The sequence below is a fragment of the Rhizobium sp. S96 genome (genome assembly GCF_030382195.1).
Taxonomy (GTDB): domain Bacteria; phylum Pseudomonadota; class Alphaproteobacteria; order Rhizobiales; family Rhizobiaceae; genus Rhizobium.
Genome location: NZ_JAUDRY010000003.1, coordinates 599,720 through 656,377, shown reverse-complemented (window position 1 = coordinate 656,377; position 56,658 = coordinate 599,720). Strand labels below are relative to the sequence as shown.

Sequence of the window (56,658 nt, the reverse complement as noted above, 5' to 3'; positions counted from 1 at the left end):
AACGTCGCATCGAGACCCGCCAGCAGCGGATCACTCTTGCCATCCTCAGTCTGCTCGATCGGTTGCCAGCCGAATTCCAGCTGGAAGTTCAGGCGGTTCTCCGCACCATGGCCGCGCGCCAGCAACTGAGCGCCAAGGCAGATGCCGAGCACTGCCTTGCCTGATTCGGAGAAGCGTTGCATCAGCCGCGCCAGAGCCGGCAGATAGGGGTGCTTTGCGTCGTCGAGTGCGTTCTGCTCGCCGCCAAGCACGACCAGCGCATCATGGTCGAAAATGCCTGCAGGGAGCTTCTGGTCGATGTAAGGCCTGAAATAGGTGATTTCGGCGCCTGCTTCGGCCAGTGCCAGACCGAGCGGTCCAAGCGGCGTATTCTTCATGTTCTCGACGATAGCTACCCGCATCAGCGACTCCTGTCTTCTCAGCCGGGAAACAGGAACACCATGCGCTTCGCCGTTGCAATATGCATTACGTCCTGTGTAGGCAGTTACCGAAGCCGGATCATCATAGGAGCATCTGATGAGCGACAAGAAAGCCCGTGTCACAATCCTCTATTGTACCCAGTGCAACTGGCTGCTGCGGGCGGGCTGGATGGCGCAGGAGTTGCTGCAGACCTTTACGGACAGTCTTGGCGAAGTCGCTCTCATTCCCGGCACCGGCGGCAACTTCGAGATCCGCGTGGATGATGAACTGATATGGGAGCGCAAGCGGGACGGCGGCTTTCCCGGCCCGAAGGAGCTGAAGCAGCGCGTGCGCGACATTATCGAGCCGGGCAGGGACCTCGGTCATACCGATCGGGCGTCGCTCGAAAGCTGAGCCTAGTCGTAAGGCGAGCTGCAGGTCTTGTAGATGCCTTCGTAGGTAAGGAAGCGATCGGTCTTCGGGTTATAGGTCCTGTACTGATTGCGGCACCATTGGACATGGAAATTCTTGTCGGGCGTCTGCGGCCGAACCGTCGGCACCGGCTTCGTATTGTAATAGAGGGGTGCGGCCCCCTGCGCGCGCGGACGGTAATAGGTCGGCCCTGTCGCCGTTGGCGGACGATAGTTAGGCTGCATGTAGGCCGGACGGAAGGATTGCGTACGCCCGTAGGTGAAGCAGCCGCGTGCGTCGCACATGGTTTGCACCTTGATGATATCGGGATCGGACCCGCCCTGCGGCAACGACACGAGCGGCATCGCCGAAAGCGATACGCCGGGTGCCAATGACAAAACAGCAATCAGCAACAGATTCTTGAAATCGGGCATCGCCACAATCCTTTCGTGTCCCGGATCATATAGTGCACCGCGCGCCAATCGGCATCAAGCGTGGTCACGCTCCTGTGAAAAGCGCACTTCCGCTCATCAACCACAGACTTTTTTGCCCGCCGTCAGAAAAACTTCAAAAACCCTGTTGACAGCAAGAGGCCACCCCCGTACATGGCTCTCCGTCGCCCAGATGGCGGAATTGGTAGACGCGCCAGCTTCAGGTGCTGGTACCCGAAAGGGTGTGGAGGTTCGAGTCCTCTTCTGGGCACCATTCCATAAGGAATACAATGTGAAAGCCGATGCCAACGGCTTTTCACTTTCCCTCTCCTGAGCATTACCAACGTAGGTATCGACGGCCGATCACGGCTCCGATTGCGCTGATTGCCGCAATGGCGATCGTGTACCACGTTGCCACGAAAAGCGGGCTGTCGTCGGCGCAATGCCAGGCATAGAGGGCGGCTGCAATGCTCGCGGAGGCGAGGCCGGCTGCGGCTCCGGCAAGGGCCGGTCGCTGGGGGGCGCCGCCTCTCAATGCCAGCAGGAAGCCAGCCAACGGTGCTACCGAAAGCAGCGGAATAAAGATCAGGCAGAAGCCGGCATTGTTGCCAACCAGGCGGGTCGTCCAATCTTGCGAAGGCACGACGATCAGCTCAAGCACGATGGCAACAGCGAGGAGGGCGACAGGGACGAGGAGTACCAGGGCTCTGGCTCTGGGCGACGCTCCGGGCTTCCCGATTCGGAAAACCAGGCCGCAAGCGGCGAGCGCGAGGATCAAGGTCAGGCTGGTCTTGAACAGGACGCGAGTGGTCTCGATAGCGATCGATATATCATGGCGAATGCCGACGGTGGCGAGCAGGATGGCTGCGGAGATGATCACGCCCGCAACCAGCGCGATCGCCAACGCGCGGTCGAGCCGCAAACGGACCGGCGCGTCTGCCGCCAGAAGGGTAATCAGCTCATCCGTCTTCACGTATTCCACTCCGGTACAGGGCTGCCAACGTCTTTAGGGCACGATGCAGCGCCACGCGCACGGCTCCCTCGCTCATCCTCAGTCGCTCCGCGGTCTCGCGAATGCCGGCGCCATTGATCGATATCGAACGCACGATGTCGCGCTGCGGGTCACGCAGCCGTTCCAGCAAATGCTCGGCGTCGAGCCGATCCGTTGCGTCGGTCTGCTCCACGGCTTCGAGCGTCGCCATCACATCCTCGATCGGCACAGTCGTATGTCTGCCGCGGCGCCGGAGGCTGTCGATCAGCTTGTTGCGCACGATCGTCGACAACCAGGGTCCGATCGGACGTGTCGGGTCCCAGGTTCCGCGTTTCAGGTGAACGGCAAGCAGCACTTCCTGAACCACGTCCTCCGCTTCGCTCGCCGGCGCTCCGAACTGGCCGCAGCGTTTGCGCGCCATGGCCCGCAGGTGCGGCGTCACGGCGGAAAGAAAGCGGTGATAGGCCTGCGCATCGCCACCCAGCGCATCGCGCATCCAGCCCGCCCATTCTGCTTCACGCGCCGAATTCCTCACCCGACATATCCTCTACGAACGCGCACAGGCTTGTGTTACCGCGATTCGGAATTTTTTCCGCAATGGCCACAATGCGATGGTTGGAGATGTTCTCTCCCGCTTTGGCGAGCGCCGCAAGACGCGCCTGCCTAAAAAGGAGCAGCGATTGCAAACCTGTCGGTCGGATTACGCCTTGGGCGGGGTCGTCGCTCTGGCGGACTAGCGGACCGGCTGGTAGCGGCCGCGGCGTGGAACCAGCGTTCCCGTCGAGCCAAAGCCGTCACGGTCGCAGACATAGACCAGCGTCGGCATGCCGGATCGGAATATCTCGTCATATCGACGCCGGATCTGCTGTGTCTCCGTTCGGCAGGTGAATTGCTCTTCTTCCGTCTTGTCCGGTTGTGCCTTTACGCCAGGCAGGTCGGTGTAGGGGTAGAGCGGTTGGACGCGCGTTTCGCCGGCGCGCTTCCAGTCGGTGGCGAACGCGGTTGCGGGCGCCAGTGCGGAAGCGATCACCAGAACCGCGGGAATCACCATCGCAAACCGCATATTGGTCTCCTGTCGAAAGCCGGCCTTTCAACTGTTACGACGGATGTAGTCGCCGCCACGCCACGCATCAAGCCTGCGCGGCACTGCCGAACGGACAGTCTCGCAAACGTGACCTATGCTGGTTTGCGGAAGTAGCCGCGAATGACAGGATGCGTGATGAGGCTGGCCAAGATCGCGAAGCCGACACCCGCTGCAAAGCCGGCGAGAAGCCCCCCGATCGCACCGGCGACCAGGAACATCTTCTTGCTCGGCCCATTGGGCTTGATCGGTGGTTCCGCTTCGGAAATGACCCGGATGTTGCTGCGCGACAGGTTCTGCTCTTCGCTCGTCTGGCTCGAGCGTTTCAGAACAGTCTCGTAGATGTCGCGGGCCGCCGCAGCCTTGCGCTGCAGTTCATTGAGCTCGACCTGCTTGTCCGATGTGTTGACCTGCAATGCCTTCTGGACCGCCAGTTCCTTGGAGATGGCATCCTCGGCCTTCTTCGCCTGATCATATTCGGCTCGGGCCGTTGTCGCGAGACGCTGGAGCTCGCCCTGGATTTCGTCGGCGATGCTTTTCAGCGATGACCGGGCGGCTTGCAGGCGCGGATGGCGCGCCCCCATCTGGCTTTGCAGGCTTCCGACAATGGCCGCCTGCGTCGAATATTGCTGCCGCAGGGTGGACAGTGCGGTGGAAACGCCGGCGTCTTGCTGGCTGCCGCCGACAATATCCTCGAAACGGAGGTTCGCGGCGGCATCGGCGCGTGTCTTGGCCTGAATTGTCTTGTCCTGCGCCGTCACCAGCAGCGTGTTCAGCGAGGTTAGCCGTTGGTCGGAGATCAACCCGTTCTGGGTCGAAGTCATATCGTTGTCGGCCCGGTAGGTCTCCACCGCTTGCTCAGCCTCCTGGACCTTGGCGCGAAGATCGTTCAGCCGGCTGTCGAGCGTGTTTGCCGTGCCTTCGTAAAGCCCGGTCGAGGCGGTGTCCTCCTCCTTCAGGAAGGAAGCAACCACCTGGTTGGCGAGTGCCGCGGACTTCTGCGGATCCGTCGTCGTCGCTGTCAACGAAACCACGTAGGTCGCGCCTTGTCGGCTGATAACAAGTGCCTTCTGCAGCGCGCTGATGACGGCGGCGCTGTCGGGCCGACCTCCCGTAAATTCGCGGTCCTGGTCGAGCTTCATCGCATCGGCAACCCTGCGAAGGACATTGCCCGACGTCAGGATCTGGACCTGGCTGTCGATCATTGCGGAGATCATCTCGGGCGAGGGGGTCGTCGATTGCGCGCTCGGATCGGCGAGGCCAACTTGGCGAGGGTCGAAGAAGAGGGTCGTTCCTGCCGTGAATTTCTGCGGCAGCATCGGCAGCACGACGGCACCCGCGAGCGCTCCGACGACGGAGAGGCTGAGCACCATCAGGCGCCGGCTCAAGACCGCGCTGATGGCTGAGCGTACGTCTAGCAATGGTCCGCTGGGGTCGATCGCCTCAGCGCTGGGTCTTGCAGGGACAGTGTCTGGAACCGGCTGGGAGACGGGCAGTGGAGCAGGCACCCGCGGTGGAGGCGGGGCATCCTCGGCCACCGGCGCATCTGGAATGAGCGAGACGGCCTTTGGCTTGGCAGGCAGGAAGTCGGCGGGGCGCAGAACCGGAGTACGCACGTCAGCCGGCTGAGGCGCGGCATGGCCGGTCTCACCCGTGCGCCATTGCGGCAGCCGGCCTAGCCTCGTCCTGTCAAACTGGTTCATACGCACACTCGCTGCCCGCCGGCAAAACTCTTGGCGGAAGTGGCTGAGACTTTAGAAATTCTTAGCTAACGGACCGTTAAGATCCGTGGCGATGCAGCAATGATCGTCCAACCGGATAGGTGCGAGTACCATGAAGGCCAGTCTGTCCCTACCGCGCCGCCTGGCGGCGGTTGCCCTGGCTTTGCTCGTGACCGAGGTGGGGCAGGCGAATGCCGCGGGAGCGTGTTTTCGCGGGGTCAATCTATCAGGAGCCGAATTCGGGGAACCGGGTGGCGAGCCATTCAAGGCCTATGCCTATCCATCCCGGGAAACGATCGCGTACTTCGCAAGCAAAGGTATGAACACCGTACGCCTGCCGTTTCTTTGGGAACGGCTGCAGCCTGAGCTTGGCAAGCCGTTGGATGAGGCGGAGCTGAAGCGCCTCAAGGACACGGTCGCTCTGCTCCGCGAGAAGGGACTGACCATCGTTCTCGATCCGCACAACTACGCTGCCTACAAGAAGACGCGGATCGGACAGGCGCCGGTCACCGCGTCTGCCTTCGCCGAATTCTGGGCACGCCTGGCTGTCGAGTTTTCCGGGCAGGATGACGTGATTTTCGGCCTGATGAACGAGCCGAATGATATTGCCGCCGATGTCTGGCTCAAGGCGGCAAATGCGGCAATCCGTACCATCCGCGCAACCGGTGCAAACAATCTCATTCTCGTTCCCGGTACCCGGTGGACAGGCGCCCATTCCTGGCAGGCGGACGGGCCCGGCGGTGCCAACGGCACCGTGATGCTGGGCGTTCGCGATCCGCGCAAGAATTTTGCCTACGAGGTCCATCAGTATTTCGATGACGATTCGTCGGGCACACATCCGCAGTGCACCGGAAACGAAAAGGCGCTGGCCGCGATCGATGCAATGACCGACTGGGCGCGCGAGCATAACGCCAGGGTTTTCCTGGGCGAGTTCGGTGTCTCGCAGGACAAGGAGTGCACGGCCGGGCTTGCCCGGGTGCTCGATCATATTCAGGACAACGGCGATGTCTGGCTCGGCTGGACCTACTGGGTCGCGGGCGACTGGTGGCCCGAAACGGAAACGCTGAACGTTCAGCCGCACGATGGCCACGACCGCAAGCAGATGAGCGTCTTGCAGAAGGCGGCCAAGGCACCGTCGCCGGCAAAGGCTGCGTGCGAAACGGTGGTGGACTGACGGCGATGGCGCGGAAGGCAGCTCCCGAAAAGGAACCGATCGACTACAGCATTCTCGCCGTGGGCGTCCTCGGCGTGATCTACAATGCGATCCTCGCCTTCATCAATCACAACATCATACCTCTGGCGCCAAGCCATGTGGTGCTCAGCGAAATCCTGCTCCTGGTCTTCAGCTTCGCCTATCTGTTGCGCAAGGGCATCTTCGAACCGGATCTTGTGCCGCTCGCCTATCTCCTGGCAACGATCGCGCTGACGATCTACGTGATGGTCATCAATCGTGCCGGCTATGTCGATCATCTGCGCAACGTCCTGATCATCTTCGCCTTCGTCGTCATGGGGCGATGGGTCAACGAGCGTACGCTCAAGCTCACCTTCCGGCTGTGCTGCCTTTGCGTCTTGATCGTGCTCGTTTGCGAAATACTGTCGACGCCGGCCTATGTCGGACTTTTCCATCCCGCCGAGTATTTCCAGAATACCCGCGGCGTGCCGCCGGCGACCTACAGTGATAGCGGCCTGTTTCGTGGCGCGCTGGGTTTCGAAGGACGCTTCTCCTTCGGCCTGATCGACCATCGCTCCTCGTCGCTGTTCCTCGAGCAGGTGTCGCTTGCCAATTTCTGCGGCGTGATGGTGATCTATCTGGTCGCTTTCGCCAATCGCCTGACGTGGCTGGATCGCCTGATCTTCGTATCGACGGTCGTTCTGATCCTCGTCACCAACGACACCCGCACGATGCTGATTTTCACCATCGTCAGCGTCGCCGGCTATGTCATCTATCCCTGGCTGCCGAAGATCTGCGATTTTCTGATGATGCCGGGGATCGTCGTGGTCGGTTTCATCATCCATGCATTCCGGCCGGATGCACACGAAGATGATTTCGTTGGACGCATCAGCGGCACGGTCAGGAATATCATCGACATGGACGTGCCGGCGACTTTCGGCCTCGAGCTCGAAAAGGCGACGACCTTCGTGGATAGCGGCTATGTCTATATCACCTACGGCGCCACCATCTTCGGGCTCATCCTTTTCTGGCTGTTCGTATCCTTCTATCCGGCCGGACAGACGCCGAATCAGAAGCGCTTGTGCCACGCGCTCTCGCTCTTCATGTTCCTGAACCTGATGATAGGATCGACCGCGATCTTCTCGATGAAGACGGCAGGTATCCTGTGGCTGCTGGTGGGCTTCCTCAAGTTCAACGAGGGCTCGACGGCGGGGATACGCGTTTCGACGGCGCAGGCGGAACGGACTCTTGCCGGCTCTGCCGTAAGCTGATGCCGGTAACAAGGCGCGGCGCCAGTGGCGTGTAGCCGGCAGATTGTTGGAGCAATGACAGATGCCGGCTTGATTGCCTGCTTCGCTTTGATCTAAGCAGGCCGGCTGGCGGATGCCGAAAGAGGAATGAGAGCCATGAAGAACTATGTATTGACGGTCTCGTGCAAGTCGACGCGGGGGATTGTTGCGGCGATCGCCAACTATCTGGCGGATCAGGGTTGCAATATCATCGATTCATCGCAGTTCGACGACCTCACCACCGGCAAATTCTTTACCCGCGTCAGCTTCATCTCCGAAGAAGGCGTGTCGCTTCCGGCATTGCAGGAAGGGTTCAAGCCGGTGTCGGAGAAGTTCGACATGGATGCCGAAATTCACGATGGCGAACAGCGCATGAAGGTGCTGCTGATGGTCTCGCGTTTTGGCCATTGCCTGAACGACCTGCTCTATCGCTGGAAGATCGGCGCGCTGCCGATCGATATCGTCGGCGTCGTCTCCAACCATTTCGACTACCAGAAGGTCGTGGTGAACCACGACATTCCCTTCCACCACATCAAGGTGACGAAGGAAAACAAGCCGCAGGCCGAAGGGCAGCTGCTCGATCTCGTCGAACAGACCGGCACCGAGCTTGTTGTGCTCGCCCGCTACATGCAGGTCCTCTCGGACGCCATGTGCCGGAAAATGTCGGGCCGGATCATCAACATCCACCATTCCTTCCTGCCGAGCTTCAAGGGCGCCAACCCCTACAAGCAGGCCTATGAGCGTGGCGTGAAGCTGATCGGCGCGACGGCGCACTACGTGACGGCCGATCTCGACGAAGGCCCGATCATCGAACAGGACACGGCGCGGATCACGCATGCGCAGAGCGCTGATGACTATGTTTCGATCGGCCGCGACGTCGAAAGCCAGGTTCTGGCGCGCGCCATCCATGCCCATATCCATCGCCGCGTCTTCCTCAACGGCAACCGCACGATCGTGTTCCCGGCAAGCCCCGGGAGCTACGCCTCCGAGCGCATGGGCTGACAGGCCGCCGATGTCTGCATTCAACTGACGCGATCGCATCGCTTGCCGATGGCAAGCGATCGATTAAGTGCTTACTGTGCAAAATCGAATCGCGCAGTGGGGGAATGCCATGACCGATGAAACGCTTGCTCGGCGTCTCGAGCTTCCGCGTCCTGATGTGACGGCTGCGGAGGCTGCCGAGATTCTGGAATCGCGTTATGGCTTATCGGGCGTAATCAACGAACTCGGCAGCCAGCAGGATCGCAACTATCGGATCGATACCGGCGAGCATCGCTATGTGCTGAAGATCTGCCACATGGCCTACGAGACGCTCGAACTCGAGGCGCAGAACGCGGCCATCCGGCATTTGGGCGCCAAGCAGGAAGCGCCGCGCGTTCCCAGAGTCGTCGCCTCGACGGACGGGCAGGAGATTGTCGCCGTCACGGTGCGCGATGAAACCTTCCAGGTGCGGGTTCTCGAATATCTGGAAGGCGAGGGGCTGACGCACCACCACTATCTGCCGACGGAATCGGTGTCTGCGCTGGGTGCATTGTGCGCCAGGCTGGCGCTGGCGCTGGCAGACTTCAGTCACGCCGGCCTCGATCGTAGTCTGCAATGGGACTTGCGTCGCGCAGGCCCCGTTGCCGTGCAACTGCTCTCGGCCATCACCAACAGTGCCGCCCGCGACCGTATCGCCAAGACGATGGTGTCGGCAGTTCGGCGGGTGCAGCCCTACGCGCCCTCGCTTCGCCTGCAGGCGGTTCATCACGACGTCACGGGCGACAACGTCGTCAGCCACCGCGACGGCCACGTCCGCCTGATTCCGGATGGCGTTATCGACTTCGGCGACATTATTCGTGGCTGGGTGGTCGGCGATCTCGCCGTGACCTGCGCGTCGCTGCTGCATCACGCCGATGGCGACCCCTTCTATGTCCTTCCGGCGATCAGGGCCTACCACGAGATCTATCCGCTGAACGGCGAGGAGTTGCGGGCGCTCTGGCCACTCGTCGTCGCGCGGGCGGTCATTCTGGTCGCGAGCAGCGAGCAGCAGATTTCCATCGACCCCGAGAATGAATACGTCCGCAAAAATCTCGAGCTGGAGCGCCGAATTTTCGACACGGCGATATCGACACCCTTTGATGTGATGGAAGCGGCAATCCTGAAGACCGCCGGTGTCTCCGTCCCAGCCGTCGAGACGGAAGCTTGGCAGCCGTTGTTGCCGGATCTCGACCTGCAGCAAATCGCGTTCGTCGATCTCGGTGTCGAAAGCCAGCATTTCGCCGCCGGCAACTGGTTTCAGGCGGACATGGACTGGCGATTGCTGGCGCGGGCAGCTGCCGAGGCCGGCGTTGCGGCAACGCGCTATGGTGAGTACCGCCTGACGCGCGCCAATCTGCGAAGCATGACACCTTCCGCGACATATGCCTTGCACACCGATGTTTGCCTGCCTGCCGGCACGACGGTTGCCGCGCCCTTCGCCGGCAAGATCGAGCGGAGCAATCACACTCTCGTCGTGGCCGGTGAGGGCATAAAACTTCATCTGGCCGGACTGGATGCGTCTGTGGAGGACGGGGCGGTCGTCGAACCGGGCCAGGCTATCGGCGCGATTTCCGGCGAGGCATCGTCGCTGGGCGGCCTTCGCGTTCAACTCTGCACTCTCCACGGCGCCGAGCCGCCGCTGTTTTGCATGCCGCATCAGGCATTCGCGTGGTCGCAACTCTGCCCGTCGCCGGCGGCACTGCTCGGCATTGGCGTTGAGGCGCCGAGTTCGGAGGGAGCTGATCTCCTCAATCGACGGCAAGCGCATTTCGCCGTGCCGCAGAAGCACTATTACGACAACCCGCCGCAGATGGAGCGTGGTTGGAAGGAGTATCTCTTCGACGTCGAAGGTCGCGCCTATCTCGACATGGTCAACAACGTCACGATCCTGGGGCATGGCCATCCGCGCCTGGCCGAAGCGGTGAGCGAGCAATGGTTGAGGCTCAATACCAATTCGCGGTTCCACTTCACCGCCATTGCCGAGTTCTCCGAGCGGCTGGCGTCGTTGGCGCCCGAGGGGCTGGATACAGTCTTCCTGGTCAACAGCGGTTCCGAGGCGAACGATCTCGCGCTGCGGCTCGCCTGGGCCCACACCGGCGCGCGTGACACGCTCTGCCTGTTGGAAGCCTATCATGGCTGGACGGTGGGCAGCGATGCTGTCTCCACGTCGATTGCCGACAATCCCCAGGCGCTGACCAGCCGGCCCGAATGGGTCTATCCGGTCATCTCTCCGAATATCTACCGGGGCGAGTTTCGCGGGCCGGATTCCGCCGGCGACTACCTGCAGTCGGTCTTGTCGGCGCTTGGCACGATTGAGGAAAAAGGGCAGGGGCTCGCGGGCTTCATTGCCGAGTCGGTCTACGGGAACGCCGGCGGTATTTCGCTCCCTGACGGATACCTTGCCGCAGTCTACGCGCAGGTGCGTGCCCGTGGCGGCGTTTGTATCGCCGACGAGGTTCAGGTCGGTTACGGACGGCTCGGGCATTACTTCTGGGGCTTCGAACAGCAAGGCGTGGTGCCTGATATCATCACGATCGCCAAGGGCATGGGCAACGGTCACCCGCTCGGCGCGGTGATCACCACCCGCGCGATCGCCGAATCGCTGCAGAAGGAGGGCTACTTCTTCTCGTCGGCGGGCGGCAGCCCGGTGAGCTGCGTGGTCGGAATGACGGTTCTCGACATTCTCGCGGACGAATCGCTGCAGGAGAATGCGCGTCTGGTCGGCGATCACCTCAAGCGTCGGCTTGCTGCCCTGGTTGATCGGCACCCGCTCGTAGGCGCGGTTCATGGCATGGGGCTGTACCTGGGGCTTGAATTCGTCCGCGACAGAACGACGCTCGAACCGGCAACCGAAGAGACCGCCGCGATCTGCAGTCGCCTGCTCGATCTCGGGGTCATCATGCAGCCGACCGGCGATCACCTGAATGTGTTGAAGATCAAGCCACCACTCTGCCTGACGGTCGAAGGCGCCGATTTCTTCGCGGATGCGCTGGAAAAGGTGCTGTCTGACGGTTGGTGATCGGCGGTGAGTCAGCGTTAACCATTTCGGTCATTTCGAGGCTTCCCGATTTTTAATCAAATGCCCCATTGCCGGAATCACCACGGCCTCCTATCTCTGCCCCGGTGATCGAAAGAGAGCCTCTCACCGTCACGCGAATTGCACAAAGTCTTGATAGGAGTCTTTCGGTAAGTTCGCGTATGGTGGAATGAAATTTTCCGGATCGTCGATATTTTGACACGTTTCGGAATATGTTTCTGACAGACTAGCATCTATTCTCTACAAATAGAGTAGATTAATAGATGCAGTCATCGCCGGCCTCGACATCCCGGGGCCTAAAACAAGCGCAACGCCAAGGAAAGGAACGAGACATGATTGATATCGAAATTCTTGCCACGCTTCTTGGGCGATCTGTGTTTGGCAATGACCGTCCGGGCGCCCTCTCCCGCCCGAACTGTCGAATGTGATCTTCGTCCTCCTTCAACGGTATCAGACAAGTCAATTCGCCATCGCCGCAGCATCCTGCGCGGCAGGAGTTCTATGCATGAAAAAAGAAGTTATCGAATACGCAGGCGTTCCCGTTGGGATCGTCATTCCGGATGAAAACCGGTTGAAGTTCATCGCTGTGAAGTTTCACGTCCATGACCTCGACGAGCAGCATTTCAGCTCGCCGGCCGAGGTTAAACTGGCAATTCACGATCTGATGACCCGCCGTCATCCAAGACCCATTCATGCCTGAGTGCATGAAGAGGCCACGGCCCGACAAAGCCTTCGAAGATTTCCAACCGGTCCTGCCAGCAGCAGGGCCGGTCTTGTTTTTTGGCCGTCCTTGCGGTCCTATTTCGCGCTCCTGATTCAGGGAGTCCGACGTAAGGATGGATCGCGCTTGCTCAATCTTCTCACCGATATCGAAGGCCTATCCGTCGGCCACGCAACCGATCTGAGGCTTGGTTCGGGCGTTACCGCCATCGTCTTCGATGAGCCGGCAACGGCCTCCGGCGTGGTGCTCGGTGGAGCGCCTGGAGGTCGGGATACAGCATTGCTGGATCCATCGATGACGGTAGGCGAGGTGGATGCTTTCGTTCTCTCCGGCGGTTCGGCATTCGGGCTCGATGCGGCCGGCGGCGTCCAGGCTGGCCTTCGCGAGATCGGCCGGGGCTTTGTCGTCGGCAATCAGCGGGTGCCGATCGTTCCCCAGGCGATCCTGATGGATCTCCTGAACGGCGGCGACAAGGATTGGGGCGTGCAATCGCCCTACCGGGACCTGGGCTACGAGGCATTCAAGGCGGCGGCGAAAGGGAGTTTCGCGCTTGGCACGGTCGGTGCCGGTACCGGCGCAACAACGGCGACCGCCAAGGGCGGACTCGGTTCCGCCAGTGCGCTGACCAGCGGGGGCCACAGGATCGCCGCCATCGTCGCCGTCAACGCGCTTGGCTCCGCCACCATCGGCGAGGGGCCGCACTTCTGGTCCGCGCCATTCGAGCGCAACGCCGAGTTTGGCGGTCTCGCTTTGCCTTCCGCGATTGACGAGAGCGACACGGCCATGCGGCTGAAGGGCATGGATACGACGGCGACCACCATCGGCGCGATCGTCACTGATGCCATCCTCACCAAGGCCGAGACCCATCGGCTGGCTATCATGGCGCATGACGGGTTCGCTCGCGCCCTGCTCCCAGCGCATCTTCCGCTGGATGGCGACACGGTCTTCGCCGCAGCGACCGGCCGGACACCGTGCAACGGGCTTCGCGATTTCATGGAGCTGTGTCACTTCGCAACGTCGGTCATGGCCCGCGCCATCGCGCGAGGTGTGTATGAGGCCACGGCGCTCCCGGTCGCGGGAGCGCAACGGGCATGGAAAGACCGCTATCGGGATCGCCGCTGATTGCTTAAAGAAGATCGCATTGCCTGAAGCGGTGGAGACGGTGACATGCAGATTCGGGCCCTGATGTATTTCGACGAGCTGGTGCGCACCAATTCCATGCGACAGGCCGCCGAGAACCTGAATGTCGCGCCGACGGCGATCAGCCGGCAGATCGAAAATCTCGAATATCACTTCGGCGCCCCTCTGGTGGAACGCAGCGCGCGCGGCGTGAAGCTCACGGCGGCAGGCGAGCTGCTTGCGGCGCGTGCCGGGCGAACCCTGCGCGAGCTCGACCATGTCGGGCAGCTGATCGACGACCTGAAGGGATTGCAGCGCGGCTATGTCAGCATTCATGCCACCGGCGCGACCGTCGCCAATCTGCTTGCGCCGGCGCTTGCCCAGTTCAGCCTGAAGTATCCCAAACTTCGTTTCGAGGTGACCATCACCAGCGCCAGGCAGGCGATCGAGGCGGTTATCGGAGCGGAGGCGGATATCGCGGTGACGTTGTTCGCACCGCCGATGTCCGGCACCAAGGTTCGCCTGCGCTCCGAAATTGCCTATGACCTGATCGTTGCGCCGGGCCACATCGCTGCGACGAAGAGCGAAGTCCACTTGAAGGACATCGCAGACTATGCGCTGGCATTGCCTGATCAGTCTTTCGGCTTTCGGCAGGCTTTCGATGCCCGGCTGGAGAAGGAGCGGCTGCAGGTCGAGCCGGTCTTCGTGACCAGTTCGCTGGAGATGCTGAAGGAGCTGGTGCTGAGCGGCGCAGCTGTCACCCTGCTTCCGGCGCTGACCGTCCGCCGTGAAATCGAGGCTGGTCAGCTCTGCGCAGTGCCGCTGGGAGCGAAAAGCGCGATCCGCACGCATGTCGATCTCTGCGTGGCGCCCGATCGCCAGCTCTCCTTCGCCGCGGCGAAGCTTCTCGACTTTATCGAACGCTTCATGCGCGAGCGTGCGCAGGGCCTGCCGGGAACCAAAGACTAGGCAGGCGGGCTTGCATCCGCCGGCGAATTCCGGTGTAGCTCTTTCGGCTACACCCAGCACACAAAATCGCCATTGTGTGCGCACCGACCCGGTGACACTCTATTTGAAAAGGGCCAGTTGCTGACAGCGGCGGCCAGACAGGGGAACATGATGATCAAGGTCACGCTCGCGCCCTCCGCGCGTCTCGTTCGGCGACTATCGCTAGGAGCCGCTATTTCCGCGGGCCTTGTCATTTTCGGCCTGACACCCGCGCAAGCCGCCAAGACATCCCTGAACCTCGGCATGACGGTCGAACCGACAGGACTGGATCCGACGATCGCCGCTCCCGTCGCAATCGGACAGGTCACCTGGCAGAACGTCTTCGAGGGGCTGGTGACGATTGAGGAGAGCGGCAAGGTGCAGCCGCAGCTGGCGAAAAGCTGGGACGTTGCGGCCGACGGACTGACATACACCTTCAAGCTCCAGCCAGGCGTGAAATTCCATGATGGCCAGGCGTTCGATTCCGCTTCGGCCAAGTTCGCGCTCGACCGGGCTCGTGACGCGGATTCCGTCAATCCGCAGAAGCGCTTCTTCGCCTCGATAGCCTCCATCGATACGCCAGATCCGGAAACACTCGTCCTGCACCTCTCGGCGCCGACGGGCAGCCTGCTGTATTGGCTCGGCTGGCCGGCGTCGGTGATGGTCGCGCCGAATTCGGCGGCTGATGACAAGACCAAGCCGATCGGCACCGGCCCGTTCAAGTTCGTCAACTGGGCGAAGGGCGACAAGGTCGAACTGGAGAAGAACGCCGATTATTGGGACAAGACCGCATCGATCAAGCTCGACAAGGTGACGTTCCGGTTCATCGCCGATCCGCAGGCCCAGGCTGCAGCGCTGAAATCCGGCGATGTCGACGCAATCCCGGAATTCGCGGCGCCCGAACTCATGAGTTCCTTTGATGGAGACGCGAAGCTCGCCACCGTGATCGGCAATACCGAACTCAAGGTCGTCGCGGGCATGAACAATGCCAAGAAACCGTTCGACGATAAGCGCGTGCGTCAGGCGCTGATGATGGCGATCGACCGCAAGACCGTGGTGGACGGCGCCTGGTCGGGCCTCGGCACGCCGATCGGCAGCCATTACACGCCGAACGATCCCGGCTATGTCGACCTGACCGGCAAGCTGCCGTACGATCCGGAAAAGGCGAAGGCGCTGCTTGCGCAAGCCGGCTATCCGAACGGCTTCACCTTCACGATCAAGTCGCCGCAGATGGCCTATGCGCCGCGCAGCGCGCAGGTCATGCAGGCCATGCTTGCAGATATCGGCGTGACCATGAACATCGAACCCACCGAATTTCCGGCCAAATGGGTCCAGGATGTGATGAAGGATCGAGCCTACGAGATGACGATCGTTGCCCATGCCGAGCCCATGGACATCGATATCTATTCGCGTGATCCCTACTACTTCAACTACAAGAATCCGGCTTTCAATGATCTGATGAAGAAGGTTCAGGAGACGGCTGATCCGGCAGAGCAGGCGAAGATCTATGCCGAGGCGCAAACGATCCTCGCCGAGGACGTACCGGCGCTCTATCTGTTTGTCATGCCGAAGCTCGGTGTTTGGGACAAGAAGTTGAAGGGCCTGTGGCAGAACGAGCCGATTCCTTCGAACGTGTTGTCCAACGTGTCCTGGGAAGACTGATCGGCAGGATGCTATGACGGGGCGGCGAACGATGGACAAGACATGATAGGGCTTCTGTCGCGCCGCCTTGCCGGTCTTCTGCTGACGCTGGTCGGCGTCTCGCTGCTGATTTTCGCGGTGATGGATCTGCTGCCGGGGGATCCCGCCTCCATTATGCTGGGCACGTCGGCCTCACCGGAAACCTTGGCGGCCTTGCGCCATGATCTCGGCCTCGACCAGCCGCTGCTGCTTCGCTACGGCCAGTGGTTGGCCGGCGTTTTTTCCGGCGATCTCGGACAATCCTACACCTACGGCGTTCCGGTCGCCGGGCTGATCGTCGAGAGACTTGCGGTCACCCTGCCGCTCGCGTTGATGGCAATCGTGCTGTCCGTGGCGATCGCCATCCCGCTCGGAGTCCTGGCGGCATCGCGGCGCAACAGCATCATCGATGTCGTCGTTTCCGTGTTCTCGCAGATCAGCATTGCTGTTCCGGCTTTCTGGGTGGCGCTGCTCTTGATCATTCTGTTTTCGACAACCCTCGGGCTGATGCCGGCAGGTGGGTTTCCGGGCTGGGATGCCGGCATATGGGCTGCCGTTAAGGCGTTGCTGATGCCCGCGGTGGCACTCGCCTTGCCGCAGGCAGGCGTTCTCACACGCGTGACGCGTTCAGCCGTGCTGGAAACGATGCACGAGGATTTCACGCGCACCGCGCTCGCTAAGGGGCTATCCTCCGGAAAGGTCCTTTGGCGGCATTCCGTCCCGAATGCGCTGGTCCCGATCTTCACCATCCTTGGCCTGCAATTCACCTTCCTCGTCGCCGGCGCGGTTCTCGTAGAGAACGTCTTCAATCTGCCGGGCCTTGGAAGGCTGGCCTATCAGGCACTGTCGCAGCGCGACATCATCGTGATGCAGGATGTTGTCCTGTTTTTTGCGGCACTCGTCATCGTCATGAATTTCATCGTCGATCTTTCCTATCTGGTGATCGATCCACGGCTGCGGGAGGGCGTGTGACATGGCGCTCGCTTCCACCGAGATCACCGTGCGGCGCCGGCGGGTGAGAATGAGCCGGCGAATGAACCTAGTCGTCGGTGGTGCTGTCGTCGCGTTTCTCGTTGGCATCGCACTGCTGTCACTGGTCTGGACGCCGCTGCCGCCGGCCAAGATGCAGATCATTCACAAGCTCCAGCCGCCTTTCGCCTTCGGCCTTCTTGGCACGGATCAGTTTGGACGCGACGTGCTGTCGATGCTGATGGTCGGCTGCTGGAATTCGCTGTCGATAGCGATCGCATCGGTGGCGATCGGCGGCACGCTCGGTTCGGTTGCCGGCGTTTCCGCCGCCGCGCTGCGCGGTCCTTTCGAAAGTCTGCTGATGCGGGTCTGCGACGTCATATTCGCGCTGCCGCCCATCCTGTCGGCAATGATGCTCGGCGCATTCCTGGGACCGGGCCGATTGACTGCCGTCATCGCGATCGCAACGTTCATGATCCCGGTTTTCGCACGCGTCACGCTGGCAAGCGCCCTGCAAGCCTGGAGCCGCGATTATGTCCTGGCTGCCCGAGCCATTGGCAATACCCGCTTCACGATCTCGGTGCGCCACGTTCTGCCAAACATAGCCAGCCAGATCATCGTGCAGGCTACGATACAACTCGGCCTGGCAGTTCTCACCGAAGCCGGCCTGAGCTTCCTGGGGCTCGGCATCGCACCGCCGGCGCCGACCTGGGGGCGTATGCTGGCTGATGCCCAGACCTATCTCGCGCTCGCGCCGTGGCTGGCAATCCTGCCTGGCCTTGCAATCACCCTCTCGGTGTTCGGCTTCAACATGTTGGGCGATGGACTGCGAGACTGGCTCGACCCGCGCGAAGCAAGCCGTTGAGTGCCACCGATTCGGAAAGATATAGCGCCATGACCGAAACCGATCTGACCATTCGCGAGCTGAGGCAGCGCTTTGCAGCGAAGACGCTCTCACCCCTGGAGTATTGGCTGGCGCTGGAACGTCATATCGAAGCCTGGGAGCCCTCCATCTGCGCGCTCTACGCCTATGATCCGGAGGCCGCGCGCAGGCAGGCGCAGGCATCGACAGATCGCTGGATGAACGGTGAGACCCTCGGGATACTTGATGGCATCCCCACAACGTTGAAGGAACTCATTGCCACCAAGGGCCAACCGGTCCCGCTCGGAACGAAGGCGGTGGAACTCACCCCTGCCGTAGAGGACGCCCCCGCCGCCGCCCGGCTGCGCGAGGACGGTGCGGTTATCTTCGCGAAAACCACCTGCCCAGACTACGGCATGCTGTCGTCGGGACTGTCGAGCTTCCATCATCTGAGCCGGAATCCCTGGAATACGAGCCAGAATCCGGGCGGCTCCAGCGCGGGTGCATCAGCCGCAGCTGCAGCCGGCTATGGACCGCTGCATATCGGAACCGACATCGGCGGCTCCGTCCGTCTTCCCGCAGGCTGGACCGGCGTCTTCGGGTTCAAGCCGAGCCATGGCCGCATCCCGGTCGACCCCTATTATGTCGGTCGCTGCGCCGGCCCGATGACGCGAACGGTCGATGACGCCGCGTTTGGCATGGCGACGCTGTCGCGCCCCGACTGGCGGGACGGAACCAGCCTGCCGCCGAACGATCTCGATTGGACCGATCTGGATATCGACGTTCGCGGGTTGAAGATCGGCCTGATGCTGGATGCCGGTTGCGGTCTCGCGGTCGATGAAGAGGTGTTGGGCGCGGTGGAGGCAGCCGCGCGGCGCTTCGAACAGGCCGGTGCGATCGTAATCCCGGTGAAGCCGGTTCTGACGCGTGCCATGCTTGACGGCCTCGACAGTTTCTGGCGGGCCCGCTTCTGGGGCGATATCGAGACCCTCAGCGAGGAGCGTCGCGACAGCATTCTTCCCTATATCCACGAATGGGCAAAGGGCGGTGCGCATGTCAGCGGCGTCGATGCCGTAAGGGGCTTCAACCAGACGATCGAGATGCGCAAGACCTGCGGTCGCCTGTTCACGCAGGTCGATGCCGTGTTGTCGCCGACCAACCCCATCGTTTCCTATCCGGCCGAATGGGCATCGCCGACCAATGACCCGGCGCTACCGTTCGAGCACATCTGTTTCACCGTCCCCTGGAACATGTCGGAGCAGCCGGCCTCCTCGATCAACTGCGGATTTTCGAAATCCGGCATGCCGATCGGCCTGCAGATCGTCGGCCCGCGATTTGACGACATGCGGGTTCTGAGATTGTCCAAGGCTTTCGAGGATTGGACGGGCGGCGTCACATCCTGGCCCAAGCCGCCCGTCAGATGACAGGACGGCGATAGCCGGTGGGCTGCTCGTAAAGCCAGCCGATCCGTTTGATGGCGGCCTCGAAATTCTCTCTCGCGACCGTCATCGTGTGGCCATTGGCATGAACGATCGTTTCAGGATCCTCCATGGCTGCGACATGACCTTTCCAGAACACCAGATCGCCACGACGCAGCTCTGCGCGATCGATCGGCTCGCCAAGGCCGGCTGCCTGCATGTCGGTGTCGCGTGGAGCTGACCGGCCCGCCATCAGCATCGAAAGCTGGACGAGGCCGGAACAATCGATCCCAAGCCCGGAGCGGCCGCCCCAGAGATAAGGCGTCTCCAGAAAGCGGATGGCGATATCGACATAGTCGCGGCGGCTGCCGGCGCCGATCGGTTCGACGTGCTTGGCGAAAATCGCGGTGCCATCCTCGAGCATTGCGTAATGGTTGCCGCGCGTCTCTGCCTCGCCGACGATCCTGACGCGGCTCCCCATGGAAAGGATCGCATTGTACGGCTTGCGAAGCTCCGGCTCGCGATAGAGAAAGGTGCGTTGAACCGTCACGATATGTGTGGGTGCCTGATCGTCGTCGACCAGCGCGCTTTCCGGCACGTAGCCCACATAGCCGTCCGAGGTGGCCTTGACCCAGCACCAGCCATCGGCACGGTCGAAAACCGTGACATCCTCACCGAGCAGCAACTCGGTATCGATGCCGAGCGCGAGGTCAGGTTTCGCACGCAAGCCGATCACAGGCACGGCAACGCGGGCGGGCTTTCCATCCACGAAGCGCAGCGCTTCGACCTTGCCTTGCAGGCCAGCTTCGGCGAGGTCGGGCCGGTACGCATGCAAGCGGCGATCGAGCAGTGTCATGTCATTCCTCTCAAGGTGATTGGCGGCGGCCATGTTCGCGAACGAGGTCGCCGAGCTTCTCCAGATAGAGCGCGCCGCCCACGGTCCGCTTTATCACCACGTTGCGCCGGTCGCGTTCGTCTCGCACGCGATCGACAAGGCCCATCTCGCCCATCGTATCGAGCGCTCTCGTGATCACCGGCTTTGTCACATTCAATTCGGCTGCCAGCCCACGCACGGTATGCGGCGGCGGCACCAGATAGATATGCAGCAAGATCGCCAGCTGGCGCAACGTCAAATCGCGCTCGTCGTGGCGCACCTGGTCCAGCGTCACGCCGTGCCAAAGTCCCAGCGCCTGCGAAGCAGTCAATTCGATCGGCACGGATCCTCCGGAACATCGTTACGCCTGCGTTCCATTTTCCGGCAGCCGGTCAACCGACGCAATGGGGACGGCAACCATGCCGTCCCGCAAAGTGAATAAAATTTTAACGACCGTTCAGCGAACGCTTTCTCGAATGTGGTGATAGAGCGCACGGATCGCCTGCGCCTCGCCGCCGCCTGGCGAATGTGGCCGTTCCGACGGTGCCCAGCCATAGATGTCGAAATGCGCCCAATGGCGGGTGTTGCTGACGAAACGCTTGAGGAACAAGGCTGCGGTAATCGCACCGGCCATGCCGCCCGCGGGGGCGTTGGTGATATCGGCGAACTTCGCGCGGATGTCCTTTTCGTAGCCGGCGTAGAGCGGCAGCCGCCACAGCGGATCGTCGGTTTCGAGGCTTGCTTCCATCAGGTCCTGCGCGAGATCCGCATCGTCGGTAAAGAACGGCGGAAGGTCAGGGCCGAGCGCCACGCGCGCAGCTCCCGTCAGTGTCGCCATGTCGATGAGTAAGTCCGGCGCATCCTCGTCCGCATAGGCCAGCGCATCCGCAAGGATCAGGCGGCCTTCGGCGTCGGTATTGTCGATCTGTACGGTCAGTCCCTTGCGGCTCTTGTAGATGTCGCCCGGACGGAAGGCGTTCGACGAGATCGAGTTCTCGACGACGGGAACGATAACGCGCAGATCGACCTTGAGCTTCGCGTCCATGATCATCAGCGCGAGGCCCATGACGTTTGCAGCACCACCCATGTCCTTCTTCATAAGGAGCATCGAGGAGGCGGGCTTGATGTCGAGGCCGCCGGTGTCGAAGCAGACACCTTTGCCGACCAGCGTAATCTTGCGGTGACCTTTCTTGCCCCAGCGCAGTTCCAAGAGCCGTGGCGCATCGGCGCTGGCGCGGCCGACGGTGTGTACCAACGGAAAGTTCTGACGCAGGTCGTCGCCGCTGATGACCGAGATTTCCGCCTTGTAGTGGGCGGCGAGACCACGGAACGCAGCCTCCAGTTCGTTTGGCCCCATGTCGTTGGTCGGCGTATTGATCAGGTCGCGTGCGAGGAAGACGCCGGCAAGCTGCCGCTTGATATCGTTCGCATCGGCATCACGCGGGATCATCAGCGTCGCGGCAGGCGATTTCTCGGACTTGTATCTGTCGAAGCGATAGCTGCCCAGACCGAAGCCGAGCGAGAGCCGGTTCGCGGTCAAGGGTGCCGTCTCGATGTGCCAATCGCCGGCGGGCAGGGAGCGGGCCAGCTTGCCGGTGATATAGGGGTGCTCCGAAGGGTTGGTGCCGAGGCCGAAGAGCGCGCCGCCGAGATGCCCCTCCGATGTGGGGATGAGGAGGAGCGAACCGCTCTCCGCCTTGAAGCCCGCCTTTTTTGCCCAATCCAGTGCGATCGGATCGATCGTTCCGGTCTCGATGTGGGCCGGCGTGATGGCGAAGATCGGCAGCGTGGAGCCGCCTTTGGTATTGAAGGGGGTCGGTCTCTCGATGAACTGATAGGGGGCCATGATTTTCCTTCGGGGGGCGTCCGGGAATCGCTTTTTAACGGTATGTTAGGGTTAACAGACTATTGCTGGAGTGAAGATTGCGTCAAAGCCTTTCCTTGTTTCGCTTTGAGGTCCGGCGCCGGTATCGGATTCCAGGGAAGCGCCATGCCCGTTTCGGCAAAGACACCATTCACCAACCGAGTTCTCCATGCGGCCGCAGCGGCATTCGTCGTCATCGCGCTCTCCGGCTGCTCGACAACGAAGGACCGCATGACGACCGGTTCGGTCCCGAAATTCAGCAAGCCGATCGAATCGATGAACGAGGCAGAGGTGCGCAGCGCCACCGAAACCGCCGGCCAGCTCTACGAAAAGAACCCCCACGATCCGGTGAACGGCGTCAACTATGCCAATCTCCTGCGCATGGCAGGGCGCGACGCTCAGGCTCTTGCGGTCATGCAGCAGGTGGCAATCGCCAATCCAAGCGATCGCAACGTCCTGGCCGCCTACGGCAAGGCCCAGGCGGCCGCGGGCCAGCTACAGCAGGCGCTTGACACCATCGGTCGCGCACAGACGCCTGATCGCCCCGATTGGAAATTGGTATCGGCGGAGGGCGCAATCCTCGACCAGCTCGGCCGCTCCGACGAGGCGCGTCAACGTTATCGAAGCGCTCTCGATATCCAGCCGAACGACCCGTCGATCCTGTCGAACCTCGGCATGTCCTATGTGCTGACGGGTGATCTGCGCACCGCGGAGACCTATCTTCGCCAGGCAGCCGGCCTTCCACAGGCAGACAGCCGCGTTCGCCAGAACCTCGCGCTGGTCGTTGGATTGCAGGGACGGTTCCCCGAGGCTGAACAGATCGCGCGCCGCGAGTTGTCGCAGCAACAGGCCGATGCCAACGTTGCTTATCTGCGCTCCATGCTATCGCAGCAGAATTCATGGCAGAAGCTCGCCGCGAAGGATTCCGGCAACGCAAACACCGGCACGAACTGACTGCTTTATCGCCCCGTCACGCCGGACACGACCAGCTCCAGCCCAAGTCCGGCCATGACTGCACCGGCCGTCCGGTCGATCCAAGCTTTGGTAGCTAGGTAGATCTGGCGCGGATGGTGGGCGGAAAACGCCAGCGCGACGATCGTGTACCATCCCGCCTCCACCGCGAAGACGCCCAATGGCAGGGTCAGCATCAACCCGACAGGGACGGTCTTGGGAAGCAGCGCCGCGAAGATACCGGCATAGACGATGATGGTTTTTGGGTTGCTGACCTGCGTCAGCAGCGCGGTCGCAAAGCTGCGGGCCGGCGCGCTGCCGTCCCGGTGCGTTTCGCCGATATCGAGTGTCTCGGTCGCGCTGCGCCAGATTTTCAGTGCGATCCAAACGAGATAGGCGCCACCTGCCAGTTTGAGGCCGATATAGAGCCATTCGAACTGCGAAAGCAGTGCGGTAAGCCCAGCCAGCGCCAGTATGCTGAAGAAGGCGCCCCCGATACCCATGCCGAATGCGGCGGCAAGGCCGTCGACCCGCGAGCGCGACACCGCGATCCGGGAGACGAGGACGAAGCTTGGCCCCGGGCTCATCGCGCCGATGGACAAAGCGGCGATGATGCTCAGGAAAATGCTAGCGGAAGACATCGGCGGCTCCATCGTCGTGGGATTGCGCGGGAGAACCTGCGTCTCACACTTCGCAATGGCCGTCTACTGCCGAGGCCGCGATTTGGGTTTGGGCGAGCTTCGCCTAGAACTTGTCGGAGACCTGAATGCCGGCCGGTCCCAGGATGACCGCGACGAGAACGGGCAGGAAGAACAGGATCATCGGAACGGTGAGCTTCGGGGGCAGAGCGGCTGCCTTTTTCTCGGCGTCGTTCATTCGCTCATCGCGACCTTCCTGTGCGAGCACGCGCAACGCCTGGGAAACCGGCGTTCCGTAGCGGTCGGCCTGGATCAGGGCCTGCGTCACCGACTGCACCAGCGGGATCTGCGTGCGGGTGCCGAGATTTTCAAGCGCGACGCGGCGATCCGGCAGGAATGAGAGCTCCGCGGTCGTCAGCACCATTTCTTCCGCGAGCGGTGGAGACGCCTCGCCAAGCTCCTCCGACACGCGGCGCATCGCGGCTTCGATCGAAATGCCCGATTCGACGCAGATCAGCATCAGGTCGAGTGCATCCGGCCAGGCGCGCTTGATTGAATGCTGCCGCTTCGACATGCGGTTGGAGATGAAGATGTTTGGCGAGTAGAAGCCGACATAGGCGAAGCAGAACGTCAGCAGGAAACGAATTGGCGTCGGCTTGTCCGCGAGGTGGTCGAGACCGAAGACCCAGAACGTCGCCAGGCCGAAGAAGACGAAGGGCAGCACGAAACGGGCCACCAGAAAGGTGTTCAGCGCGTTCTCCGAGCGAAAGCCGGCGGCGCGCAGCTTGTTCATCGTATTTTCGTCGACAAGCGCTTCACGAAGATTGAAGCGTTCGACGATCTGGCGGACAGACCGGTTATTCTGCGTGCGGAGCGATGCCCGGCCGCCGCCCGCCTCGCTGTTCATGCGGGCGCGCTCGCGGATACGCAACTGTTCCCGCTCCGTGGATACCGCCTTCATGCGCTTGACCAGATCGCCGCGTTCGAAAAACGGAACAGCAAGGGTATATAGGCTTGCAAACACTGCGATCGCGACGAGCACGGCAATCAGCATCGATGGGTCGGTCAGCTTGCTCGCCAGATCGGATGACATCGCATTTCCTTCGCTAAATGTCGAAATTGACCATGTTGCGCATGACGAGGATGCCGATGGACATCCATACCGCAGACACGCCCATGATGAGGTGACCGCGCGGATCGGTGAAAAGGATCATCATGTATTGCGGCGACGTCAGATAGACGAGCGTCGCGACGATGAAGGGCAGCGCCCCGATGATAACGGCGGATGCCTTGGCTTCCATCGACAGCGCCTTGACCTTGGCCTTCATCTTCTTTCGTTCGCGCAGGACCTTCGCCAGGTTGCCGATCGCTTCGGACAGATTGCCGCCCGCCTGCGACTGGATGGCGATGACGATCGAAAAGAAGCTCACTTCCTGCAGCGGCATGTGATTGACCATGCGCGCACAGGCATCCGGTACGCTGAGGCCGACCTGTTGTGACTCGACCACCCTGCGGAACTCGCCCTTTACCGGTTCCTTGCCTTCGTTCGCGATCAATCGGATCGCGTCGTTCAGCGGCAGGCCGGATTTGATGGAGCGGACGATGACGTCGAGCGCGTTCGGAAATTCGTCGAGAAACTTGTTCTGACGCCGTTTGATCAGGAAGCCCAGAACCCAGCGCGGCAGCCCGAGCCCAGCGGTAATCGGCGCACCGAGCACGACCATCAGCGGCGCGTTGGCGAGGAACGCGACAAACATCAGAACCACCGCGAAGATCGCACTGAACATGTAGAACCGCCCGGGCGTGATCGACAGGCCCGCCTGCGTCAGCCGGGATTTCAGCGTCAGTTTCTTCTTCGCGTTTTCCTGTTGCCGCTTTTCGAGGTCTTTGAGATTATCCTGCACCGACTTGCGGCGCTTCGACATCTCCTGCACGCGGTCGCGCGCGGCCTTGATGTTGGCCTTGTCCTTCTCCGCGGAGGCAACACGGTTGACGCGACTGGCGGCCTTCTTTTCCGTCTCCATCCTGGAAAACAGCAGCCCATAGCACACCGCGCCGGCAGAGACGGCTGCGAGCGCGATGATGGCGAGCACTGTCGGATCGAGACCAAACATTTTACTAATCCTTCGACTTCGCTTCCATTTCGTCGAGTGCAGCGGCGAGCCGCTTGTCCTCGTTGAAATAGCGGGCGCGATCCCAGAAATGCGGCTTGCCGATCCCGGTTGACTTGTGCCGACCGATGATGCGGCCGGAAGCGTCCTCACCTTCGATCTCGTAGCGCATCAGGTCCTGCGTGATGATCACATCGCCTTCCATGCCGATGACTTCGGTAATCTGGGTGATACGGCGGGAGCCGTCGCGAAGACGCGCGGCCTGAACGACGATATCGACGGAGCTAGCGATAATCTCGCGCACGGTCTTTGCCGGCAGTGTGAACCCGCCCATGGCGATCATCGATTCGATACGGCTGAGGCATTCGCGCGGCGAGTTCGAGTGGATGGTGCCCATCGAGCCGTCGTGACCGGTGTTCATCGCCTGCAGCAGGTCGAACACCTCAGGTCCGCGCACTTCGCCGACGATGATGCGTTCAGGGCGCATACGCAGGCAGTTCTTGACGAGATCGCGCATGGTGATCTCGCCTTCGCCTTCGATGTTCGGCGGACGTGTTTCGAGACGCACCACATGCGGCTGCTGCAGCTGGAGTTCGGCGGTGTCCTCGCAGGTGATGACGCGTTCGTCGCGGTCGATGAAGTTGGTGAGGCAGTTCAGAAGCGTCGTCTTGCCGGAGCCGGTACCGCCGGAGATGACGATGTTGCAGCGAACGCGACCAATGATCTGCAGCAGCGTCGCGCCCTCCGGCGTGATCGCGCCGAAGCGCACCAGCTGGTCGAGCGTCAGCTTGTCCTTCTTGAACTTACGGATGGTAAGGGCGGGACCGTCGATCGCCAGCGGCGGCGCGATGACGTTGACACGCGAGCCGTCAGGCAGGCGTGCGTCGCAGATCGGGCTCGATTCATCGACACGACGGCCGACCTGGCTGACGATGCGCTGGCAGATCGAAAGCAGCTGCGAGTTGTCGCGGAAGCGGATTTCGGATTCGATCGTCTTGCCGCCGACTTCGATGAAGGTCTGGCCTGCGCCATTGACCATGATATCGGCGATATCATCGCGCGCGAGCAGCGGTTCCAGAGGTCCATAACCGAGAACGTCGTTGCAGATGTCATCGAGCAGTTCTTCCTGCTCGGAAATCGACATCGCGAAGTTCTTGATGGTGATGATGTCGTTGACGATGTCGCGAATTTCTTCGCGCGCGCTTTCTCCGTCGAGCTTGGCAAGCTGCGAAAGATCGATCGTGTCGATCAGCGCGGAAAAGACCTGTGCCTTGGTGTCGTAATATTCTTCGGTGCGTGCCGGTCGCTTGCGCTGCGGCGTTTGCATCGGCGGAGCCGCAACCTGCTGACGCGCGGGCTCGCGCTGCGGCTCGACCAGAACCGGATCCGATGGAGTGGACGGCCGCGCAACGGGCGGCGGCGGCGCTATGACGCCGCCTGCCTTGCCCGATCCTTCGTTTCCGCGTTTTCCGAACATGCCTTATTCCAATCCACTCTTGGCGGGTGTCACTTGCGCTTCAACAGACCGAGCAGGCCGCCCTTCTTGGCTTTTTTCACGGCAATTCGGCCGGTGACGATATGCGAGATCTGCGAGAATGTTTCGGCCGTGGGCGACTTCGGATCCATCTCCGAAATCATGCGGCCGCTATTGGCCGCCGTGCCGAAGAGATTGATATCGAACGGGATGATCGCGATCGGCTCGATCTCAAGCGGCTCGCAGAAATCGGACGGGGTGATTTCCGGCCGCTTCGGCATCCCAACCTGATTGAGAATGAGATGAGGCGCCTTGTCGTTGGGTCGGATCTTGCGCAGGGCATCGATCATGTTCTTGGCGTTGCGTAGGTTGGCGAGATCGGGCGCCGCACAGATCACGACCTCATCGACGCTGGACAGAACCGAACGTGTCCACTCGGACCAGGTGTGCGGGATATCGAGCACCGTCATCGGGGCGCTTCGCTGCAGAACCTCGAGCACAGGCTGGAAGGCTTGCCCCTCGAAATCGTAGGCGCGGTCAAGAAGCGACGGTGCTGCCAGCAGGGACAAATGCTCCGAGCACTTGGTCAGCAGGCGGTCGAGGAAGACTTCATCCAAGCGATCGGGCGCATAGACTGCTTCCGCGATCCCTTGCGTCGGGTCCTGATCGAAATCGATGTTGGCGGTACCGTAAGGCAGGTCGAGATCGGCGAGGATTGTTTCCGTAGAAAACAGGCGAGAGATGCCGAAGGCGCAGTTGTGGGCGATCGTCGAGGAGCCGACGCCGCCTTTTGCGCCGATGAAGGCGACGCTGCGGCCGAGTGGCTCCGCATCCGGATCCACGAATATGCTCGCCATCGCCATCATGATGTCGGGCATGCTCACGGGCTGGACCATATATTCGGAAATCCCGTTCCGGATCAGCTCGCGATAGAGCGCGATGTCGTTGTAGTAGCCAATCACGACAACCTTTGTGGAAGGGTCGCAGACGGCCGCCAGCGGCGCGAGCTCGCTGAGCAGGTTTGCCGCACCGCTCTTTGTTTCGAGGATGATCAGGTTCGGCGTCGGCGCGCTGGCAAACATGTTGGCTGCCGCTGCAATCCCGCCGCTGGTGATGCGCAGGCCGACCTTTGACATCCGCCGGTCGTTGCTGCAGCGTTCCATGACCCGCTGCAGATCTTCGCTTTCGCAGAAGGCATGGACGGAAATGCGTGGCAGCGGACGCATGCCTTCGAGTTCGGCCATACGTACCGCATCCTCGGCATTGCGAAGTTCGGTGGTATTCCTGATTTCGTATTCGACCGTACTCATCGTGAAATCCTAACCTGAATCAGAAGCTGCCCGAGCCGCTCGAGCTGCTGGAAGAGTCGGAGATCGTTGTTGTCCGCTCGCGATATTCCTTGATGGCGGCGTTGCGGCGGGCGGCGTCGATTGGCGTCATTCCGCGCGGTGCGACCAGGTCTTCCGGGTTGGCAACCTGGGCTGCGAGGTTGTTCTGCGTCGCGCAGCCGAAGTTGTAGTAGTTCTGGTTGGTGAAGTCGTTGATCATGTCTCTCGGCCACTGGCCGCATTGCGACGTCATCGCGGTGGTACCAACAAAGCTCAGGCGGATTGGGGCAGCGTCACCGGCTCCGGCGGCGCCATAGGCGCTGTTGACGATCTTGGAGCTCGCGATCCCACGTGCGGAAAGCTCGGCGCGAACCTGGCCGCGCAACTGGCGGGCGGCCACCGCATTGGGCGATCCTTCCGGCGTCAGAAGGTAGACAGGGCCGGTTGCCCTGGATGCGTAGTTCTGTGCAAAGCCACGGATCATGTCGCGCTGTGCGATGTTGAGCCGGCGATCGGTCGATGCAATGGGGATATCGACGGTTTGCTCGGCTTCGGTGACCACGATCGGGTGACGCTGGCGATAGTCGTCAGGGATACCCCCTGTGGTAAGGTCGTCGCGCGAGGCGCAGCCTGAGAGGACGGCGACCGCAATCGCTGACATCGTCACCAGCGCCCTGGAAAGGCGGCGCTTCTTCGGGGCGAACGTATCGTGGGCCATCGGCTCGTCTCGCATATGTGCCATTGCTGATCCCGCTTTGATCATTTGTAGATGAACCCGATAGAGCCGTGGAATTGCGCGTCCGCCACCGGGGTCTGCCGACCGCCGTAGACTTTGTTGACGCGGTTGAGGAGGAAGGCCGCACCGTCGTTTTCCGGGCTGAAGTTGTCATCCGGGCGGTTCAGCTGATTGCGCGCGACCGGCCGAACCAGATAGGGCGTCGCGATGATGACAAGCTCGGTTTCGTCGCGCTCTACCGTTCTCTGGCGGAACAACGTGCCGAGTAGCGGGATCTTGTTGACGCCGGGCGTTCCGTTCGACGTCTGGGAGACGTTGTCGCGGATGAGGCCGGCAAGCGCGATGGAACCGCCGGAAGGAAGTTCGACGGAGGTCTCGGCCGATCGACGTTGATAGGTCGGCGTCGAACCGGAGACCGAGGGTGCCGGCTCCGATACGTTCGTCTTGATCTCGAGGCTGATGCGCCCGGAGGATAGCACGACGGGTTTGAAGGCAAGGTTGATACCGTAGTCATACGGAACGATCGTGACGTTGCCGTCATTGTCGGTCGTTGAGTACAAGACCTGTCCACCTGAGTTGAATGTTGCGGCCTGGCCGGAGATCGCAGTCAGGGTCGGCTCGGCCAGCGTCTTGACGACCTTTGCCTGCTCCAATGCGCTCAGATAGGTCGAGATATCATATTTGCCGATCGAGCTCTTGAAGAGTGCAGCCAAGCCGCCTCCCACCACCGCAGAGGCTGTGTCCGCACTCGGTGTGCCGAGCTGGGCCACGTTAAGACCGCTGGAATTCGAAACCAGATTGTTGAAGCCAAGCTGCTTGAGAACCTCGCGGCGAACCTCCGCGATCGTCACCTTCAGCGTAACCTGATCTTCTCCCTGGATTTGCAGCAGATTGACGACCTGGGATGTCTGGCGGCCTTCGGCGAACAGGGCAACATCGCCGCCGCCGGAGGCACCGCTAGCCGTTTCGGTACGCGTCGTTGCTTCCCCGCCCTTCAGGAACACTTGTGCGAGATCCGCCGCCTGTGCTGCGTCCTGGGGTGTGCGCACGGTGCCTGTCAGTACGATGTTGTCCGAGACGATTTCCACGTTGATGGCGGAATCTGGGATGAACCGCTGCAGGTTCCGCTGCAGACCGGCAACATCTCGTTCGATCTCAATATCGAGGCTGACGATCTGCTGCCCGTCAGCGCCGAAGATGAAGATGTTCGTCTGTCCGACCGTCTTGCCGAAGAGGTAGATGCGTCGCGACGAGCGGGTGACGGCGTCGGCCATCGACGGGTCGGAGACGAGAATGTCATGGGCATCGACGGGCAGGTCGACAACGATTGCCTTCTTCAGCCCCAGCTTGAGGCTGCGATGCGCGCCCGGGCCGGTCTGGTTGATGCTGACGATGCCGTCGGAGCTGGCACGCGCCTCTCGCACCCCGATAGCAGAGTCGAGAAAGCCCGGCGTTGCGCCGGTGACGCCGATCGCAAAGGAAAGGCAGCCTGCCATCAAGGGCTTCATGTGCCGTTTCGAGTTGCCCATTTCCGCTTCCTTTACTCGGCCTTCGGCGCGTTGCTGCTGTCTGAAACGATCGCGCCGGACTTGATGACCTGGACGATGGCGCTGCCGTTGTCGCCGCTCAGGAGGTAGTCCGCTGCGTTGGTGTCCTGCTCCCGGGCGTCTGCAACGGAACGGAGCGCGAGCGAGAGGCGGTCCGCCATTTGCTGAGCAACGGCGAGCACCTTGGTCTGGTCGGGCGTCAATTCGAGCGTGGCAGTGGTGCCGACAACAGTTTTCGAACCGTCGTCCTTTTCCTGGATCTGCTGGTCGATCGCGAGCACGCGCACGTTGCCGAGGACGGTCTCGGTCAAGTACTTGTCGCCCGTCTTGGCCTTGCGAACCATGATGACGTCGACGCGGTCGTTGGGGAGAATGAAGCCGCCGGCGCCGGTTGCGACCGAGATTTCGGTTGCAACGGCGCGCTTCCCGGTGGGCAGCAGCGATGACATGATGCGGCTGTTGGAATCCGCGATCTTTTCCGCGCGGATCGGCTCGCCTTCGAAGATCGGCAGGCGCACAACCGCTCCCTGCATGTCCTTGATGGCGTCGGGCTTGTCCGCTTCGGTTATGAAGCCCTGTACGACCCCGCCTTGCGGCCAGGGCATCCAGTGGACCGCCTTGTCGTCAAGCCGGGCGCCGACGGGAAGATTCGCTCCCGAAACCAGAACATTGACCGTAGGCTCGCGTTCGACGACCGATTGCACCTGGGTCACGACGGAGCCACGTCCCGCGAGGCTCATGGCGAGCACGCCGGCCAAGCCTGCCGCGGCAACGGCCACTCCAAGTATCAAGAGACGGGCGGGTTTCATCGATGGTTCCTCGGGGATTCGAGATATTCGCCCCGGAGAATGGCCCGCAATTGGTATAATTATAGTTAATGAAAGGCTTCGATTTTAGGTTAATGGAGGTTTAACTTGCTTCTATTTCAGGCCGTGAAGCACAGCCAGGAACAACGGGCTCGATGGGAACGCCATGAAGCCGCCGATTGCAATCGCGATTCCGTATGGAATTTTCTTCGCGAGCAGAATCGAGTTGGGGATCGGCAAACCGATCGCCAGGATGCTGTTTGCCTGGGCGCGTATGATCAGAATAGCTAAGGTCGTAGCGCCGCCCATGATGCCGACATAAGCCAGAAACTCGACAAGCGATGGATTGAGACCGAACCAGAGCGATGCGGCGGTCAGCAGCTTGGCGTCTCCGCCACCCATCGTATTGGTCGCGAACAGGGCGAAGCACACCGCAAAGACAGCGAGCGCTCCAGCCAGATGGAGGCCGATCTCGGGAAGGGTGAGCCCAACGAGTGGAGCAAGTGCGCAGAAGGAAAGGATAAGGATGATCGATATCCGGTTGGGGATCGTCATCGTAAACAGGTCGGAGAACGCCGCAATGGCGAGGCACAAGGGGAAGACCACGAAGACTGCTGCTGCGATCATTGTACCACGATCCTCAAGACAAAAAGGCTCACCGCGCTTGCGAGTGAGCCCATGTTTTTGACCAGACGTTTGCACGCCTGGTCGCACATCATGCGAAGATGAAATCAGCTGCCGGTCGTGGTGACAGCGCTGTCCATCTTCGTCGACAGACCAGAGAATACCTGGTTCAGTTTGCCGCCGAGGGCGGTTGCGCCGGTGATGAGCGCCACGGAAATGAGCGCTGCGATCAGGCCGTATTCAATTGCGGTCGCGCCGGATTCGTCCTTGAGAAAACGGCTTACAAGCTTGGTCATGATAACTCCTAACTCCAGTTGATGTTCAGCACGTCCGCCAACTGTTTGCCGTTGATCGGATGGACACAACCTAGCGAACCCCGCTTTCCATCAACTTAAAGAATTGGGTTACCAATGCGTAAACGCGAGCGGCCGATGATCTATGGTAAGTATCGCTAATACGAAATGCAGAAAAATTTAAATATCCACCGATCATCTTTACTGCTGGGTGTGTCGGAATGCTTCATCGCGGCCGGATAGTTGCTTCACTATAGAGCGGCGGTCCGCTTTCGCCTCCATAAGGTGTTCCGATATGAAGCGTAGCGATCCATTCACGTACATATTGGAGCGAGGTTAAATCTTCATTCACCATTTTTTTCCATGCTGAGACGAAGTCCCGTTGAAATCGTGAAAGAGAACTGAATGTCATCGAGCGGCAAAAGGGTATTCCTCGCCGGCATTGTTGCCGCCCTCGGCTTTTGCGACGCTGCCATGGCGCAGCAGGATATGCTTCGCGTCTATATGGATCAGGCACGTGTGCTGAAGCTCGATCGACCGGTCAGCAAGGTCATCGTCGGTAATGCCAAGGTTGCCGATGCCACGGTAGCCGACGCCAAGACGATCGTTCTCACGGGACGCAGTTTCGGCAGCACCAATCTCGTTTTGCTTGATGCGGATGGAAATGCGATCCTGGACGAAAGTATCCTGGTGTCGATCGATGAGGCGAACACTGTCCGTGTGTTCCGCCAGACTGAACGAACGGTTCTGTCGTGCACGCCGAATTGCGAACAGCACAGCGCACCAACCAACGAAGCGACTTCGGGCAGCACCGCGAGCCCCTGAGAGTATATATTGGCCGCCTTCGTTAAACTTCTGAGCCGGCTTGAAACGGAAAATCAACGATCGCGCATTAAGAGTGCGTGATCGAAGCTGTCTCGGGTGCGGGCCATGATGAAAATGGATCAAGCAGCGGAAGCGGCCGACCGGCGCAAATGCAAACGACGGTGGCCAATTGCCGCTTTGGCGCGTTCCCGCGATGGATCGGCTGCCATCGAGTTTGCACTCCTCGCAATTCCGTATTTTCTGGTGATCTTCGCGATCATCGAAACCTTCATTGCCTTCGCGGGCGAGGAGCTTGTCTCCAACGCAGTGGATACGCTGAGCCGCAAGATACGAACCGGCCAGATTACGCTGGCCAACACCGACCGCACAGCGTTCCGGACTGCCCTGTGCAATGAGATATCCATCCTGATCAAGTGCTCCACCACGGAAGCTGCGACACCCGACAAGCTCTATGTGGACGTGCAGAAGTTCTCGACCTTCGCCGCGATCCCGACAACGATTCCCAGGGTCTCGACGGCCGCATATGCCGATATCAACACCTCGAGCTTTCAGTATGCGCCAGGGGGACCCGGAACCATCAACATGGTGCGTGCCTACTATCGTTGGCAGATCATGACTGACCTTATTCGTCCCTATATCTCGAGCGTTCGACCGGCCGATGGTTCGGCGTCCTATTTCCTGATTGTCGCAACGGCGGCTTTCCAGAACGAGCAGTATCCGTGATGGCGGCCGACGGTACACTCATCCGACTGCGATCATTGCTCCGGCGCCTCTACCGGGACGAAAAGGGTGTCGGCGCGATCGAGTTCGCCATCCTCTTTCCGATTCTCGTCATGCTTTACGTTGGCGCGTTCGAGATCACGATTGGCCTTAGCATGAGCAAGCGCGCGACACGCGCGGCGGGTGCTATTGCCGATATCGTAACGCAGCAGCAGAACGTGACGAAGTCGTCGCTTGCGGACATGCCGTCCGTCGCGAGCGCCGTTTTTGTTCCCTACAGCACGACCGGCATGACGGTTAAAATTACGGGCATCACCATCGACGCGTCGGCCAATCCGACCGTCACATGGTCCTGGGCGCAGGACAATTCTCGCCCCTATACGGTCAATTCCGCCGTGACCGTTCCCACCGACATGAAGAAGGCCAGCAGCTTCCTCATTCGCACGGAGTTGACCGTGCCCTACCAGCTGTTCCTGTTCGCTCCGAATCTGATGCCGAACTCCAGCACGATCACGATCAGCCGGACCTATTTCTATCGCCAGCGCCAGGGCGACAACGTTCTCTGCGGCGACTGCTGAGTCTCGCGCGAACACAGCGAAATTTGCCAACCCCCTATCGTCGTTATATGGCTTATCGCCGGCCTGCGGGTCGCTCGCTTCAGTCAGGTGATATATGCCGCGTGCTTTTCTGTTCGTTCTCGATTCCTTCGGAGTGGGTGGTGCGCCCGATGCAGCCGCCTATGGTGACGAAGGCTCCAATACGCTTGGCCATATCGCGGAGTTCTGCGCCGCCGGCGCGGGCGATCGCGAAGGTCTGCGCTCCGGGCCGTTGACCCTGCCGAACATGTCGGCGCTTGGCCTGCTGCATCTCGCAAAGGCAGCGTCAGGGGCATTTCCTGCCGGAATGCCGGTGCCCGAGAAGGTGTATGCAACGTTCGGCTCTGCCAACGAGGTCTCTCGCGGCAAGGACACGCCGTCCGGCCATTGGGAAATCGCCGGGTCCCCCGTTGCTTTCGACTGGGGCTATTTTCCCTCGGAGGGCGAAGCCTTCCCTCCCGAATTCGTGGAAGCGCTCTGCAAGGCTGCTGAAGTGCCCGGTATCCTGGGCAACTGTCATGCCTCCGGGACAGACATTATCGCGCGTCACGGCGAAGAGCATATCCGCTCGGGCAAGCCTATCTGCTACACCTCTTCGGATTCCGTCTTCCAGGTCGCGGCACACGAGATCTATTTCGGTCTCGACAGGTTGATGACCTTCTGCGCGATCGCCCGTGCACTGCTGGATCCGTACAACATCGGTCGCGTCATTGCCCGACCGTTTGTCGGCGATGCGAAGTCCGGCTTCACGCGCACCGGAAATCGTCGCGACTTTTCGGTTCCCCCGCCCGAGCCCACGCTTCTGGATCGCCTCGTGAAAGAGGGGCGCACGGTGCATGCTGTCGGCAAGATCGGTGACATCTTCGCCCATCAGGGCGTGTCGCGCGTCATCAAGGCAAACGGCAATCAGGCGCTCATGGACGCCACGCTTGTTGCCATGGATACCGCCGAGGACGGCGACCTCATATTCACCAACTTCGTCGATTTCGACATGGTCTACGGCCACCGTCGCGACGTGCCGGGTTACGCCGCCGCGCTGGAAGCGTTCGACGCACGACTGCCAGAAGTTGGCGGCAAGCTGAAGCCGGGCGATCTCGTCATCCTCACGGCCGACCACGGCTGCGATCCGACCTGGCGCGGCACCGATCACACCCGCGAGCGGGTGCCGATCATTGCATATGGTCCGGGGTTGCGGCCGATCGACATCGGTATTCGCAGCACCTACGCCGATATCGGCGAAACGATAGCGCGGCATCTGCGTATTCCCGCAGGCCCGCACGGGAGAAGCTTTTTATGACATCGCATTTGAAGAAGGTCGAACTGCACTGCCATCTCGAAGGCGCTGCGCCGCCGGCGCTGACCCTGGCGCAGGCGAGAAAGTATAACATCGACGTCAGCGAATATCTGAAGGACGGCACATACGTCTGGCACGATTTCGCAAGCTTCCTCGAATGCTACGACAAGATTTCCGAGGTCTATAAGTCAGCGGAAGACTACGCGCTGCTGACCGAAACCTACCTTGCCGAGCTTGCCGATGTAGGGACCATCTACAGCGAACTGATCGTTTCGCCGGACCATGGAAAGCGCATTGGGCTCGGTGCGGATGCCTATATCGACGGTGTCTGCGAAGGGATTCGTCGCGCCAGGGAAACAAGCGGCATCGAAGCCCGGCTGATCGTCACCGGCGAGCGGCATTTCGGCCCTGATAGCGTCGTTGGCGCGGCCGAATACGCTGCCAAGGCACAGAAGCCCTTGATCACGGGCTTCAACCTTGCCGGCGAGGAGCGCATGGGGCGCGTGGCCGATTATGCCCGTGCCTTCGACATCGCCCGCGATATCGGCCTCGGCCTCACGATCCATGCTGGCGAGGTATGCGGCGCCTTCAGCGTTGCGGATGCACTCGACGTCGTGCGTCCGGCGCGTATCGGTCACGGCGTGCGCGCAATCGAAGACAGCGCCCTCGTCAGCCGCCTCGCCGATCTGGGAACGGTGCTGGAGGTCTGCCCCGGCTCGAACATCGCCCTGAAGGTCTTCCCGGATTTCGCCTCTCATCCGCTGCGCAAGCTCAAGGAGGCAGGGGTACGGGTGACGATCAGCTCCGACGATCCGCCGTTTTTCCATACCTCCCTGAAGCGGGAGTACGATCTCGCCGCCAGCGCTTTTGGCTTCAGCGATGCCGAAATCGACCAGCTGACGCGGACGGGCATCGAGGCGGCATTCGTGGATGAGGAGACACGCCAGGCGCTCTTGGCTCGAATTTAGGCCTTGGAGGCTGGGGATAGAGCTGCAAATCATCCTCCACACTTGCAGCGGATGCGATTTCCATGAAAGAAACATCCGATAAGAACAATGAAGAAAGGGCTCGGCCATGGACGGCGTGACTGTCATCGATCATCCGCTTGTACAGCACAAACTCACCATCATGCGTCGCAAGGAAACGTCGACCGGAAGTTTCCGTCGCCTGCTGCGCGAGATCTCGACGCTGCTCTGCTACGAGGTCACCCGCGATTTGGAACTGACCATGGAGACGATCGACACGCCGCTTGAGACCATCGAGTCGCCGATTCTCGAAGGAAAGAAGCTCGTGTTTGCTTCGATCCTGCGTGCCGGCAACGGTTTGCTGGAAGGTATGCTCGACCTCGTTCCCTCGGCCCGCGTATCGCACATCGGCGTCTATCGCGACCATGAAACGCTGCAGGCGGTCGAATACTTTTTCAAGGCGCCCGAGGATATTGCCGAGCGCCTGATCATCGTCGTTGATCCGATGCTCGCAACTGGAAACTCCTCCATTGCGGCGATCGAGAAACTCAAGGAACGCGGCGCGCACAACATTCGCTTCCTCTGCCTCCTAGCCGCACCCGAAGGCATCAAGAATTTCCGCGAAGCGCATCCCGATGTACCGGTATTCACCGCGTCGATCGACAGAAAGCTGAACGAGAAGGGCTACATCGTGCCCGGTCTCGGCGATGCTGGCGACCGCATGTACGGGACGAAATAGTTAGTCTTTGTTTACCATGTAAGAGGTGGCGCGCAGCCCGAAATCACATTTCGGGCTGCTTGCGTTTTGGCGTTAGGAACTTGTCAGCAAATACGGCGTAGCCCTGAAATCATGGCCTCGCATGATGCGTGGTTTATACAGGAAGGATTTCTGTCTCCATGCTCGTGCGTACCGTCATATTCGCAAGCGTCGCCGCGGTGTTTGCCTCTCAGATTCCTTCCATGTTGGGAAGCAATCAGCTTCGTCCCGGAAACACCGCCTCCGCGAATTTCGTCTCCGGCTCAGTCGAGCCAGTCCAAACGCCCGCAGTCGCCATGAATGGCGGGGCAATGCGCTTGAAGGCCGACGCACAAGGCCACTACACCGGCGAATTCAGGATCAACGGAAAGGCAGTTCAGGGTCTGATCGATACAGGCGCGACTTACGTTGCTCTGAATGAGAGCCTCGCGCGACGTCTCGGCTATACCGCCAATCAGCTTGATTTCCGCTATGCCGTCAACACTGCCAACGGTCAGACGAAGGCCGCGCATGTCACGCTGGATCGGGTAGAAATCGGCGGTATCCGCGTTCGCGGAGTCGAAGCCTTCGTGCTGAAGGATGATGCACTGTCGTCCACGCTGGTCGGCATGAGCTTTCTTCAGAAGCTCGCCTCCTATTCCGTCGCCGACGGATCACTCAGCCTCAAGCAGTAACGCCTAGATTCGCTGGCAGATTACCGCTGGCAACGGTGGTGCGCTGTCTTCGATCGCATAGCTTGCTGTAACGGCAACAGCTGCGGCTTCCGCTGCGGCGTCGGTGGCGGCGTGAACCGTCGCGATCGGATCTCCTGCCTCGACGAGCGTGCCAAGCGACAGCAGATCGGAGAAACCGACACGATGGTCGATCCGGTCGGTAGGGTGCCGCCGCCCGCCACCAAGGTCGATCACAGCCATGCCGATCGCGCGCACATCGCAACCGCCAAGCCAGCCTGCTCGCGGCGCAGGTACGATCCTGGTAACCGGAGCCTTGGACAGGTAGTTGTCCGGCTTCTCCAGGAGATCGGCTGGTCCGCCCAGAAGGTGGATCATGCGGGCAAAGGTCTCGGCCGCTCGGCCCGAGGAAAGCGCCTCGGCTGCCCGTGCTTCGCCGGCTTCAAGGGTGGGCGCGACACCCGATTTGACGAGCATCTCGGCCGCAAAGGCAAGGACGACTGTTTCAAGCCGCGTGCCATGCTTCTTCCCGGCCAGGAAATCGATGCAGTTCCAGAGTTCGACGACGTTGCCGGCAGCGTCGGCCAGCGGTTGGTTCATGTCGGTGATCAGCGCCGATGTCCGCACGCCGGCGCCGTTTGCGACGTCCACCAGCGAGCGTGCCAGCGTCTCGGCATCGCGGGGATCGGACATGAATGCCCCGTTGCCGACCTTGACGTCGAGAACCAGCGTCTGCAGCCCGGCAGCAAGTTTCTTCGAAAGGATCGACGCCGTGATGAGGGGGATGGAATCGACCGTGGCCGTGACGTCCCTGATTGCATAGAGCTTGCCATCGGCCGGCGCGAGCGCGCTCGTCTGGCCGATGATGGCGCAGCCGGCCTCCCGCACGGTCTTACGAAAGTGCGATGCGTCAGGAGTGATCGAATAGCCGGGAATGGATTCGAGCTTGTCGAGGGTGCCGCCCGTATGCCCCAGCCCGCGCCCTGAGATCATCGGCACCGCTAGCCCGCATGCCGCGGCGATAGGGGCGAGCATCAGCGAGACGTTGTCGCCAACGCCGCCCGTGGAGTGCTTGTCGGCGATCGGTCGATCGACGTCGTGCCAGTCGAGCCTGTCGCCGGAACGCGCCATGGCCAGCGTCAGCGCGACGGTTTCGTCACGCGTCATGCCGTTGAACCACACCGCCATGGCAAACGCGCCGATCTGACCGTCCGAGAGCTTCCCCGCCGTCAATGCGGCGATGAACGACTGGATATCCTCCGCCGAGAGCGTTCCGCCGTCCCGCTTCTGACGAATGATCTCCTGCGGGATCATGCTAGTAGCTCGAGGCTGCCGCAGGCGTCGATTGCGACCCGCCAAGAACGGCGAGAATATCGTCCAGCAGGCCGGAGGCGCCGAAGCGGAACGTCGAGGGCATCGTCCAGTCGGGCGCCATGATCGTCTCGGCGAGGCTCAGATAGAGAGCGGCATCCGCGACGGATCCAATGCCGCCGGCCGGCTTGAAGCCGACCTTGCGGCCGCTATGCCGGATGACGCGCAGCATGATGTCGGCCGCTTCGAGAGTGGCATTCACGGCCACCTTGCCGGTCGAGGTCTTGATGAAATCCGCGCCCGCTTCGATGGCGAGTTCCGACGCCCGGCGGATCAGCGCCGTGTCCTTGATCTCTCCCGTCTCGAGGATGACCTTGAGCAGAACGGGTTCCTTGCACTCAGCGCGCACCGCCGAAACCATGTCGGTCACGGCCTTTCCACTGCCCGCCATGAAGCTGTGATAGGGGATGACGAGATCGATCTCGTCGGCGCCATCGGCGATTGCTTCGCGTGTCTCGGCGCACACGTCCGCAACTTCCATGTCGCCGGACGGGAAATTGACCACCGTGGCAATGCGAACCGGGTGACCGGCTCCGAGCAATGCGCGCGCATGCGCCACGAAACGCGGCCAGATACAGATGGCAGCCGTGTTGCCGTAGGGCGTCTGAGCGCGGGCGCACAGCGCATCGATCTGCGCCTCGGTGCAGCCATCCTTGAGATTAGTCAGATCGAGGAGGGACAGGGCAACGGCGGCGGTCTCTTTGAGAGAGTGAATGGTCATTGTTGTTTTCCTTCTCCCGCGATCATTTCTTTCAGAACGGTGGCGAGCCGCGCGCCACCGATGGGCGCCATGTCCTTGGTTTCGTCGTGGCTCAACTCGGCGCCGGTCATGCCCGCTCCATAGTTGGTGATTACCGAGGCAGCTGCAACCCTCATGCCCAGCATCCTGGCAATGATCACCTCCGGCACCGTCGACATCCCGACCGCGTCCGCACCGAGAATGCGCGCCATGCGGATCTCTGCCGGTGTCTCGAAGCTTGGGCCGGAGAACCACATGTAGACACCGTGCGACAGCGCGATGTTCGCCTTTTGCGCAGCCTTGTTCATTGCCTGGGCGAGTTCCGCATCATAGGCGTTTGTGAGGCCCACGAAGCGGCGGTCACTTTCCTCGCCGATCAGCGGGTTCATGCCCGAATAGTTTATGTGGTCGGTGATCTGCATGACCGAGCCGGGGGGCATGTCCTGTCGCAACGATCCGGCGGAATTCGTAAGGATGAGTTTATCCACGCCCAGCCCTTGCAGCACCTCGATCGGCAGCCGCATCGCGCCGGCGTTGCCGTGCTCGTAGAAATGAACACGGCCGGAGAGCATGATGACAGGCGTGTCGCCGAGCTTGCCGGCAACCACTTCACCGGCGTGACCGGAAACAGCACTGACGGGGAAGCCGGGCAGATCGTGGTAGGCGACGCGAACCGGATCCGCCAACTGGCCGACAAGCGAACCGAGACCGGAACCGAGGACGATCCCGTACCGTGGTGCGAGCCCACCGAGTTTTTCGGTGAGCAGGTCGAGCGCCGTGGTCATCCGAGTTCGGTTTCGAAGCTGAAAGGAAGCAGCTCGTCCATCGTCATGGTCTTCTTCACGCCGACCTCGTCACATAGGTAGATCTTTGTGTCCTTGGTGGCGAACTCGGAGATCTTCTGCCGGCAGCCGCCGCATGGCGGGCAGAGCGGAAGTTTCTCCGCGATTACGGCCATTTCGACGATCTTCTTGGCGCCGCCCATAATCATGGCGCTAATCGCCGTCGGTTCCGCGCACCAACCCTGCGGGAAAGACAGGTTCTCGATGTTGGCGCCGGTGTAGACCTTGCCGTCTTCGGCGCGGATGGCCGCGCCGACGGGGAATTTCGAATAGGGCGCATGCGCGAATGCCATGGCGCCACGGGATGCTTCGAAGAGGTCGTGAGACATGGTCTTAGCGCTCCTTGACATAGGGTACGCCGCCGGCCTTCGGCGGGATTGCTTTTCCGATAAAACCCGCGAGCAGCACGCAGGTGAGGATATAGGGCAGGGCCTGGAAGATCTGCACCGGCACCTCCCCAACACCAGGAATCGGCTTGCCTTGCATGAAATTGCCGAGTGCGTCGAGAAAGCCGAACAGCAGGCAGGCGAACATGACGGGCACCGGCTTCCACTTGGCGAAGACGAGAGCGGCGAGCGCGATATAGCCCTTGCCGGCCGACATGTCCTTGATGAAAGCCGCCGACTGCGCGATCGCCAGATAGGTACCGGAGAAGCCGCAGAGGATACCAGCGCACATGACGGCGCGATAGCGAAGCCAGCTGACGGACACGCCTGCCGTATCGACGGCGCCCGGATTTTCACCGACGGCGCGAAGACGCAGGCCAAAGCGTGTCCGATAGAGGACCCACCACGACAAGGGTACAGCGACGAAGGCGAGGTAAGTCAGGATATTGTTGCCCGAGATCACGTTCGCATAAAGCGGCCCAATGATCGGCACCTCGCGCAGGGCATCAGCGCCAGGCAGCGTGATCGGCGAGAAGCGTGCTTCCCCGGCCAGCTGTGGCGTCCGCCCACCCTGGCCGAACCACGCCTGTCCGAGGACAATAGTGATGCCGGCGATGAAGAAGTTGATGGCGACGCCCGAGATGATCTGGTTACCGCGATTGGTGATCGAGGCAAATCCATGCACGATGCTGAGCGCAACGGAGCAGATGATACCGGCGCCAAGACCGAGCCAGGCGGAGTCTGTGAGATAGGCAATGCAGGCTGCGGCAAAGGCCGAGCCAAGCATCTTGCCTTCCAGGCCTATGTCGAAGATGCCCGCGCGCTCTGAAAACAGACCGGCGAGAGCGGTGAAGATCAGCGGGATCGACAGGCGTATGGTCGAGCTCAGCATGCTGAGGAAGATGTCATAATAATCCATCGGCCGCTCTCCTTACGCGCGCTTGAACTGTTGGTAGACGCGCACAAGCGCTGGACGGAACATGTATTCGAGAGCACCGGCAAACAGGATGACGAGACCCTGGATGACGAGGATCATCTCGCGGGTGATGTTCGGCATCTCGAAGGAGATCCAATCACCACCCTGATAAAGGATGCCGAAGAGGATTGCCGACAGAACGATCCCGACGGGATGGTTTCGACCCATCAGCGACACGGCAATGCCGACGAAACCGGCGCCGCCAACGAACTCCACCTGCAGGCGCGCTGAAGAGCCCATGACGGGGTTGAGCGCCATCATGCCGGCCAGTGCGCCGGAAAGCAGCATGGCGATCATGACGGTGCGCGCATAGGGAATGCCGGCATAGGCTGCGGCACTCGGGCTGACGCCAAGCGTGCGCATTTCGAAGCCGAGTTTGGTGCGCCAGATCAGCAGCCAGACGAAATAGGAAGCGACTAGCGCAATGATGAAGGAAACGTTGAAGGGCGCCGCACCGAGCTTTGCCCCGAACATGTTCATCAGCCAGCCGAGCTTCGGCAGCTGTCCGCCTTCCAGGAAGGTGCGGGTCTCCGGAGCCATCTTTCCAGGCACGATCAGCACGTGCACCAAGAGATAGACCATCAGCGCAGCGCCGATATAGTTGAACATGATCGTTGTGATGACGATGTGGCTGCCGCGCTTGGCCTGCAGGAATGCCGGAATGAAGGCCCAGGCCGCACCGAAGAGGCCGGCACCGACGACGGCGACCGGCATGGTCACATACCACGGCACGTAGTTGTCGAGGGCGAGCGCCACCAGTGCGCAGCCGAGACCGCCGAGATAGGCTTGGCCTTCCGAGCCGATGTTGAACAGGCCCGCATGGATTGCGACCGCCACCGAGAGACCGGTGAAGATGAAGCTTGTCGCGTAGTACAGCGTGAAGCCGATGCCTTCGCCGCTGCCGAGTGATCCTTCGATCAAGAGGGACAGCGCGCCAAGCGGGCTCTCGCCGATTAGCCAGACGACGAAGCCCGAGATCAGGAAGGCGACGAGCAGGTTCAGGATCGGGATGAGGCCGTAGTTGATCCAGTTTGGTAGTGGAACGGATGCAGTGCTCATTAAGGCCTCACGCGGCAATGCCGGCCATCATCAGGCCGAGGGTCTGTTCACCGGCATCGGGCGTCTTCTCGCCGACGATATGGCCGGCGAACATGACAAGGATACGGTCTGAAAGGGCGCGGATTTCGTCGAGTTCGACGGAGACAAGCAGGATCGCCTTGCCCGCGTCGCGCATCTCGATGATCCGGCGGTGAATGAATTCGATGGCGCCGATATCGACGCCGCGGGTCGGCTGGCCGATGATGAGCGCCGTCGGGTCGCGTTCGATTTCGCGGGCGACGACAATCTTTTGCTGGTTACCGCCCGAGAAATTGGCGGTCTTCAGCCGTGGGTTCGGCGGCCGGATGTCGTATTTCTCGATCTTCTCCATGGCGTCCTTGCGGATTGCCTCGAGATCGAGCAGCGGGCCTTTGCTGTAGGCCGGCTTGCGGTGATAGCCGAGCACCGAGTTCTCGTATTCCTCGAACTTCAGCACCAGACCCATGTGGTGACGGTCTTCAGGAATATGCGCGAGGCCGAGTTCGCGTAGCCGCGCCGGATCGGCCTTGTCGATCGGCTGGCCGTCGAGCAGGATTTCGCCGGAATGCGGCTTGCGGATCCCTGCGATTGCTTCCAGCAACTCGGACTGTCCGTTGCCGGCGACACCTGCCACACCGACGATCTCGCCGGCGCGCACGTCGAAGGATACGTTGTCGACCATGACGACGCCGCGGTTGTCCTTCACTGTCAGATTGCGCACCGACAGGATGACCTTGCCGGGATTGGCCTCGCCCTTCTGGACGCGGAGTAGCACGCGGCGGCCAACCATCAGTTCGGCCAGCTCCTCGACCGTCGTCTCCGCAGTCTTGCGGGTAGCCACCATCTCGCCGCGGCGCATGACCGACACCGTATCGGTGATCGCCATGATCTCGCGCAGCTTGTGGGTGATGAGAATGACCGTCTTGCCCTGATCGCGCAGCACTTTGAGGATGCGGAAAAGGTGATCGGCTTCGGCGGGCGTCAGAACGCCGGTCGGCTCGTCGAGGATCAGGATCTCGGCGCCGCGATACATGGCTTTGAGGATTTCGACGCGCTGCTGCAGACCGACGGGGAGCTGCTCGATCAGCGCATCCGGGTTGACCTCCAGGCCGTATTCCTTTTCCAGCCGCTTCAGTTCAGCACGTGCCGATGCCACGCCCTTGGCGAGCAGGGCTCCGCCTTCGGCGCCGAGCATGATGTTCTCAAGCACCGTGAAATTGTCGACCAGCATGAAGTGCTGGTGCACCATGCCGATGCCTGCGGCGATTGCCGCCTGGCTGTCCTTGATCGTCACGGCGTGGCCGTTGACCCGGATCTCGCCTTGGTCGGCGTGGTAAAAACCGTAGATGATCGACATCAACGTCGATTTGCCGGCGCCGTTTTCCCCGATGATGCCGTGGATCGTGCCTTTGGCGACGGTGAGGTTGATGTCCTTATTAGCGTGAACGGCACCGAATTTCTTGTCGATGCCCACGAGTTCGATAGCGGGCGTGTCTGTCACTGCAGGCTCCAAATACGAAAAGGGCGTATGGCGAAAAAGATTCCGCCATACGCCCGTCTCAGTCGCGAATCACTTCGGGCAAGCGTTGTCCGTGGTGTAGTCGTGAATCTTGATGGTTCCTGCGATGATGCCTTCCTTGGCTTTGTCGAGCGCAGCCTGCATCTCAGGCGTGATCAGCGCCTTGTTGTTGTCGTCGATAGCAGCGGCAACGCCGTCTTCCTTGACGCCGAGCGCCAGAACACCGCCGGTGAACTTGTCTGCCTTGACGTCGCTGAAGCCGTTGTAGACGGCGAGGTCAACGCGCTTGACCATCGATGTCAGGACCGAGCCCGGATGCAGATGGTTCTGGTTGCTGTCGACGCCGATCGAGAGCTTCTTGTTGTCGGCCGCCGTCTGCAGAACGCCGAGGCCGGTTGCGCCAGCTGCCGCGTAGATGACATCCGCGCCCTGGTCGATCTGGTTCTTGGTGAGCTCGCCACCACGGACCGGGTCATTCCAGGCAGCTCCGGTCGTGCCGGTCATGTTCTGGAACACTTCGATCTTGGCGTTGGCAGCGCGTGCGCCCTGCTCGTAGCCGCACTCGAACTTGCGGATCAGCGGAATGTCCATGCCGCCGACGAAGCCGACCTTGCCGGTCTTCGAAGCGAGGCCGGCCAGCGTGCCGACGAGGAAGGAGCCTTCTTCTTCCTTGTAGACGACGGAGCGAACGTTCGGCTTGTCGACGACGGCGTCAACGATCACGAACTTCGTGTCGGGGAATTCGGCTGCGACCTTCTCGATAGCGGAGGTCCAGGCGAAGGAGACTGCGATAACCGGGTTGAAGCCGCGGCTTGCGAAGTTGCGGATGGCCTGTTCACCCTGGGTGTCGCCGGTCGGTTCGAAATCGCGATAGGCGATCCCGGTTTCTTTCTTGAACTTTTCGGCGCCGTTGTAGGCTGCTTCGTTGAATGACTTATCGAACTTCCCGCCGGTGCCGTAAACGAGAGCAGGCTTTACGTCGGCAGCGAGCGCTGTCGTCGACATTGCTGCCACGGCAAGGAGAGTCAGAAGGGATTTTTTCATGAGTTGCAGCCCTATTGTTTCTAATTGTTTGGGGTCCTCCCGCAAGCCTGTTTTCAGGCATGTCTGCGGAACCACCGACCTCCCCCCGGAGGCCTGGCTTGGCGCATCCTTGCATGGCTCAAAAGAAAATTCACGAGAAATTTTTCGGCTGGTAAAAATTTGCTGCCATTGCCAAAAATCAGCTCACGCGGGCTGATTTTTGCGCAAAATCATCGCTCGGTTGCGATTTTTCTAATCAGATCGTGGCTTTTGGCCATGCGGAGTTCACTGAAACTGGCCAGCTATGCAACCGGCTTTTCATCGGTGCCGATCCCCTCGCAAGAGCCAAGGATAGCTACGCTGCGAAGCGCCCAGCCACGGCAGGCTTCTTGTAGCCGACCATCCACAACAGCAGCGACAGGACCAGAAATACGGCAAAGGCGGGCTGCAGCATCAGCCATTGAAAAGCCAGCGTGTAGAAGCGCGGATGAATGTAGTAGGCAATGGAGGATTGCAGGGCATCCAGCGAAGACGGGCTCAGATCCGCCCACGCATCGCCCATCGGCGTGATCACCACGGCAGAGGCTGCAACGGACTGGATGGAGTCGATCGTTCCGGCAATAACAGCAACGGCCAATGCAACAAGACTTGCCAAACGCAACAGGAAACGCATCGATCTCTCCGGCCATATAATGCACCGGACCAGGTCCGGTCAGCCGCGCCATTTTCCATCCTGTCTGCACGATAACGACAGACCGGTGGAACCGCAATGGAGGCCTTCCCGGCACTTTTACCGGAAGAAGTCAAAAAACTGTTAGATTTAGGTTGATCCCTGAAAATTCCTCGGTATATATCGCGCCGTTCCAACGATTTGCGCCCAAGGGTGTCAAATCAAGCAGCAGGACAGGTGGCCGAGTGGTTTAAGGCGCACGCCTGGAACGCGTGTGTACGTGAAAGCGTACCGTGGGTTCGAATCCCACCTTGTCCGCCACTTTCTCCAGAGAGTAGCCATTATCTTTCGTCATGCCGGCGCTGCCTTCAGAGGCTGCAGAGTTCTTGCCGTGGCCGTTTGCTCGTCATGTGCTTCCGCTGTTGCGCCCAATCAACAGCTTGGGCTGAACCCTCGGGAAGCTTCCCTGTATTTCCTCCAGTGAACACAATTTGGTCACCGATGAGCGGCCAGGGAGGAGGATCACAGATTACCTCTCTCATTCGGATATCTAAAAATTGCATTCGCATTCCATTCTTCGGCCGCTCCTGGCAGTGGCCGGCGTTTCGCTTCTTGCGTCCTGTACGCAACTTCCCGACCAGCCTATCGATGTCGCCATGCCCAAGCCGCCCGCGGTCGCGGCCGTAGTGCCGGCCGCTGAGGATGCCGTGTCCAGGCCCGGGCGCCCCGTCGACAGGCCCGACTACCCGTTGATCTATGCCGGCCTGGATGAAAGCGATTATCGTCTCCCGGCGATCGAATATGCCAAGGTCGATCCACGCTATCTTCGCCAGGAGGTCGACTACGAGAGCGACGAGCCCGTCGGCTCGATCGTGGTCGATACCGAGGCGAAATTTTTGTACTTCATTCTCAAGGACGGTCGGGCGATCCGCTATGGCGTCAGTCTCGGTGCGCAGGGCCGGGCGTGGAAGGGGCGCGCCATCATCCAATGGAAGCGGAAGTGGCCGACATGGACGCCGACGCCTTCGATGATCGGTCGCAATCCCAAGCTGGAGCAGTGGAAGCAGGGCATGCCTTCGGGGCCGCAGAACCCCTTGGGCGCGCGGGCTCTCTATATCTTCCAGGACGGGCAGGACACGCTGTATCGCATCCATGGATCGCCGGAGTGGCAGACGATCGGCAAGAATGCGTCGTCTGGCTGTGTGCGGATGTTCAATCAGGACGTCATCGACCTCTACGATCGGGTGAAGGGCAAGGCGACGCTCGTGGTCAAATAGTTAAGCCGCGAGTCGACTGATCGGAAGACTATCGGGAACTGCGCAAAGCGACGCGGACAATCCGCGCCTTGCAGCAACGCAGGAGCGTGGCGGCGATGTTGCGCAGTTTCCGAAGACAAGGCTATGGTGCGCGCCGGAGAGAGACCCGACGCGGAGGACATCATGAATTCGCCATTCCAACTGGCCGCTTGTGCCGAGATGCTCTGGCGCGATCGACCGATCGAATGGCGCGCGAGCCGGCTGAAAGAGCTTGGCTTTGGCGTCGGCCTCTGGAACTGGCCGGAACATGACTTGGCGAAGCTGGAAGCAACTGGCGCCACCTTCACGATCATGAACGGGTATCTTCAGGGGCGCCTCACCGATGATGAAGGCGCCGCCCAACTGCTGAAGACGGCACGCGAAACGGCGCAGGTCGGCAAGCGGCTGGGTGTCCAACGCCTCAATCTCCACGGAACGGGTCTTGGCGAGGGTGGTCTGCCGGTTCAGCCCGTTGAAGTGGTCACCGGGCCGATGTGGCTGAAGGCGCGCGAGACGCTGTGCCGCATCGTTGAATTGGCCGAGGAAGAGAATGTTACGTTCACTCTCGAGAACCTCAACCTGCCCGTCGATCATCCGGGCGTGCCCTTCGGGCGCGCCGAAGATACGCTTGCCCTGGTCTCCAGCGTGGACCATGAGCGCCTGCGGCTCAATCTCGACCTCTACCACGCGCAGATCGGCGAGGGAAACCTGATAGAACTGTGCCGGAAATGCCTTCCATGGATAGGCGAGATACAGGTGGCCGACGTTCCGGGGCGCAAGGAGCCAGGGACAGGCGAGGTCAATTGGCGAGGGATTGCGACCGCGTTGAAGGCCATGGGCTATGCCGGCCCGGTGGGAATGGAAGCCTTCGCGTCCGGCGATCCGGAAGCGGCACTCGAAGCCTTCCGTCTTGCATTCTCCGTCTAGGCAGGCTCACGGATAAAGGCACGGATCTTGAAGGATCAAGATGGAGGCGCCGACGGATTTTTCCTTGGATCGACAATGGGCCTCATATGTCTCGCCACATAGGGAGCGGCGCGACGATTGAGGTGCCACAATTGCGTGGTTATGTTTCCGACCAGCGTTTGTGGAATATGGTAGCTCGCGACGTCAACTTTGTTATTTCGTGACCAGAAGAGCTTGTACCGCTCGCTTCCCACGCCGAAATCAACGTCCTGACGCCTTTCGAACGCGATCTTCATCCAGAACTCGTCGAGCACGATCCCCGGTGAGTATTTGGCGAATTGAGGATCCGAGTGGAAGCCGGCGATGATCAATTCCATATGAGAGACGCCGTGGGCAAATAGAGTGATTGCCAACGGCTTCTTGTCGATCAGCACGGCATAGATTCGCATCGTTTGGACGTTTTTCGGATCCGTAATCCAGCGCGCGATGAAATTCCGGTAGGCCTCTGATGACAGCCACTCACCGTGCTTGCCGACCGTATCCGCCCAGACTTTCTTTTGGCTGAACATCCAGTCCATCAAGTCGACCGCGTGATCCGGATCGGTTACCGGGTTCACCGCCTCGAACTCCAGATTGCCGAGTTCGGAAAGCTTCTTGCGCTTGCGCTTGAGTTGTTGCCGGGAATTCGCGCTGAATATTTCTTTCGTATACGCCTCCCATTCCGTATGGTCCTGCAAGTCGGCAAAAGGTGCGATGTCCATCTCGCCATCGCTGCCGTGGCTTGTGTGGACGAACTCATCGAGCGGCGATCCGATCTTGACGAACGGCATATGGATTATGTCGGCCTTGGAGTCGCGCGCGATCGTCTGCCACGCAAGCCCGACGTTTCCGCGAAAATCGGAATCGGGATCGACGAGGATGTCTGTTACTTCCGCTGCGTTGGGGCCAAGAGGACGGAGCATCCACAGTGGCCCCTTGCGGTATTTCAACAGCGGAAAGACAAGGGTCAATCTGCCGTTGTCGCGAATAACGATGCAGAAGAGCGAGCGGCCGGCCGGCCGGGCAATCTCGTTCCAGCTGTGATAGGCGGTCGAGTAGCTTTGATAGAAAGAGCCCTTGGCTTTCAGCCACAACTCGTTCCACTCCGACTCTAATTCCGCCATCTGGTTAGCGTCGGTGACAACAACACATGTCTTTCCAGCAACGTCTTTCGGCTTGAGCATTTTGATTGTTCATCCGTGGGCGATCGCTACATTATGTGTACTAAACCTGTCCACTTTTTTATTTAGTTAATCATACATTAGCAAACTATATATTTGGATTAACCCAAATGCGGTATTGCAGGTCGCAGCGGCAATGCGCCTCCTATGGTCGTTTCTGAGGTCATGGCGAGGGGTTGGCCTAAATCCAGCGGTTGGTTTTTATGCGTGACTACTCCCAAATAGCGTGCAGCGGCACACTGGACCTCGTTTGAGGCAGTGGGGTGTCTCCCGTGGATTTCAGGGCCGTTCAGGCGCCAGAGGCGACGGTACACCGACGCGTATCGCCTTCGAGAAGTTCGCGGAAAGCCCGTCGTCACGAGCGCGCTGGTCGATATGAGCAGCGGCCTTCAGGGCGGAGAGCGGTACCGATGTGTCCAGTGCGCCGTGATCATAGGCGTAGTCAGGAAGGTAGCCGTTAACGATCAGGCGCCAATCGAACGGCAGGGCATCTCCGACTAGGCGCGCCATCTTCACGACGGTCGTGGTGCAGTTGGTGGCGATCGAATTGTAGAACCTTGGCGTCTTGGCAAGCTCGTTGGCTTGAGCCACGTACTCCCGCAACAGCGCCCGTGCCCGATCCGGCGTTGCCGCGAGTCGATAGAGCTGAACATCTTCGCCACGGAAGTTTGAACGGACGCCGACGACATCGCGCTCGTCTGCGGCGATGATCACCAGCGGGTTGCTCTTGAAAAGGTCAGCGAGCGGCGAGAAAGCACCTCCGACCCGCCGCCGGACTTCGATCGACCATGGCAGCTGCGTGCCGTCCTCGAAGCCGAAGCTGAAAATGACATGGGCCATCTCCGGTCCGGCCCAATAGGACATGAACATGTCGAGTGTCCGGAGCTTGCTCAGGTCGTAGGTTCGCGTCGCCCAACGCTCGGTAAAGTCGGTCTTGCTGCGCCAGTCGAAGTCCCGGACATTGGTCAGGGTCAGCATGTCGCCGTTGAACTCACCCGTCACTTGGCGTGCGACATCCGGCGCCCACGCCGCTTCCTCCACTGGCTTGAGGGTGTTCCACCAGACCAGGATCAGCCCGAACACCGCTGCGAATGTGAGAAACGCCTTGAAGCGCCACGGGCCGAAGAGTGCGGTGATTGTGAAGGCACCGAAGAGGGCGAACAGCCCCGCGGCGACGCCTCTCCCGAATGCGGGGGCCGGCAGCCGATACCACAATGCGAGGCTCGCCCAGGCAACTCCCAAGGCGATCAGGAGTGCGACGGCAACAGTCAGAATGGCCCACGCTACACGACGCAATCCTGTCTCCGGGTAAGTGCCGAAATGCCCTCAGATATAGCCTTGTCCAGGGCCGCAGACACTCAACCGCCACGGATGGGCGTTGCCCTGCCGCTCAGACAATGCGCTTTCTGGCGCCCAAGTCCAGCCGCTGCTTCACGTTTCGCCAAAGCGTTGCCAGGTTGCGTAAACCGCCAATCCTATCCCACGCGCGCGGGGTGATGTCGCTACGGGACGAGCGCTGGAAGCAAAGTTCTGGCGCCGCGATCAGCGTGCGCAAGCCAAGTGCGCGTCGTGCCCAGCTGTATGAACCGTCGACAGGCATGGGTCCACCGGCCGGATCTCCGTGAGGGCGAGCCAGCTGTGCCTCGATGTACTGCCGAACCGGGCCGATCGCCGAACCGCGCAACGCGATGAAGTGGGCACACCCGACGCCATCCTGCGGCTCGACGAGCGCCAGTCCGGTCGCAACAGGATGCTGCCGTTCGGTACCGCCGCCACCATAGAACACATCCCAGTTGCCGGATTGAAGCGTTTCGACAACGCCGGTCAGGCGTTCTGAAAACCCGTTTACGAAACTCACGTCGTCTTCCAGGATGAGAACGCTGCCGACGGCTTCTGCCTCCGCAAGCTTGAGAATGCCGAGGTGGCTAAGAAAGCAGCCACGTACTCCGGTGCTCATGAAAGGCCCGCGATCGTCCGGCTTGATTGCTTCGAACCATCTCACATTCTGCGCCGAGAACCCGATCGCGGCGAATTCGCGCATGAGATCGCGTTTTCTGTCGGGCCTCGATCGAAGGTTGATGACATAGATTAGTTCGAAATAATCAAGAACATGACCAGGCATGCGCGACCCCATACGGGCGAATACTCTATGGTGACGTTATTCTACAATATATACTGCCCGCAAGGCTGCCATCCGACTCATCATACTATCCTTTTGGCCGGGACCGCGGAGGCCTGCTCAGACGAGCACGTCCTGGTCCACCCGATCCTCGGTGCCGAAGAACTTCAGGTAACGCTGCACTTCCGCTGGATCGCCTGTGGCCTTCTGCGGATTGTCGGAAAGCTTGACCGCCGGCCGGCCGTTTGCGTCGCTCACCTTGCAGACGATCGAAATCGGGTTCAGCCCGGAAATCTCCGTCGGTGCGCAACCGGCGAAATCGTTGGTCAGGTTGGTTCCCCAGCCGAAGCTCATGCGAGCCCGGCCTTCGAAATGCTTGTAGGTGTCGATGATCGCATCGACGTCGAGGCCGTCGGAGAAGATCAGAAGCTTTTGACGGGGATCGCGGCCCATCTTCTTCCACCATTCGATGATCTTCTCGCCGCCTTCGATCGGCGGAGCGCTATCGGGTCGGAAGCCGGTCCAGTCCGCCACCCATTCCGGCGCGTCGCGCAGGAATGCAGCGGTACCGAAAGCGTCGGGCAGGACGATCAGCAGATTGCCGCCGTAAAGCTTGTTCCAGTCCCGTAGCACCTTGTAGGGAGCATTGCGAAGCTCAGCGTCCGTTTGAGCTAGGGCAGCAGCCACCATCGGCAGTTCGTGGGCGTTGGTGCCGACGGCTTCAAGATCGGAATCCATGGCCAGCAGCACGTTGCTGGTGCCCGTGAAGGCGTGGCCGATCCCTTCCTTCAACGCTTCCACGCACCAGCGCTGCCACAGGAAGCTGTGGCGCCGCCGCGTGCCGAAATCGGAAATCCGCAATCCGGGAAGCTCGCGCAGACGCTCGACCTTCTCCCACATCTTCGCCTTGGCGCGGGCATAGAGCACATCGAGCGTGAAGGGGCCAAGGGCGCGCATCGCGGAACGAGACCGCAGCTCATTGATGATGGCGAGCGCGGGGATCTCCCACATCGTGGTTTCTTTCCACGAGCCGTGAAAATCCAGGACATACTGCCCGTCCCGCTTGGACAGCTCGTATTCCGGCAGCTGGAAATGCGAGAACCAGGCGAGAAACTCCGGCTCGAAAATCTGCGCGCGCCCGTAGAAGCTGTTACCCGCCAGCCAGATCGTTTCTTTCTTGGAGAGCTTGAGCGTGCGCGCGTGATCGAGCTGTTCGCGCAGTTCGCCTTCGTCGATCTCTTCGGCGAGAAGCACGCGTTTGGTGCGGTTGATCACCGTGAAGGTCGCATCCACGTCGGGATAGAGCTTCCAGATCATCTGCAGCATCAGCAATTTGTAGAAGTCGGTGTCGATCAGGCTACGGACGATCGGATCAAGCTTCCAGGCATGATTGTAAACGCGCCGTGCAATATCCGTCTTTGCCATGAACTCCACCCATCCCCAAACCGATTGGGGGTGCGCCGGCAACCGGCGAACGGCAACCGGCTCGTTTGCCCTCTTATCGAAAAAACGGTTGATAATGTCTAGTGCAAATCAACCGCCACCCGAAAGGCGGGGCAGGGGTTGTTTAGTAGCCTGCCTCGCGGTCCACGACGAATTGCAGCGGTTCTCCGCGTTCAAAACGCGAAATCTGCGTTTCGACATGACGGAAAAGCGCGGTCTCTTCGGAGACTGCCGCGTCGTGTGGCGTGATGAAAACATTCTCGCAGGTCCAGAGCGGGTGGTCCGAGGGAAGCGGTTCCACCTCGAATACATCAAGCGATGCGCCGCCGAGGATGCCGGTCTCGATCGCAGAAACGATGTCGGCCTGCACCTGACTTTTCCCGCGCCCGGCATTGATGAAGACCGGCTTGCCGAGCGCGCCGCCTTGGCGAAGCTTGGCAAACAGTTGGGAATTGTAGAACGCAGTCGTATCCGGCGTCAGGGGCAGGAGGCCGACGAGGAAATCCGTCTTTGCCAGGAAGGCATCGAGCTCCGCGGCGTCGAACGTCTCGACGCCGTCGATCTGTTTGGCGGTGCGCGACCAACCGATGACGTTGAATCCCATCATCTTCAATTTGTGCAGGGCATCCTGGCCGAGCACGCCCAGCCCCATGATGCCGACGGTAATTTCGGCCGCTTCCGGAGGGATAAGCTTGCCCCAGATGCGGGCGCGCTGATCCTTGTCGTGCTGGTGCTGCTGCCGCAGGTGCATCAGGCATTGCATGACGACCCACTCGCTCATGCGCGTCGTCAGGCTGCGATCAACGAAACGGACGATCGGCACATCGGGAAGACCCGGCAGGTTCATGAAGCTGTCGACGCCGGCCCCGCCCGAGAAGATGACCTTGAGATTGGGTGCGCGCTCGAAGAGATCGGCGTCCGGCTTCCAGAGCAGCGCGTAGTCCAGCCCGCTCAGGTCACGCCCCTTCGTGGCAGGGTCTGCGATGTTGATACTGCCGCGATCCGAAAACGCGGTCTTCAGAATGCGGGCGACGCCGTCGGCATTGAACTTGAGGTCGACGAGAACGGGAGGTTTTGCGGACATGATCTTCTTTATTGATGAATCGCGGGGGTCGGTACGGCTTCGATGTGGAAGGCTGCAGCCATCAGGGCTTTCGTATAGTCTTCCCTGGGTGCACGGAAGATCTCGGCGGACGTTCCCTGCTCCACCACCTTGCCGGCGCGCATGACAATGACGTCGTTGGCGAGCGCCTTCACCACCTTGAGATCGTGGCTGATGAAGAGATAGGCGAGGTCGTGCTTCCTTTGCAGATCACGCAGGAGATCGACCACCTGGGCTTGCACGCTCATGTCTAGCGCCGATGTCGGCTCGTCCAGCATGACAAAGCGCGGTTTCAGAACCATCGCTCGCGCGATCGCAATGCGCTGGCGCTGGCCACCCGAGAATTCATGCGGATAGCGCCAGCGGGTGAGAGGATCGAGGCCAACCTCTTCCAGTGCCCAGCAGACGCGCTGGTCGCGCTCTTCGTAGGAGAGTGATCGCTCATGCACCTTGAGACCCTCGGCGATGATGTCGCCGACGGACATGCGCGGGCTGAGGGAGCCATAGGGATCCTGGAACACGACCTGCAGCTGGTTGCGCAGGGGGCGCATCTCGCTGAACGAATAGCTGTTTATATCCTTGCCGACGAAGCTGATCCGTCCCTGGGACGAAATGAGCCGCGTCAGCGCCAGCCCCAACGTCGTCTTGCCGGAGCCGGATTCGCCGACGACGCCGAGCGTTTGCCCTGCGCGCAACGAAAGATCGATACCGTCCACGGCCTTCACATGGTCGACGACCTTGCGCATCAGGCCGGCCTTGATCGGGAACCAGACGCGAATGTCCGATCCCTGCATGACGATCGGTTTCGTGTCGTCGGCGAGCGGTGGTTCGCCGCGCGGTTCCGAGGCCAGCAGATGGCGGGTGTATTCATGCTGCGGGTTGCTGAAGACGGCTTCGACCGATCCGGTTTCGACGATCTTCCCCTTGGTCATCACGCAGACGCGGTCCGCGAATTTCCGAACGATGCCGAGATCGTGGGTGATGAACAGCATGGACATGCCATGCTGCCCCTTCAACTGCCGCAGCAATTCGAGGATCTGTGCCTGCACCGTCACGTCGAGTGCCGTCGTCGGTTCGTCGGCGATCAGAAGTTCCGGGCGGTTGGCAAGCGCCATGGCGATCATCACACGCTGCCGTTGCCCGCCGGATAGTTCATGCGGGTAGGCCTTCAGGCGCTTCTCCGGCTCGCGTATCCCCACCTGGTTAAGCAGTTCGAGTACGCGCTTTCGCGCTGCCTGGCCGCTTACGCCCTGATGCAGTTCCAGAATTTCGGTGATCTGCTTCTCGATACTGTGCAGCGGATTGAGCGAGGTCATCGGCTCCTGGAAGATCATCGTGATGTCGTTGCCGCGCACGTCGCGCAACGCCTTGTCGGATGCCTTGAGAAGATCCTTGCCCTTGAAGAAGATCTCACCCGATGGATGGCTCGCCGATGGGTAGGGGAGCAGACGCAGGATCGAATTGGCCGAAACGGATTTCCCCGACCCCGATTCTCCGACCAGCGCGACCACTTCGCCCTTGTGGATGTCGAAGGAGACGTGATCGACAGCCAGCGATGTTTCTCCACCCTGGTGGAAGGCGACCGAAAG

General features: G+C 60.8%; 55 protein-coding genes, 2 tRNA genes and 1 pseudogene (2 of these 58 only partly in view). 24 read left to right on the top strand and 34 right to left on the bottom strand.

Annotated features, from left to right (window positions below):
• Positions 1-401, bottom strand: the 5' portion of a protein-coding gene (locus tag QTL94_RS04230; RefSeq protein ID WP_289800701.1) for a type 1 glutamine amidotransferase. Its footprint begins 337 nt before the window's first position; the window shows 401 of its 738 coding nt (coding positions 1-401); the start codon lies at positions 399-401; its stop codon lies beyond the left edge, outside the window.
• 115 nt (positions 402-516) lie between these two features.
• Between QTL94_RS04230 and QTL94_RS04225 the strand changes: the two genes are divergently transcribed.
• Positions 517-813, top strand: coding sequence for an Rdx family protein (locus QTL94_RS04225; RefSeq protein ID WP_113520579.1), 297 nt, complete (start codon positions 517-519; stop codon positions 811-813).
• 2 nt (positions 814-815) lie between these two features.
• Here the strand turns inward: QTL94_RS04225 and QTL94_RS04220 are convergent, their stop codons facing one another.
• Positions 816-1,244, bottom strand: a complete 429-nt coding sequence (locus tag QTL94_RS04220; RefSeq protein ID WP_289800700.1) for a BA14K family protein — start codon at positions 1,242-1,244, stop codon at positions 816-818.
• Positions 1,245-1,428: 184 nt separating this feature from the next.
• On the opposite strand from QTL94_RS04220, the gene QTL94_RS04215 reads away from it, so the two are divergent.
• A tRNA-Leu gene (locus QTL94_RS04215) sits at positions 1,429-1,515 on the top strand.
• A gap of 63 nt (positions 1,516-1,578) precedes the next feature.
• Here QTL94_RS04215 and QTL94_RS04210 read toward each other — a convergent pair.
• The 4 genes from QTL94_RS04210 to QTL94_RS04195 form a co-directional block, all read right to left on the bottom strand.
• Positions 1,579-2,214 carry an NrsF family protein gene (locus tag QTL94_RS04210; protein ID WP_289800699.1) on the bottom strand — a complete coding sequence of 212 codons (636 nt, stop codon included), beginning with the start codon at positions 2,212-2,214 and terminating at the stop codon, positions 1,579-1,581.
• Positions 2,201-2,767 (bottom strand): sigma-70 family RNA polymerase sigma factor, encoded by a 567-nt coding sequence (locus QTL94_RS04205; protein WP_065691079.1) that lies wholly within the window; start codon positions 2,765-2,767, stop codon positions 2,201-2,203. Before QTL94_RS04205 ends, QTL94_RS04210 begins: the two co-directional genes overlap by 14 nt.
• A gap of 198 nt (positions 2,768-2,965) precedes the next feature.
• Complete coding sequence (locus QTL94_RS04200) at positions 2,966-3,295, bottom strand: hypothetical protein (protein WP_065691078.1); 330 nt, start codon at positions 3,293-3,295, stop codon at positions 2,966-2,968.
• A gap of 113 nt (positions 3,296-3,408) precedes the next feature.
• Entirely contained in the window at positions 3,409-5,016 is a 1,608-nt protein-coding gene (locus tag QTL94_RS04195) for a GumC family protein (protein ID WP_289800698.1), read from the bottom strand.
• Between the two features lie 130 nt (positions 5,017-5,146).
• On the opposite strand from QTL94_RS04195, the gene QTL94_RS04190 reads away from it, so the two are divergent.
• The 11 genes from QTL94_RS04190 (at position 5,147) to QTL94_RS04140 (ending at position 19,313) form a co-directional block, all read left to right on the top strand.
• Entirely contained in the window at positions 5,147-6,208 is a 1,062-nt protein-coding gene (locus QTL94_RS04190; protein WP_289800697.1) for a glycoside hydrolase family 5 protein, read from the top strand.
• A gap of 5 nt (positions 6,209-6,213) precedes the next feature.
• Positions 6,214-7,476: a hypothetical protein gene (locus tag QTL94_RS04185; protein WP_289800696.1), complete on the top strand. Its 1,263-nt coding sequence runs from the start codon at positions 6,214-6,216 to the stop codon at positions 7,474-7,476.
• A gap of 135 nt (positions 7,477-7,611) precedes the next feature.
• Positions 7,612-8,496 carry a formyltetrahydrofolate deformylase gene (purU, locus tag QTL94_RS04180; RefSeq protein WP_289800695.1) on the top strand — a complete coding sequence of 295 codons (885 nt, stop codon included), beginning with the start codon at positions 7,612-7,614 and terminating at the stop codon, positions 8,494-8,496.
• A gap of 109 nt (positions 8,497-8,605) precedes the next feature.
• Complete coding sequence (locus tag QTL94_RS04175) at positions 8,606-11,533, top strand: aminotransferase (protein WP_289800694.1); 2,928 nt, start codon at positions 8,606-8,608, stop codon at positions 11,531-11,533.
• A gap of 523 nt (positions 11,534-12,056) precedes the next feature.
• Positions 12,057-12,251, top strand: a complete 195-nt coding sequence (locus QTL94_RS04170) for a hypothetical protein (RefSeq protein ID WP_037115161.1) — start codon at positions 12,057-12,059, stop codon at positions 12,249-12,251.
• Positions 12,252-12,398: 147 nt separating this feature from the next.
• Positions 12,399-13,394 carry a P1 family peptidase gene (locus QTL94_RS04165; protein ID WP_289800693.1) on the top strand — a complete coding sequence of 332 codons (996 nt, stop codon included), beginning with the start codon at positions 12,399-12,401 and terminating at the stop codon, positions 13,392-13,394.
• Positions 13,395-13,439: 45 nt separating this feature from the next.
• Positions 13,440-14,360, top strand: coding sequence for a LysR family transcriptional regulator (locus tag QTL94_RS04160; RefSeq protein ID WP_289800692.1), 921 nt, complete (start codon positions 13,440-13,442; stop codon positions 14,358-14,360).
• A 150-nt stretch (positions 14,361-14,510) separates the two neighbouring features.
• The gene (locus QTL94_RS04155) at positions 14,511-16,040 is read left to right on the top strand and encodes an ABC transporter substrate-binding protein (RefSeq protein ID WP_289800691.1); all 1,530 of its coding nucleotides are present in this window, start codon (positions 14,511-14,513) and stop codon (positions 16,038-16,040) included.
• A gap of 42 nt (positions 16,041-16,082) precedes the next feature.
• Positions 16,083-17,030: an ABC transporter permease gene (locus tag QTL94_RS04150; protein ID WP_289800690.1), complete on the top strand. Its 948-nt coding sequence runs from the start codon at positions 16,083-16,085 to the stop codon at positions 17,028-17,030.
• A gap of 1 nt (position 17,031) precedes the next feature.
• Complete coding sequence (locus tag QTL94_RS04145; RefSeq protein WP_289800689.1) at positions 17,032-17,892, top strand: ABC transporter permease; 861 nt, start codon at positions 17,032-17,034, stop codon at positions 17,890-17,892.
• Positions 17,893-17,921: 29 nt separating this feature from the next.
• A complete protein-coding gene (locus QTL94_RS04140; protein WP_289800688.1) occupies positions 17,922-19,313 on the top strand; it encodes an amidase in 1,392 nt (463 codons plus the stop codon).
• Here QTL94_RS04140 and QTL94_RS04135 read toward each other — a convergent pair.
• The 3 genes from QTL94_RS04135 to QTL94_RS04125 all read right to left on the bottom strand — a co-directional run bounded on the left by QTL94_RS04135 (position 19,306) and on the right by QTL94_RS04125 (position 22,027).
• Positions 19,306-20,163 carry a C40 family peptidase gene (locus tag QTL94_RS04135; protein ID WP_289800687.1) on the bottom strand — a complete coding sequence of 286 codons (858 nt, stop codon included), beginning with the start codon at positions 20,161-20,163 and terminating at the stop codon, positions 19,306-19,308. The genes QTL94_RS04140 and QTL94_RS04135 overlap by 8 nt on opposite strands.
• A gap of 10 nt (positions 20,164-20,173) precedes the next feature.
• Positions 20,174-20,524, bottom strand: coding sequence for a MarR family transcriptional regulator (locus QTL94_RS04130; protein ID WP_065691068.1), 351 nt, complete (start codon positions 20,522-20,524; stop codon positions 20,174-20,176).
• Positions 20,525-20,638: 114 nt separating this feature from the next.
• The gene (locus tag QTL94_RS04125) at positions 20,639-22,027 is read right to left on the bottom strand and encodes a leucyl aminopeptidase family protein (RefSeq protein ID WP_289800686.1); all 1,389 of its coding nucleotides are present in this window, start codon (positions 22,025-22,027) and stop codon (positions 20,639-20,641) included.
• Between the two features lie 144 nt (positions 22,028-22,171).
• Here QTL94_RS04125 and QTL94_RS04120 point away from each other — a divergent pair, with 144 nt between their 5' ends.
• On the top strand, positions 22,172-22,999 hold the full coding sequence (locus tag QTL94_RS04120; protein ID WP_289800685.1) for a tetratricopeptide repeat protein: 828 nt from the start codon (positions 22,172-22,174) through the stop codon (positions 22,997-22,999).
• 5 nt (positions 23,000-23,004) lie between these two features.
• On the opposite strand, the gene QTL94_RS04115 is transcribed toward QTL94_RS04120, so the two are convergent.
• From QTL94_RS04115 to QTL94_RS04070, 10 genes are all read right to left on the bottom strand, one after another.
• Positions 23,005-23,637: a LysE family translocator gene (locus QTL94_RS04115; protein WP_289800684.1), complete on the bottom strand. Its 633-nt coding sequence runs from the start codon at positions 23,635-23,637 to the stop codon at positions 23,005-23,007.
• A gap of 103 nt (positions 23,638-23,740) precedes the next feature.
• Complete coding sequence (locus QTL94_RS04110) at positions 23,741-24,727, bottom strand: type II secretion system F family protein (protein ID WP_289800683.1); 987 nt, start codon at positions 24,725-24,727, stop codon at positions 23,741-23,743.
• A gap of 13 nt (positions 24,728-24,740) precedes the next feature.
• The gene (locus QTL94_RS04105; RefSeq protein ID WP_289800682.1) at positions 24,741-25,748 is read right to left on the bottom strand and encodes a type II secretion system F family protein; all 1,008 of its coding nucleotides are present in this window, start codon (positions 25,746-25,748) and stop codon (positions 24,741-24,743) included.
• 4 nt (positions 25,749-25,752) lie between these two features.
• Complete coding sequence (locus QTL94_RS04100; protein WP_289800681.1) at positions 25,753-27,222, bottom strand: TadA family conjugal transfer-associated ATPase; 1,470 nt, start codon at positions 27,220-27,222, stop codon at positions 25,753-25,755.
• Between the two features lie 29 nt (positions 27,223-27,251).
• Positions 27,252-28,529: a CpaE/TadZ family protein gene (locus QTL94_RS04095; protein ID WP_289800680.1), complete on the bottom strand. Its 1,278-nt coding sequence runs from the start codon at positions 28,527-28,529 to the stop codon at positions 27,252-27,254.
• A gap of 19 nt (positions 28,530-28,548) precedes the next feature.
• Entirely contained in the window at positions 28,549-29,289 is a 741-nt protein-coding gene (locus QTL94_RS04090; RefSeq protein WP_198928691.1) for a CpaD family pilus assembly protein, read from the bottom strand.
• A gap of 17 nt (positions 29,290-29,306) precedes the next feature.
• Entirely contained in the window at positions 29,307-30,812 is a 1,506-nt protein-coding gene (locus QTL94_RS04085) for a type II and III secretion system protein family protein (protein WP_065691060.1), read from the bottom strand.
• Positions 30,813-30,823: 11 nt separating this feature from the next.
• Entirely contained in the window at positions 30,824-31,639 is an 816-nt protein-coding gene (gene cpaB, locus QTL94_RS04080) for a Flp pilus assembly protein CpaB (protein ID WP_065691059.1), read from the bottom strand.
• 111 nt (positions 31,640-31,750) lie between these two features.
• Positions 31,751-32,263, bottom strand: coding sequence for an A24 family peptidase (locus QTL94_RS04075; RefSeq protein WP_289800679.1), 513 nt, complete (start codon positions 32,261-32,263; stop codon positions 31,751-31,753).
• A gap of 104 nt (positions 32,264-32,367) precedes the next feature.
• Positions 32,368-32,556 carry a Flp family type IVb pilin gene (locus QTL94_RS04070; protein ID WP_065691057.1) on the bottom strand — a complete coding sequence of 63 codons (189 nt, stop codon included), beginning with the start codon at positions 32,554-32,556 and terminating at the stop codon, positions 32,368-32,370.
• 402 nt (positions 32,557-32,958) lie between these two features.
• Between QTL94_RS04070 and QTL94_RS04065 the strand changes: the two genes are divergently transcribed.
• From QTL94_RS04065 to QTL94_RS04035, 7 genes and pseudogenes are all read left to right on the top strand, one after another.
• Positions 32,959-33,378, top strand: coding sequence for a pilus assembly protein N-terminal domain-containing protein (locus QTL94_RS04065; protein ID WP_065691056.1), 420 nt, complete (start codon positions 32,959-32,961; stop codon positions 33,376-33,378).
• Between the two features lie 105 nt (positions 33,379-33,483).
• Complete coding sequence (locus QTL94_RS04060; RefSeq protein WP_502944097.1) at positions 33,484-34,101, top strand: TadE/TadG family type IV pilus assembly protein; 618 nt, start codon at positions 33,484-33,486, stop codon at positions 34,099-34,101.
• Positions 34,101-34,676 (top strand): TadE/TadG family type IV pilus assembly protein, encoded by a 576-nt coding sequence (locus QTL94_RS04055; RefSeq protein WP_289800678.1) that lies wholly within the window; start codon positions 34,101-34,103, stop codon positions 34,674-34,676. The genes QTL94_RS04060 and QTL94_RS04055 overlap by 1 nt, the downstream gene beginning before the upstream one ends.
• Positions 34,677-34,770: 94 nt before the next feature.
• A complete protein-coding gene (locus QTL94_RS04050) occupies positions 34,771-35,991 on the top strand; it encodes a phosphopentomutase (protein ID WP_289800677.1) in 1,221 nt (406 codons plus the stop codon).
• Positions 35,988-36,956 (top strand): adenosine deaminase, encoded by a 969-nt coding sequence (locus QTL94_RS04045; RefSeq protein ID WP_289800676.1) that lies wholly within the window; start codon positions 35,988-35,990, stop codon positions 36,954-36,956. The genes QTL94_RS04050 and QTL94_RS04045 overlap by 4 nt, the downstream gene beginning before the upstream one ends.
• A gap of 106 nt (positions 36,957-37,062) precedes the next feature.
• The gene (upp, locus tag QTL94_RS04040) at positions 37,063-37,692 is read left to right on the top strand and encodes a uracil phosphoribosyltransferase (RefSeq protein ID WP_065691052.1); all 630 of its coding nucleotides are present in this window, start codon (positions 37,063-37,065) and stop codon (positions 37,690-37,692) included.
• A 121-nt stretch (positions 37,693-37,813) separates the two neighbouring features.
• A pseudogene (locus tag QTL94_RS04035) lies at positions 37,814-38,384 on the top strand (TIGR02281 family clan AA aspartic protease).
• Between the two features lie 3 nt (positions 38,385-38,387).
• Here the strand turns inward: QTL94_RS04035 and deoA are convergent.
• The 9 genes from deoA to QTL94_RS03990 form a co-directional block, all read right to left on the bottom strand.
• Positions 38,388-39,695 (bottom strand): thymidine phosphorylase, encoded by a 1,308-nt coding sequence (deoA, locus tag QTL94_RS04030; RefSeq protein WP_289800675.1) that lies wholly within the window; start codon positions 39,693-39,695, stop codon positions 38,388-38,390.
• Between the two features lies 1 nt (position 39,696).
• Positions 39,697-40,473, bottom strand: coding sequence for a deoxyribose-phosphate aldolase (gene deoC, locus QTL94_RS04025; RefSeq protein WP_289800674.1), 777 nt, complete (start codon positions 40,471-40,473; stop codon positions 39,697-39,699).
• Positions 40,470-41,276: a purine-nucleoside phosphorylase gene (locus QTL94_RS04020; RefSeq protein ID WP_289800673.1), complete on the bottom strand. Its 807-nt coding sequence runs from the start codon at positions 41,274-41,276 to the stop codon at positions 40,470-40,472. The genes deoC and QTL94_RS04020 overlap by 4 nt, the downstream gene beginning before the upstream one ends.
• The gene (locus QTL94_RS04015) at positions 41,273-41,662 is read right to left on the bottom strand and encodes a cytidine deaminase (protein WP_289800672.1); all 390 of its coding nucleotides are present in this window, start codon (positions 41,660-41,662) and stop codon (positions 41,273-41,275) included. The genes QTL94_RS04020 and QTL94_RS04015 overlap by 4 nt, the downstream gene beginning before the upstream one ends.
• A gap of 4 nt (positions 41,663-41,666) precedes the next feature.
• Positions 41,667-42,638 carry an ABC transporter permease gene (locus QTL94_RS04010; protein ID WP_289800671.1) on the bottom strand — a complete coding sequence of 324 codons (972 nt, stop codon included), beginning with the start codon at positions 42,636-42,638 and terminating at the stop codon, positions 41,667-41,669.
• A gap of 12 nt (positions 42,639-42,650) precedes the next feature.
• Entirely contained in the window at positions 42,651-43,754 is a 1,104-nt protein-coding gene (locus tag QTL94_RS04005) for an ABC transporter permease (protein ID WP_065691045.1), read from the bottom strand.
• Positions 43,755-43,761: 7 nt separating this feature from the next.
• Positions 43,762-45,273, bottom strand: a complete 1,512-nt coding sequence (locus QTL94_RS04000; protein WP_289800670.1) for an ABC transporter ATP-binding protein — start codon at positions 45,271-45,273, stop codon at positions 43,762-43,764.
• Positions 45,274-45,342: 69 nt separating this feature from the next.
• The gene (locus QTL94_RS03995; RefSeq protein ID WP_289800669.1) at positions 45,343-46,335 is read right to left on the bottom strand and encodes a BMP family lipoprotein; all 993 of its coding nucleotides are present in this window, start codon (positions 46,333-46,335) and stop codon (positions 45,343-45,345) included.
• A 334-nt stretch (positions 46,336-46,669) separates the two neighbouring features.
• A complete protein-coding gene (locus QTL94_RS03990) occupies positions 46,670-46,987 on the bottom strand; it encodes a hypothetical protein (RefSeq protein ID WP_113520547.1) in 318 nt (105 codons plus the stop codon).
• A 228-nt stretch (positions 46,988-47,215) separates the two neighbouring features.
• On the opposite strand from QTL94_RS03990, the gene QTL94_RS03985 reads away from it, so the two are divergent.
• The 3 genes from QTL94_RS03985 to QTL94_RS03975 all read left to right on the top strand — a co-directional run bounded on the left by QTL94_RS03985 (position 47,216) and on the right by QTL94_RS03975 (position 49,206).
• Positions 47,216-47,305, top strand: a tRNA-Ser gene (locus tag QTL94_RS03985).
• 335 nt (positions 47,306-47,640) lie between these two features.
• Complete coding sequence (locus QTL94_RS03980) at positions 47,641-48,261, top strand: L,D-transpeptidase (protein WP_354666048.1); 621 nt, start codon at positions 47,641-47,643, stop codon at positions 48,259-48,261.
• Positions 48,262-48,423: 162 nt separating this feature from the next.
• Positions 48,424-49,206, top strand: a complete 783-nt coding sequence (locus tag QTL94_RS03975) for a TIM barrel protein (RefSeq protein WP_289800668.1) — start codon at positions 48,424-48,426, stop codon at positions 49,204-49,206.
• 35 nt (positions 49,207-49,241) lie between these two features.
• On the opposite strand, the gene QTL94_RS03970 is transcribed toward QTL94_RS03975, so the two are convergent.
• The 6 genes from QTL94_RS03970 to QTL94_RS03945 form a co-directional block, all read right to left on the bottom strand.
• The gene (locus QTL94_RS03970) at positions 49,242-50,408 is read right to left on the bottom strand and encodes a GNAT family N-acetyltransferase (RefSeq protein WP_289800667.1); all 1,167 of its coding nucleotides are present in this window, start codon (positions 50,406-50,408) and stop codon (positions 49,242-49,244) included.
• 276 nt (positions 50,409-50,684) lie between these two features.
• Positions 50,685-51,701, bottom strand: coding sequence for an Lnb N-terminal periplasmic domain-containing protein (locus tag QTL94_RS03965; RefSeq protein ID WP_289800666.1), 1,017 nt, complete (start codon positions 51,699-51,701; stop codon positions 50,685-50,687).
• Between the two features lie 94 nt (positions 51,702-51,795).
• Entirely contained in the window at positions 51,796-52,527 is a 732-nt protein-coding gene (locus tag QTL94_RS03960; RefSeq protein WP_289800665.1) for a glycosyltransferase family 25 protein, read from the bottom strand.
• A 117-nt stretch (positions 52,528-52,644) separates the two neighbouring features.
• Positions 52,645-53,949 (bottom strand): nicotinate phosphoribosyltransferase, encoded by a 1,305-nt coding sequence (pncB, locus tag QTL94_RS03955; protein ID WP_289800664.1) that lies wholly within the window; start codon positions 53,947-53,949, stop codon positions 52,645-52,647.
• A gap of 142 nt (positions 53,950-54,091) precedes the next feature.
• Complete coding sequence (locus tag QTL94_RS03950) at positions 54,092-55,051, bottom strand: 2-hydroxyacid dehydrogenase (protein WP_289800663.1); 960 nt, start codon at positions 55,049-55,051, stop codon at positions 54,092-54,094.
• A gap of 8 nt (positions 55,052-55,059) precedes the next feature.
• Positions 55,060-56,658 carry the 3' portion of an ABC transporter ATP-binding protein gene (locus QTL94_RS03945; RefSeq protein ID WP_289800662.1) on the bottom strand. The gene runs 39 nt beyond the window's last position, so only the last 1,599 of its 1,638 coding nucleotides appear in the window; its start codon lies beyond the right edge, outside the window; it ends in the stop codon at positions 55,060-55,062.

Bases quoted from the DNA above. Each gene is read 5' to 3' on its own strand.
- pncB (WP_289800664.1), bottom strand. From the start codon at position 53,949: ATGGCAAAGACGGATATTGCACGGCGCGTTTACAATCATGCCTGGAAG.
- QTL94_RS04190 (WP_289800697.1), top strand. From the start codon at position 5,147: ATGAAGGCCAGTCTGTCCCTACCGCGCCGCCTGGCGGCGGTTGCCCTG.
- QTL94_RS04105 (WP_289800682.1), bottom strand. From the start codon at position 25,748: ATGTTTGGTCTCGATCCGACAGTGCTCGCCATCATCGCGCTCGCAGCC.
- QTL94_RS04145 (WP_289800689.1), top strand. From the start codon at position 17,032: ATGGCGCTCGCTTCCACCGAGATCACCGTGCGGCGCCGGCGGGTGAGA.
- QTL94_RS04200 (WP_065691078.1), bottom strand. From the start codon at position 3,295: ATGCGGTTTGCGATGGTGATTCCCGCGGTTCTGGTGATCGCTTCCGCA.
- purU (WP_289800695.1), top strand. From the start codon at position 7,612: ATGAAGAACTATGTATTGACGGTCTCGTGCAAGTCGACGCGGGGGATT.
- QTL94_RS04160 (WP_289800692.1), top strand. From the start codon at position 13,440: ATGCAGATTCGGGCCCTGATGTATTTCGACGAGCTGGTGCGCACCAAT.
- QTL94_RS04185 (WP_289800696.1), top strand. From the start codon at position 6,214: ATGGCGCGGAAGGCAGCTCCCGAAAAGGAACCGATCGACTACAGCATT.
- QTL94_RS04125 (WP_289800686.1), bottom strand. From the start codon at position 22,027: ATGGCCCCCTATCAGTTCATCGAGAGACCGACCCCCTTCAATACCAAA.
- QTL94_RS03950 (WP_289800663.1), bottom strand. From the start codon at position 55,051: ATGTCCGCAAAACCTCCCGTTCTCGTCGACCTCAAGTTCAATGCCGAC.
- cpaB (WP_065691059.1), bottom strand. From the start codon at position 31,639: ATGAAACCCGCCCGTCTCTTGATACTTGGAGTGGCCGTTGCCGCGGCA.
- QTL94_RS04045 (WP_289800676.1), top strand. From the start codon at position 35,988: ATGACATCGCATTTGAAGAAGGTCGAACTGCACTGCCATCTCGAAGGC.
- QTL94_RS04170 (WP_037115161.1), top strand. From the start codon at position 12,057: ATGAAAAAAGAAGTTATCGAATACGCAGGCGTTCCCGTTGGGATCGTC.
- QTL94_RS04150 (WP_289800690.1), top strand. From the start codon at position 16,083: ATGATAGGGCTTCTGTCGCGCCGCCTTGCCGGTCTTCTGCTGACGCTG.
- QTL94_RS04100 (WP_289800681.1), bottom strand. From the start codon at position 27,222: ATGTTCGGAAAACGCGGAAACGAAGGATCGGGCAAGGCAGGCGGCGTC.
- QTL94_RS04225 (WP_113520579.1), top strand. From the start codon at position 517: ATGAGCGACAAGAAAGCCCGTGTCACAATCCTCTATTGTACCCAGTGC.
- QTL94_RS03970 (WP_289800667.1), bottom strand. From the start codon at position 50,408: ATGCTCAAGCCGAAAGACGTTGCTGGAAAGACATGTGTTGTTGTCACC.
- deoC (WP_289800674.1), bottom strand. From the start codon at position 40,473: ATGACCATTCACTCTCTCAAAGAGACCGCCGCCGTTGCCCTGTCCCTC.
- QTL94_RS04055 (WP_289800678.1), top strand. From the start codon at position 34,101: ATGGCGGCCGACGGTACACTCATCCGACTGCGATCATTGCTCCGGCGC.
- QTL94_RS03995 (WP_289800669.1), bottom strand. From the start codon at position 46,335: ATGAAAAAATCCCTTCTGACTCTCCTTGCCGTGGCAGCAATGTCGACG.
- QTL94_RS04155 (WP_289800691.1), top strand. From the start codon at position 14,511: ATGATCAAGGTCACGCTCGCGCCCTCCGCGCGTCTCGTTCGGCGACTA.
- QTL94_RS04015 (WP_289800672.1), bottom strand. From the start codon at position 41,662: ATGTCTCACGACCTCTTCGAAGCATCCCGTGGCGCCATGGCATTCGCG.
- QTL94_RS03975 (WP_289800668.1), top strand. From the start codon at position 48,424: ATGAATTCGCCATTCCAACTGGCCGCTTGTGCCGAGATGCTCTGGCGC.
- QTL94_RS04110 (WP_289800683.1), bottom strand. From the start codon at position 24,727: ATGTCATCCGATCTGGCGAGCAAGCTGACCGACCCATCGATGCTGATT.
- QTL94_RS03960 (WP_289800665.1), bottom strand. From the start codon at position 52,527: ATGCCTGGTCATGTTCTTGATTATTTCGAACTAATCTATGTCATCAAC.
- QTL94_RS04175 (WP_289800694.1), top strand. From the start codon at position 8,606: ATGACCGATGAAACGCTTGCTCGGCGTCTCGAGCTTCCGCGTCCTGAT.
- upp (WP_065691052.1), top strand. From the start codon at position 37,063: ATGGACGGCGTGACTGTCATCGATCATCCGCTTGTACAGCACAAACTC.
- QTL94_RS04220 (WP_289800700.1), bottom strand. From the start codon at position 1,244: ATGCCCGATTTCAAGAATCTGTTGCTGATTGCTGTTTTGTCATTGGCA.
- QTL94_RS04020 (WP_289800673.1), bottom strand. From the start codon at position 41,276: ATGACCACGGCGCTCGACCTGCTCACCGAAAAACTCGGTGGGCTCGCA.
- QTL94_RS04135 (WP_289800687.1), bottom strand. From the start codon at position 20,163: ATGACACTGCTCGATCGCCGCTTGCATGCGTACCGGCCCGACCTCGCC.
- QTL94_RS04085 (WP_065691060.1), bottom strand. From the start codon at position 30,812: ATGGGCAACTCGAAACGGCACATGAAGCCCTTGATGGCAGGCTGCCTT.
- QTL94_RS04090 (WP_198928691.1), bottom strand. From the start codon at position 29,289: ATGGCACATATGCGAGACGAGCCGATGGCCCACGATACGTTCGCCCCG.
- QTL94_RS04075 (WP_289800679.1), bottom strand. From the start codon at position 32,263: ATGATCGCAGCAGCAGTCTTCGTGGTCTTCCCCTTGTGCCTCGCCATT.
- QTL94_RS04010 (WP_289800671.1), bottom strand. From the start codon at position 42,638: ATGGATTATTATGACATCTTCCTCAGCATGCTGAGCTCGACCATACGC.
- QTL94_RS04195 (WP_289800698.1), bottom strand. From the start codon at position 5,016: ATGAACCAGTTTGACAGGACGAGGCTAGGCCGGCTGCCGCAATGGCGC.
- QTL94_RS04115 (WP_289800684.1), bottom strand. From the start codon at position 23,637: ATGTCTTCCGCTAGCATTTTCCTGAGCATCATCGCCGCTTTGTCCATC.
- QTL94_RS03990 (WP_113520547.1), bottom strand. From the start codon at position 46,987: ATGCGTTTCCTGTTGCGTTTGGCAAGTCTTGTTGCATTGGCCGTTGCT.
- QTL94_RS04060 (WP_502944097.1), top strand. From the start codon at position 33,484: ATGATGAAAATGGATCAAGCAGCGGAAGCGGCCGACCGGCGCAAATGC.
- QTL94_RS04095 (WP_289800680.1), bottom strand. From the start codon at position 28,529: ATGAGTACGGTCGAATACGAAATCAGGAATACCACCGAACTTCGCAAT.
- QTL94_RS04005 (WP_065691045.1), bottom strand. From the start codon at position 43,754: ATGAGCACTGCATCCGTTCCACTACCAAACTGGATCAACTACGGCCTC.
- QTL94_RS04120 (WP_289800685.1), top strand. From the start codon at position 22,172: ATGCCCGTTTCGGCAAAGACACCATTCACCAACCGAGTTCTCCATGCG.
- QTL94_RS03980 (WP_354666048.1), top strand. From the start codon at position 47,641: ATGCCCAAGCCGCCCGCGGTCGCGGCCGTAGTGCCGGCCGCTGAGGAT.
- QTL94_RS04070 (WP_065691057.1), bottom strand. From the start codon at position 32,556: ATGACCAAGCTTGTAAGCCGTTTTCTCAAGGACGAATCCGGCGCGACC.
- deoA (WP_289800675.1), bottom strand. From the start codon at position 39,695: ATGATCCCGCAGGAGATCATTCGTCAGAAGCGGGACGGCGGAACGCTC.
- QTL94_RS04065 (WP_065691056.1), top strand. From the start codon at position 32,959: ATGTCATCGAGCGGCAAAAGGGTATTCCTCGCCGGCATTGTTGCCGCC.
- QTL94_RS04050 (WP_289800677.1), top strand. From the start codon at position 34,771: ATGCCGCGTGCTTTTCTGTTCGTTCTCGATTCCTTCGGAGTGGGTGGT.
- QTL94_RS04140 (WP_289800688.1), top strand. From the start codon at position 17,922: ATGACCGAAACCGATCTGACCATTCGCGAGCTGAGGCAGCGCTTTGCA.